Origin of the sequence: Curtobacterium sp. MCSS17_016, from assembly GCF_003234255.2 — a bacterium.
In the GTDB taxonomy this organism is placed as follows: Bacteria; Actinomycetota; Actinomycetes; order Actinomycetales; family Microbacteriaceae; genus Curtobacterium; species Curtobacterium flaccumfaciens.
Window position 1 is genome coordinate 2,684,314 of the sequence record NZ_CP126254.1, and the last position, 56,401, is coordinate 2,740,714.

Genomic DNA, 56,401 nt, shown 5'->3' on the forward strand with positions numbered 1-56,401 from the left:
CGACAGGCGGACCACGTTCTCCGGCACGGCCAGCTCGGTGCCCTTCACCGACGCGTGGGTCATCTCGCTCGGGTACCCGATGAGCGACTCCACGCCACCGAGCGACTCGGCCAGGGCGAACAGCTCCGTCGACTCCGCGAACCGCTTCGCCGCCTCGGCGCCGCCGGACAGCGCGACCGAGAGCATCCCGCCGAAGCCGCGCATCTGGCGGGCGGCGACGTCGTGCCCCGGGTGGTCGGGCAGGCCCGGGTAGTAGACGCGCTCGACGCCGGGCGCGACGACGAGCTCCTCGGCGACGGCCTGCGCGTTCCGCGAGTGCCGCTCCATGCGCACCGCGAGCGTCTTGATGCCACGGGTGGTCAGGTAGGCGTCGAACGGCGACGAGATCGCGCCCGCGCCGAACTGCAGGAACTGCACCTTCGCCGCGAGCTCCTCGTCCGCCAGCACGACGGCTCCGCCGACGACGTCGGAGTGTCCGCCGAGGTACTTCGTGGTCGAGTACACGACGACGTCGGCGCCGAGCGACAGCGGCTGCTGCAGGTACGGCGACGCGAACGTGTTGTCGACGACCACCAGTGCGCCCGACTCGTGCCCGAGGGTCGCGAGCGCGGCGATGTCGGCGATCTTCATGAGCGGGTTCGTCGGCGTCTCGACCCACAGCACGGTGGTGGCCGGTGCGCCCTGCAGGGCTGCACGGACCTGGTCGAGGTCGCTCATGTCGACGACGACGAGCTCGACGCCCCACGGCACGTGCAGCCGGCTCACCAGGCGGTGGGTGCCGCCGTACACGTCGTTGCCCATCACGACGCGGCCACCGGGGACCAGCGCGGCACGGAGCAGGGCGTCCTCGGCGGCGAGCCCGGACGCGAACGACGACGCCGCGACGCCGCCGTCGAGGTCGGCCAGGAGCACCTGCAGCGAGTCACGCGTCGGGTTGCCGGCGCGCGAGTACTCGTAGCCGTTGCGCATGCCGCCGACGCCGTCCTGCACGTACGTCGACGTCAGGTGGATCGGCGGGATGACGGCGCCGGTGGTCTCGTCGGGCTCCTGGCCGGCGTGGACGGCCCGGGTGCTGAACTCGGTCATGCTCGGTGGTTCCTTACTCGGAGAGGTAGGTGAGGAGGTCGTGCCGGGTCAGCACGGTGACGGGCTTGCCGTCCGCGACGACGAGGAGCGCGTCGGCCGACTCGAGCGCACGACGCGCCGCGGAGACCGACTCGCCGACGCCGATGAGGGGCAGCGGGTCGCCGACGAAGCCGGTGAGCGCGTCCGACATCTTCGCGGTGCCGGTGAAGACCTGCTCGAGCAGCGCCTTCTCCTCGACGGCGCCGACGACCTCGCCGATGACGACGGGCGGCTCCGCGCTGAGCACGGGCATCTGCGAGACGCCGTACTTGGTCATGATGTCGACGACGTCGCGCACGGTGTCCGCCGGGTGCGCGTGCACGAGGTCGGGCAGGCGGCCGTCCTTGCCGGCGATGAGCGAGCCGACGGTGCGCTCGTCGTCGGTCTCGGCGAAGCCGTAGGAGCGCATCCACCGGTCGTTGAAGATCTTGCCGAGGTAGCCGCGGCCGCCGTCCGGCAGCAGCACGACGACGACGTCGTCCTCGGTCAGGTCACGGGCCGCGCGGAGCGCCGCGACGACGGCCATGCCGCTCGAACCGCCGACGAGCAATCCCTCTTCGCGCGCCAGGCGCCGGGTCATCGCGAAGGAGTCGGCGTCCGACACGGCGATGATCTCGTCCGGCACGCCGGCGTCGTACGCGCTCGGCCAGAAGTCCTCGCCGACGCCCTCGACCAGGTACGGGCGACCTGTGCCGCCGGAGTACACGGAGCCCTCGGGGTCGGCCCCGACGATGCGGACGCCGCCGTCGGACGCCTCCTTCAGGTACCGTCCGGTGCCCGAGATCGTGCCGCCGGTGCCGACGCCCGCGACGAAGTGGGTGATCTGCCCCTCGGTGTCGCGCCAGATCTCCGGACCGGTGGTCTCGTAGTGGCTGCGGGGACCGTTCGGGTTCGCGTACTGGTTCGGCTTGTAGGCGCCGGGGATCTCCTGCACGAGCCGGTCCGACACCGAGTAGTAGGACTCGGGGTGCTCCGGCGCGACCGCGGTCGGGGTCACGACGATCTCGGCGCCGTACGCCGTCAGCACGTTGCGCTTGTCCTCGCCGACCTTGTCGGGCAGCACGAAGACGCACCGGTAGCCCCGCTGCTGTGCGACCAGGGCCAGACCGACGCCGGTGTTGCCGGAGGTCGGTTCGACGATGGTGCCGCCGGGGCGCAGGTCACCGGAGGCCTCGGCCGCGTCGATGATCCGGGTGGCGATGCGGTCCTTGGACGACCCACCGGGGTTCAGGTACTCGACCTTCACCAGGATGGTCGCCCGCACCCCCTCGGTCACCCGGTTGAGCTTGACGAGCGGGGTGTCGCCGACGAGGTCGACGACGGAGTTCGCGTAACGCACGGCGTCGAGTCTAGGACGCGGTCCCCGCGTCCCGCTGGGATGTGTCGTGTGCGGACAGCGCCCCGGGATCCCGCGGCGGGCGACGTGCCCTGGTCGCGCTGCGCGCCGGACGGGAGGCCCGTGCGGACGCCGCCACGGGCCTCCTGTCCGGCGCCCGGTCGCGACCACGACCGGTCAGGGCCGGACGACGTCCGCCGACGTGTTCTGCTGCCGGTGCAGCTGGGCGTACGTGCCGTCGAGGGCGAGGAGTTCGTCGTGCGTGCCCTGCTCGACGATCTGGCCGTGGTCGAGGACGAAGATGACGTCGGCGTCGCGGATCGTCGACAACCGGTGCGCGATCGAGATGGTGGTCCGACCGGCCGCCGCAGTGTCGAGCGCCGTCTGCACGACGTGTTCCGAGATGGAGTCGAGTGCACTGGTGGCCTCGTCGAGGACGAGCACCGGCGGGTCCTTCAGCATGACCCGCGCGATGGCGATGCGCTGCTTCTCGCCACCGGACAGGCGGTAGCCGCGCTCCCCCACGACGGTGTCGTAGCCGTCCGGGAACGACGCGATCGTGTCGTGGATGTTCGCCGCACGGGCCGCACGCTCGAGCTCGTCGTCGGTGGCGTCCGGCTTGGCGTACCGCAGGTTCTCGCCGATCGTGGCGTGGAACAGGTACGTCTCCTGGCTGACGATGCCGACGTGCCGCATCAGGTCCTCGTGCACCAGGTCGCGGACGTCCTGCCCGGCGAACCGCACCGATCCCTCGGTCGCCTCGTACAGCCGGGGCACCAGGTAGGACACCGTCGTCTTGCCCGCGCCGGAGGGGCCGACGAAGGCCGCGAACTGCCCGGGGCGGAGCTCGAACGACACCCCGCGCAGAGTCGGCTTGTCGGCTTCGCCGTCGGGGTAGGTGAAGACGACGTCCTCGAAGGCGACGTGGCCGACCTTCGACTCGTCCACGGGCCGGGCGGTCGGCGAGTCCGTGATGGCCGGCTTGAGGTCGAAGTACTCGAAGATGCGGGCGAAGAGCGCACCGGAGGTCTGCAGGTCGAGGACCACGCGCAGCAGCCCGACCGTCGGGAACAGCAGCCGGGACTGCACCGTCGTGAACGCGACGATCGTGCCGGCCGTGATCGGGACGTCGCCGATGATCAGGTACGCGGCGACGACGTAGATGATCGCCGGGATGATCGACAGGAAGATCTGCACGATCGCGAAGAACCACTGCCCGGACATCTGCTGGCGCACCTGCAGGGTGATCTGGTTGCGGTTCTCGTCCCCGTAGCGGCGGGTCTCGCTGGCCTGCTGGTTGAAGCTCTTCGCCAGCAGGATGCCCGAGACGCTCAACGCCTCTTGGGTGATGGCCGTCATGTCGGACAGCGACTCCTGCGTCTGCGCGGCGATGCGGGCGCGGACCTGGCCGACGCGGCGCTGCGCGATCACGAGGAGCGGCAGCAGGACCACGGCGACCAGCGTCATCTGCCAGCTCAGCAGGAGCATCGCGACCACGGCGGCGATCACGGTCACGGTGTTGCCGAGCACCGACGAGATCGTGTTGTTCAGCACGCTCGCCACGCCACCGACGTCGTTCTGCAGGCGCGACTGGATGACGCCGGTCTTGGTGCGGGTGAAGAACGCGAGCTCCATCCGCTGCAGGTGCGCGAACAGGCGCATCCGCATCGCACCCATGACCTTGTTGCCGACCGTCGCGGTCAGGTACGTCTGCCAGACGCCGACCCCGGCGCTCGCGATCCAGAGCAGGACCATCGCGGACACGAGCTCGACCAGCACCGGGACGTCGGGGCGACCCGACGGCGGGAACAACCCACGGTCGAACGCCTGCTGGGTGAGCAGTGGCGGCACGACCGAGATGGCCGCACCGATCAGCACGAGGACGACTGTGAGCACGATCGCCCGACGGTGCGGCTCGAACAGTGCGGCGATGCGCCGGACCAGGTGCGGGATCCTCGGCGCCTCGGCGTTGGCGGCCTTCTGCGCGCGGAAGTCGCCGCTCGAGATGCGCCCACCCCCGCGCGGACCGCCGCCTCGCCCGCCGTGTCCCATGCTCATGGAGCCACCGTAGCCCCGCGCTCGGACATCGACCGCCCTGTCCACAGCCCCGCAGTATTTGACCCCGTTCAGGGGGCGTGCGAGCATGTGCCGTCCCCGTCCCCGCACCACCGAGGTCCCATGTCGTCCGCGCCGTCACGTCCCACGTCCCTGGGGGCGCAGCTCGCCCGCCGCAAGCCGATCGAGCAGCTGCAGGCCGAAGCCTCCCGCGGTGTGAACGGGGAACCGCTCCGTCGGTCGCTCGGGGTCTGGCAGCTGACGATGATCAGCGTCGGGGCCACGCTCGGCACCGGCATCCTGGTCGTCCTCGGCACCGCGGTCCCGCTCGCCGGTCCCGCCGTCTGGATCTCGTTCGTCGTCGCGGGGATCGCCGCGCTGCTGTCCGCGCTGTCGTACGCCGAGATGGCGGGCGCCGTCCCGACCTCGGGGTCCAGCTACTCGTACACCTACGCCACGATGGGCGAGGGCATCGCCTGGATCTGCGGATGGTGCCTCGTGCTCGAGTACGCCGTCTCGGTGGCCGCGGTCGCCGTCGGTGCCAGCGAGTACGTCGACGAGACCCTGCGCGTGTTCGGCCTGCACCTGCCCACCGCACTCGCCGCTCCCCCGGTCGACGGCGGCGTGGTCAACCTGCCCGCGGCGGTCCTGGTCCTGCTCGCCACCGCCGTGCTGCTGCCCGGTGCCCGCGAGAGCGCCTGGGTGAACACGGTCATGGTGATCGTGAAGATCGCTCTGCTGGTCTTCTTCGTCGTCGTGGCGTTCACGGCGTTCCGGGCGCAGAACTTCGAACCGCTCGCCCCGATGGGTGCCGCCGGGGTCACCGCCGCCGCGTCACGGCTCTTCTTCTCGTACATCGGCTTCGACGCCGCTTCGACCGCCGGTGAAGAGGCGAAGAACCCCCGCCGTGACCTGCCCCGGGCGATCATCGGCTCGATCGCGCTCATCACCGCGCTGTACATCCTCGTCGCGATCGCTGCCGTCGGGGCCCGCTCGTGGACCGCGTTCTCGTCGTCCGAGGCGTCGCTCGTCCGCATCGTCGTCGACGTCACGGGGCAACCGCTCGTCGCCCTCGTGTTCTCGATCGGGGCGGTCGTCGCCATCGCCAGCGTCGTGCTCACCGTCCTGTACGGCCAGACCCGCATCCTGCTCACGATGTCCCGCGACGGCCTGGTGCCGAAGGTCTTCGGCCGGGTCTCCCGTCGCACCGGCACACCCATCGCGAACACGCTCATCATCGGCATCGCCGTGACGATCGTCGCCGCGCTCGTGCCCCTCGGGGAGCTCGCCGACGCCACGAGCATCGGCACCCTCGTCGCCTTCGCCCTGGTGAACGTGTCCGTCATCGTGCTCCGCCGTTCGCAGCCCGACCTGGAGCGCTCGTACCGGGTGCCGCTGTTCCCCGTCGTGCCGATCCTCGGCACCCTGAGCTGCGTGCTGCTCGCGGTGTTCCTCGGCGCCACCACCTGGATCGCCTTCGGTATCTGGATGGTCGCCGGCGCCCTGCTCTACCTGGCCTACGGCCGCCGCCACAGCACCCTGCGCTGACGCGCCCGCGCCGCGCCGCCCCGCCCGCCCGCCGCGCCGACCTCACGCGCTCACTCCCGCAAAGCGACGGATGCCCGCGGAACATTCGCGGCACTCTGTCGCTTTGCCGGGAGGCATGACTCACCTCCCGCGAGAAGTGTCGCTCTGGCAGCACCAACAAGCCAGGACGTCATCGGCACGGCACACCGTGCTGACGGAACAGGGTTCGGAGGCGCTCCGGCACGACGAGGTGCTCCCAGTACACGCGGACGAACCCGTTGACCTCGCCGCGAGCACGGACCCGGTCCTCGCGCCGCTTCTCGCTCCAGACGGCGTCGGCGCCGCTCCTCCCCCGCAGCATCTCGCGGTCCTCGTACTTCTGCCGCCCGTCGAACTCGATCACGATCCCCTGCCTCGGCAACCAGAAGTCGACCCGGTCAACGGCGCCGTCCACGCCGATGAACTCGTGCTGCGGTTCCATGTCCGGGCACCCGAGCTCGGCCGCACGCGCTGCGAAGTAGGACTCACCCACCGACTCGTGGCGGACATCGCAGATCTCCAACGCGTGCTCAAGGCGGACCGCGCCCCACGGACCGACAGTCAGCGCCAGGTGCTCGAGGTCTTCGTGCCGGACTCCGTTGCGGAGCGCGTGGTCCAGCCCAACGACCGCCGCGGTCAGGGGTCCCCGACGAGCGAGCTCGATCGTCGTCTGCGCGAGAGCCGTGTACTCGACGCCGTGGAAACGGTGCCCCGACACGAGCGAGGACCCGGCGTGCATCGTCAGCCCGGTACGTCGGAGGTCGTGCTCCAGTGCGGGCACGTTCGCATGGACGCGCTCCGGCCACGGGTCGAGACGAGGTGCCCCGAGGATCGCAGCCGCTGAGTCGAGCGACCACACAGCGCCTCCGCGGAGCAGCGGGAGAGCGGCCCGCATGCGGACGAGGTGTCGACTCCGGCCGTCGAGCGCGTCCCACGCCGAGCGGTCGACGTAGACGCCATGTCGCACGCGGACGAGTTCACCGGCCAGCTTGCGGCGCTGCAGCTGTCGAGCGTCCGCGCGGTCGAGTCTGTTCGTCCGGAACAGTGCGATGGCGTTGGCGGGGTGCATGGCAGCACTCTGTCGCCCAGCGCAACCGATGTCGGCGACGTTCGCCGATCTGTGGAGAATCCACGCGCCTCCAGGCGGTCGTGCGGCGATGCCAAAGCGACGGTTCTCCGGAAGTGGGCTCTGTCAGAGGCGCCGAAGCGACAAGAAGCCGTGATCTTTCCGGGCCCATCTGTCGCTTTGGGGAAAGCGACAAGAAGCGACGCACACACCCCAGCACACGACGAAGGCCGCCGCCCCGAGGGGCAGCGGCCTTCGTGACCCGAACGGTCGAGACTACGCGAGCTCGATCGTGGCGCCAGCGGCCTCGAGGGTCGCCTTCGCCTTGTCGGCGGTCTCCTTGTTCGCACCCTCGAGGATCTTGGCGTCGGCGGTCTCGACGAGCGCCTTGGCCTCACCGAGGCCGAGCGACGTCAGGCCACGGACCTCCTTGATGACCTGGATCTTCTTGTCACCAGCGGACTTGAGGATGACGTCGAACTCGGTCTTCTCCTCAGCGGCCTCGGCCGGAGCAGCTGCGCCGGCGGGGGCGGCAGCGGCGACCGGGGCGGCCGCGGTGACCTCGAAGACCTCTTCGAACTTCTTCACGAAGTCCGAGAGCTCGATGAGCGTGAGCTCCTTGAAGGCCTCGATGAGCTCGTCCTGCGAAAGCTTCGCCATGATTTTCTCCTACTACTAGCTAGTACGTGTGGTTGATGAACGCGAGCCTGATCAGGCCGCGGACTCCTGCTTCTCGCGAAGGGCGTCCACGGTGCGGACGGCCTGCGAGAGGGGTGCCTGGAACAGGTACGCAGCACCGAACAGCGAGGCCTTGAGTGCGCCGGCGAGCTTGCCGAGCAGCACTTCACGGGACTCGAGGTCGGCGAGCTTGTCCACCTCGGTCGCGGTGAGCGGGTTACCGTCGAAGTAACCACCCTTCACCACGAGCTCGGGGTTCGCCTTGGCGAATGCACGCAGCGACTTCGCGACGGCGACGGTGTCACCGTGGACGAAGGCGAGAGCGGACGGACCGGCGAGCTCGTCGTCGAACGACGAGATGCCGGCGTTGTTCGCCGCGATCTTGGTCAGCGTGTTCTTCACCACGGCGTACGTGGCGTGCTCACGGATCGAGTTGCGGAGCTCCTTGAGCTGCGCGACCGTGAGACCGCGGTACTCGGTGAGCAGAACGGCGTTCGAGCTACGGAAGGACTCCGTGAGCTCGGCGACCGCAGCTTCCTTGTTCGCCATGGTTCTCCTTGGGGGTCTTGCCGGCAGCCCCAGGTCCACGAACGAAAAAAGCTCCGGCGCAGAGGCTCGGAGCTGCTCTCACCAGATGGTGGGAGTGGTTCGGAACACCTGCGCGGGATGCCTCACGAGTGAGGACCTTCGGTCACGATGTTCACAAACACGTTGCGAGCAGCACGACATCCGGCGGTCTTTGGCTTCGAGAACACTAGCAGATGCCGTGGACGAGACCAAACAGCGGTCGGGAGGCGCGGGGCGGGCCCGCCCCGCGCCTCCCGTCCGTCAGTGGGTACGGTCCACCGCAGCGGGTGTCGCCGACCAGTCCGCGGACCCGGCAGGGTCAGCCGACGACGACGCGACAGCCCCGGCCCCGGCCCCGGCCCCGGCCCCGGCCCCGGCGGCTGCCGCAGCCGCAGCCGGGTCGCGGGGCAGGTGCACCGTGAACACGGTGTCCCCCGGTTCGCTCGTGACCTCGACCCGGCCGCCGTGCGCCTGCACGACCGCGTCCACGATGGCGAGCCCCAGGCCGGTCGATCCGACCGTGCGGGACCGCGAACTGTCCGCCCGGGCGAAGCGCTCGAACAGCTTCGGCAGGAACTCCGGGTCGATGCCCTGGCCGGTGTCGCGCACGGTCAGGTCAACGCCGCCGTCGACCGGGGCGAGGCCCACCGTGATGCGGGTGCCCTCGGGCGTGTGGGTCCGGGCGTTCGTGACGAGGTTGACGATGACCTGGTGCAGGCGTGCGGCGTCCCCCGTGATGGTGACCGGCTCCGGCGGGACGTCGACCTCGATCGGGTGTTCGGGGGACGCGGCGTGGGCGTCGTTCACGGCGTCGAGCACCAGTCCGGTCAGGTCGACCTCGGCGAACTGGATCTCGCGGCCTTCGTCGAGCCGTGCGAGGAGCAGCAGGTCCTCCACCATCGAGGTCATCCGGATGGACTCGGACTCGATGCGGCTCATCGCGTAGACGACGTCCTTCGGCAGGTCGCCGCCCATGCGCCGGGTGAGTTCGGCGTACCCGCGCACCGAGGCGAGCGGGGTCCGGAGCTCGTGCGAGGCGTCGGCGACGAACTGCCGCACCTTCTGTTCCGAGCGCTCCCGCGCCTGCATCGCACTGCCGATGTGCCCCAGCATGCGGTTGAACGCGCTGCCGACCCGGCCGACCTCGGTGCGGGGGTCGGTGTCGGGCACGCGGACACCGTCGAGGGCGTCGCTGCGGTCGAGCGGCATGCGCGCGACGGTGGACGCGGTCTCGGCGACGCGCTCGAGCGGCCGGAGCGACTGCCGGACCACGAACGCGGCGACGACCGAACCGGCGACCAGTGCGGTCGCCACGACGGAGAGGACGACCCCGAAGAGCTTCCAGACGCTGTCGTAGACGGGGGCCATCGGGAGTCCCACGACCAGGACGGCCGGGCCGACGTTGACGGCGGCGAGGCGGTACCGCCCGACGTCCGAGCCGAGGTCGATCGTCTCCGGGTCGGCGTCCACACGGACGGACCCCAGCGCCTCGGCGCTCGTCTGCGGGACCCCGCTCGGGCGGCCGTAGTCGTCGAGCACGTTCGCGATGACGACCTGCCCGTCGACGAAGTACGCCGTCAGGGTGCCGGCGGCCTGCCCGGACGGCCGGGACAGGTCGATGCTCGGCTGCCCCGACTGGTTCTGCTGCAGGTACCGCTGCGCCCGGTGGGTGGCGCTCGTGATCTGCTTGTCGATCGCGCTGGTCTGGATCGAGAAGAGCGCGATGATGCTGGCCGCCCCGATCACCGCGCTGACGGCGACGACGAGGGCGACGATGCTCAGGACGAGCCGGCGCCGCAGGGTCACGAGGTCGGCTTGATGACGTACCCGACGCCGCGCACCGTGTGGATCATCGGGGTCTCACCGGCGTCGATCTTCTTGCGCAGGTAGGAGATGTAGATCTCGACGACCGACGACTTGCCGCCGAAGTCGTACGACCACACCCGGTCCAGGATCTGCGCCTTCGAGAGCACGCGACGGGGGTTCCGCATCAGGAAGCGGAGCAGCTCGAACTCGGTGGCGGTCAGTTCGATCGGGCGGCCGGCGCGGTGCACCTCGTACGACTCCTCGTCGAGCACCAGGTCGCCGACCACGATGCGGGAGTCCCCGGCCTCGGAGATCGAGATCTGCGAGCGGCGGATGAGCCCACGCAGCCGCGCCACGACCTCCTCGAGGGAGAACGGCTTGGTGACGTAGTCGTCGCCGCCCGCGGTGAGCCCGGTCACGCGGTCCTCGACGGAGTCCTTCGCGGTGAGGAACAGCACCGGGGTGTCGTCGTTGTTCTGCCGCAGCCGGCTCAGCACCTGCAGCCCGTCGAGGTCCGGCATCATCACGTCGAGCACCATCGCGTCGGGCTTGAACTCCCGCGCGGTCGTCAGGGCGTCCTGCCCGCCGTTCGCGCTCTTGACGTCCCAGCCCTCGTAGCGGAGTGCCATGGACAACAGGTCGGTGAGGCTGGCTTCGTCATCGACGACCAGGATGCGCAACGGGGTTCCGTCGGCACGCGTGAGGCGCGGGGCTGCTGCGGGATGGGAGATGGTCACGTCTTCGAGTATCGAGAAGTTCCTATGAGTCGTCTGTGGCGCGGCCCAGTGCGTTCTGTGGATTGAGGACACGTCCACGTCTGCCGCTCCGTACGTTGGGAGCATGTTGCGATCTGCAGCCTGGCCCCCGTCGGCCCGGCACCTGGACACCGCGCGGATCGAACGGACGACCGGGAGGCCCGGCTCGCCACCGACGGACCGCCTGACGGTCGCGCGGGCGGTCGCCGCCACCACCCCACCCCTGTCCGCCGGCACGGCCGGCGGGTTCTTCGGCACGCTCGCCGCGGTCGCCGCGGCGGACGTCGCCACCGCCCGCACCGTCGAACCGCACCTGGACGCGCTCGGGATCCTCGCGCAGGCCGGGGTCGACGCCCCGGACGGCTCGACCTGGGGCGTCTTCGCGGCCGAGGGGCCGGGCCTCCGGCTCGACGCCGCACCACAGCACGACGGCACGGTCCTGCTGCACGGCACGAAGCCGTGGTGCTCGCTCGCCTCAACGCTCTCGCACGCCCTGGTCACCGCGCACCTGGGCGACGAGCGGGTCCTCGTCGCCGTGGACCTGCGACAGCCCGGTGTCACCGTGCACGACGAGACCTGGGTCGCTCGCGGCATGCCGGACGTGCCGAGCGGACCGGTCGACTTCGACGGCGTCCGGGCACGACCCGTCGGCGCGCCCGGCTGGTACCTGCGACGTCCGGGCTTCGCCTGGGGCGGCATCGGCGTCGCGGCCTGCTGGTGGGGCGGTGCGGTCGGGCTCGCCCGGGTGCTCCGTGACACCGCGTCGGCGCACCCGGAGTCCGAGCTGCTGCAGGCCGCCCTCGGCGCCACCGTGGCCGACCTCGCCGACGCGGAGGACGCCCTCGCCGACGCCGCCGCCCGGATCGACGACTCCGACCCGGCCTCCGACGACACCGACTGGCGGTTGCTCGCCCAGACCGTCCGGTCGCGGGTGCGCCGTTCGGTCGACGCCGTGCGCCAGCGGGTGGTCTCGACGATCGGCCCGGCACCGCTGACGGCCGACCCCGCCGTCGCCGCGCGGATCGCCGACCTCGAGCTCTACGTCCTGCAGGACCACGGCGCGCGGGACCTCGCCCGCATCGGCCGGATGGTGCTCGAGCGGGGCGGCGTCGCGTGGTGAGCTTCGACCACCGCGAGCCGGGCACCGACCCGTCGGCGTGGACGGGGTTCCTCGACGGCCTGGACACACCGGCGATCGAACTGTCCGGCACCGGGTCGGTGGTGGTCGTCGCGCCCCATCCCGACGACGAGACCCTCGGCGCCGGTGGGCTGATCGCGGCCGCTGCAGCGGTCGGCGTCCCCGTGCACGTGCTGCTCCTCACCCGCGGCGAGCGCTCCCACCCGGACTCCCCCACGACGACCCCGGACGCACTCGCCGCCGCCCGCGACGACGAGTTCGTGGTGGCCCTGCGCACCCTGCACCCCGACGTGACGTCGACCTCGGTGGGGATCCCGGACGGCGCGACCCGCGAACACCGAGACCGTGTCGTCGAGAGCCTCGACACCGTGCTCGCCGGCGCCGCCCGCCCCGTGCTGCTCGTCGCGCCGTGGCGTGGGGACGGGCACCGCGACCACCGCATCGCGGGCGAGGTCGCCCAGGCCACTGCGGCGAGCGCCCCCGACGTCGACCTGCTCGCGTACCCGATCTGGGCCTGGCACTGGGACGACCCGGACCACTCCGTCGCCCCGTGGGACGACGTCCGGGCCCTCGCGCTGCCCGACGACCTCGTCGCCCGGAAGCGTGCCGCCCTCGATGCCTACCCGTCGCAGACCCGGCCCCTGTCGCCTGCACCGGGAGACGAGGCGATCGTCGACGACCGGCACGCCGCCCACCACCTGCGGACGACGGAGTGGTTCTTCGCGCCGGGGTCCGCCGCGTCGCGGTCGCGCGAGTCGTTCGACGCCCACTACGACCGGAAGCCCGAAGGGTGGGACTTCGACGGGTCCTGGTACGAGCAGCGCAAGCGGGCCGTGACGCTGGCGGCGCTCCCCCGCCCGCGCTTCCGGTCGGCGCTCGAGCTCGGCTGCGCGACCGGGGTCCTGACCGCTGCCCTCGCCGACCGCGCGGACGACGTCCTCGGCACCGACATCTCGGCGGCGCCCCTGGAGCGTGCTGCCCGCCGCACCCCGACCGCTCGGTTCGTGCAGGCTGCCCTGCCGGCGGAGTGGCCGGACGGGCGGTGGGACCTGGTGGTGATGTCCGAGGTCGGGTACTACCTGTCACCAGCCGACCTCGACGCGACGATCGACCGGGTGCTCGGGTCGCTCGACGACGACGGTGTGCTCGTGGCCTGCCACTGGCGGCACCCCGACGACGAGGCCGTGTCGAGCGGTGACGCGGTGGACGCGCGGCTGACCGAACGGTGGCCGCGTCCCGCCCTGCTCCGACACGTGGAGGAGGACTTCGTCCTGAGCGTCCTGCCCGGCCCGGCGGTCACCTCGGTGGCCCGGGCCGAGGGGATCATCCGGTGACCGGACCGGAACCGCGTGCACGCATCGACGTCGTCGTCCCCGCGCACGACGAGGCGGACCGGATCGCCGCGTGCCTCGACGCGCTCCTGGTGGCCGTCAACCGGCTCGCCGCGGAGCGACCCGGATTCGACGCCGCCGTCACGGTGGTGCTCGACGGCTGCACGGACGGCACCGCGTCGGTGGTCGATCGGTACCCGGTCGACGTCCTGACCACGGACCGTGTCGGGGTCGGTCGGGCACGGACCATCGGGGCGACGCACGCCCTCCGTGCGCATGACGGCGACCCGGCGGCCCGCTGGCTCGCCCACACCGACGCCGATTCCCGGGTGCACGAACGGTGGCTCGTGCAGCAGTGCGACGCCCTGGCGTCCGGCGCACAGGTGCTCGTCGGTGCCGTCGTCCCCGACCCGGACGACCTGGCGCCCGCGGTGCTCGACCGCTGGACGCTGGCGCACCCGCCCGGTGCCGCCCTCGGCCACGTGCACGGCGCGAACCTCGGCGTGCTCGCCGCGGCGTACGTCAGCCTCGGCGGGTTCGACCCCGTGCCCGAGCACGAGGACGCGCGGCTGGTGGCCCGGGCACGGGCGCTCGGTTTCCGGGTGGACGCCACCGTCGACCTGCCGGTGGTGACGAGCGGGCGCTTCGCCGGCCGGACCCCCGGCGGGTACGCGGAGCACCTGCGCCAGCGGTACGGCGACGTCGGCTGACCCGGCCTTAGTCGCCTCATAGGTGCGCGATGGGTCGGTCATCGACAGCGTGCCTAGCTTCTCCTCCGTCGGCCCCGCCGCGTGCTCTGCGCGGCCGGTGACCCCAGCCGGCCACCACCGAGGAGAACCATGTTCCTGACCTACCTCAGGCGCGAACTCACGAACCGCAAGAAGCAGACGGTCATCATCGCGATCGGGATGGCCCTGGCCATCGCCCTCGTGGTGATCGTGTCGTCGATCTCGGGTGGCGTGCAGGCAGCGCAGTCGAGCGTCCTGCAGTCCGTCTACGGCGTCGGCACCGACATCACCGTCACCAAGACCGCGACGGCGTCGACGAACGGCGGGCGTCCGAGCTTCGACTTCGGCAGCCAGGGCGACAGCGACGACGACAGCGGTTCGACCGACCTGTCGCAGTCGCGGCTCGCCGTCCCGCGCGGCACGAGCACCCTGAACGCCGCGAACCTGTCCACGATCACGAGCACCGACGGCGTCAAGGCCGCGACCGGTGTGCTGACCCTCGAGAACAGCACGTTCTCCGGCCAGGTCCAGCAGCAGTCGACCGACGACAGCAGCACGGACAGCAGCAGCGACTCCAGCAGCGACAGCACCACCCAGCAGGGCCCGCCGAGCGGGGACACCGGCGGTGGCGGCGGGTTCGGCGGTGGGTCGTTCAGCGTCGACTCGTTCACGGTGACCGGCATCCCGGTGTCCGGCGCGACGGTCGGTCCGCTCACGAGCACCGAGCTCACGAAGGGGCGCACCTTCGCCGCGAAGGACGCGGGCAAGGACGTCGTCGTGCTCGATGCGTCGTACGCGAAGAGCGAGTCCAAGGCGGTCGGCGACACCGTCGACATCGGCGGCACCGACTTCACCGTCATCGGCATCGTCAGCTCCACCGGCTCGGCCTCGACCACGGGCTCGAACACCTACATCCCGCTCGACACCGCGCAGGCGCTGGCCGACCTCGACGGCAAGGTCACCTCGATCTACGTCTCCGCCGAGTCCTCGTCCGACGTCAGCACGATCAAGTCCGCACTGCAGGCGAAGCTGACGAGCGCCACCGTCTCCACCGAGGCCGACCTGGCCTCGAGCGTGTCCGGGTCGCTCAGCACCGCCTCGAGCCTGGTCTCGAACCTCGGCAAGTGGCTGTCGATCGTCGTGCTCGCCGCGGCGTTCCTCATCGCGATCCTCTTCACGATCTCCGGCGTGACCCGCCGCACCCGCGAGTTCGGGACCCTCAAGGCGATCGGCTGGTCGAACGGCCGCATCACCCGACAGGTGGCCGGCGAGTCCCTGGTGCAGGGCCTGATCGGCGGCGTGCTCGGCGCCGCGGCCGGCCTGATCGGCATCCTCGTCGTGAACGTCATCAGTCCGACGATCTCGGCGAGCGCCTCGAGCACGACCGGCGGGGGTGCCGGTGGCGGTGGTGGCATGCCCGGCGGCGCAGCGACCGCGGCCGCGGGCAGCGGCACGACGGGCGGTGCACCGGCAGGAGGCTTCGGCGGCGGCGCGAGCACCGCGTCGACGACCGACGTGGTCCTGCACGCCCCGGTGACCGTCGAGATCATCCTGCTGGCGATCGGCCTCGCGATCCTCGGCGGCCTCATCGCCGGCGCGCTCGGCGGCTGGCGTGCGAGCCGGCTCCGTCCGGCCGAGGCGCTCCGGAGCGTGGCCTGATGCCCGGCAGCACCGACACGACCGAACCGACGACAGGAGCAACCGTGACCAGCACCGACACCGCGACCGGCGAGGCGGAGGCGAGCCGTGCCTCCAGTCCGATGTACCGGCTGACGAACGTCAGCAAGACCTACCAGCAGAAGAACCGGACCGTCACCGCCCTGACGAACGTCCACCTGACGATCCCGCAGGGGCAGCTCGTGGCCGTGCAGGGGCCGACCGGCGGCGGCAAGTCGACGCTGCTGCAGATGCTCGGAGCGCTCGACCGGCCGAGTGCCGGGTCGATCCACCTCGGTGGCGACCGCGACGTGGCGAAGCTCGGTGACGGCGCGCTGACCGACCTGCGGGCGACCGAGATCGGCTTCGTGTTCCAGAGCTTCAACCTGATCCCGACGCTGACGGCGCTCGAGAACGTCGAGACGGCGTTCGCGGGGTCGCACGCGAACCGGTCGCGGAGCGAGGTCCGCGAGCGTGCGGTCGCCGCGCTCCGCGAGGTCGGACTGGGTGAGCGGATGGAGCACCTGCCGGCCGAGCTGTCCGGCGGCCAGCAGCAGCGCGTGGCGATCGCCCGGGCGCTGGTGAAGAACCCGAGCGTGCTGCTCGCCGACGAGCCGACGGGTGCACTCGACGAGTCGACCCGCGACGAGATCATGGCGCTCATCGAGAAGCAGTGGCGGGAGCGCGGGCTGACCGTCGTCATCGTCACGCACGACTCGTGGGTCGCGAAGCGTGCCGAGCGGCGCCTGCACATCAAACAGGGGCAGGTGCGCGAGGTCTAGCTGGGCTGGCGCACGCGCGGGCAGGCGCGGGGCGTCCGCCCGCGTTTCGCGGTGAGCGACAGTCCACGCGTCCAGGAGCGCGTGGACTGTCGCTCAGCGCGTGAAGACGCCGCCGTTACCCCGCCACGGGGTAATCGCAGTACGCGAACCACCTCGAGTCCGGGGCCCACGGCGGCACGTTGACCGTCCCCTGCCCGCCGTCGAGGGCCACCAGGGCCTCCGGCTGGACCGCGATCCGGGCACCCCGGACGAGCGACCCCGGCAGCAGCCGCAGCTCGACGCGGTGGTCGGCCGGGTGGCCCTGCACGCCAGGTTCGTACGACAGGTAGAGCAGGTGTGCGGCGTCCGGGGACAGATGCGGGAACCAGTTCACCCGGTCGTCGTTCGTCAGGCGGACGGGGCTGTCGTGCCCGGGCCAGCGCACGGCCAGCTGCGCGGTGCCGGGGGTGAACCGCTCCGTGTTCCAGAGCAGGATCCCGCCGGCCGGACTGACGGTGCAGCCGTCGTCGGGGTGCTCGTCCCGCGTGACGAACGTCGGCTCGCCGGTCTCCGGGTCGACCATCGCGACGTCGGTGGTCCAGACGCCGTCCTCGGACAGCTCCCCCACGATCGCGGCGAGGGCGCTCCCGTCGGGGGCGATGCCGTGCAGGTAGAACTTGCGCTTGGTGGGCAGGGCCGCTGCGACGTCGGTGATCCGGGTCGCGGGGCCGCCCTCGGGCAGCGGGACGCGGTACAGCTCGCCGTCGCGGGCACTCACCACGATGGAGCTGCCGGACGGGTCGAGCACGTGGTCGTTGTTGATCTCGTCGACGCCGTCCATCGGCACCGGCACGAGCGCCGTCTCGTCGAGCACGGTGCCGGTGCCACTGTCGGCCGACGGCAGTCGCAGCAGCCACAAGTCGCCGTCGCCGTTGAGCACCAGGGTCTCGGCGTCCAGGACGTTCGGCGCCTCGACGAGCACCGTGGCCGACTCGAACACGAGCCGCGAGGTGCGGGACTCGACGTCGTACACGTGCACGCGGCTGGTCTGTCCGGGCAGCAGCTGCCGCCCGCGGGTCTCGTCGCTCATGGTTCCATCCTGTCGTCGTCGCGTGGTCGGGTGGTCGGGTCGGTGGGGAACGGCAAGACACCGGTGTTCACGCTGCGCACCGCGTGATGCGGGGGCGTCGAGCGCGAACACCGGTGTCTTGCGGAAGGGCTCCGCCTACTTCACGGCACCGGCGGTCAGGCCGGCGACGAACTGGCGCTGGACCACGAGGAACGCTGCCACGACCGGGATCGACACGACGAGCGACGCCGCCATGACCTGGTTCCAGTACACGTTCGTCTGCGTCGAGTACTGCTGCAGACCGACCGCCAGGGTCGAACCGAGGCCGTTCGTCATGACCGAGGCGAAGAGGACCTCACCCCAGGCCGTCATGAACGAGTAGATCCCGACCGCCACCAGGCCCGGACGGGCCGACGGCAGGATGACCCGGAACAGCGCACCCATCGGGCCCGAACCGTCGACCATCGCGGCCTCGTCGAGTTCGCGCGGGATGGTCTCGAAGTACCCGGCGAGCATCCAGATCGAGAACGGGAGCGTGAACGTCAGGTACGTGATGATCAGGCCGAGCCACGACCCGACGAGCTGGATGCCCAGGGTGTTGCCGAGGTTCGTGAAGATCAGGAACAGCGGCAGCAGGAACAGCACGCCGGGGAACATCTGCGTGGAGAGCACCGCGGTGGTGAAGGTGCTCTTGCCCTTGAAGTTCCAGCGCGAGACACCGTAGGCGGCGAACGTCGCGATGATCAGCGAGAACACCGTCGCCACCGTGCAGACCACGAGCGAGTTGATGAAGTACCGACCGAGCGGCACCGTCGACCACATGTCGATGAACGGCTGGAAGGTGATCCGCGACGGAATCCACGTGAAGTTGTCCTGCACGTCGCCGAGGGGCTTGATGGCCGTGGTGATCATCACGTAGAGCGGCACGACCGTGAACAGCGTCAGGACGACCAGGGTGATGATCTTGAAGGACTTGGCGCCAGTTGTCTCACGCACGGACGGACCTCCGGTTGGTCACGGCGAGGTAGATGCCGGTGACGACGAGCAGGAAGAGCAGGAGCAGGACGCTCATCGCGGCACCGGAACCGAAGTTCCAGGTGATGAACGACGCGTTGTAGATGTGGAAGCTCAGCAGGTCCGCGGCGGGCGGCTGCGCGGTCGAGCCGAACAGCACGAACGGCGTGTTGAAGTCGTTGAACGTCCACAGGAACATCACGAGCACGAGCGTCACGTTGACGGGGCGGACCATCGGCAGCGTGATCGAGCGCCACTGGCGGAACGGCTTGGCACCGTCGACCGAGGCGGCCTCGTACACGTCGTTCGGCACCGACTGCAGGCCGGCCATGAGCATCAGGAACGCGAACGGCCAGGTCTTCCAGATCGCCACGACGACGACGGCCACGAACGCGTTGTTGCCGATGAGCCAGAACGGGGCGTTGCCGCCGAACAGCCCGAGTTGGTCGACGAGCAGGTGGTTCAGGGCCCCCGAGTCACGCTGGAACATGAACTTCCAGGTGATGACGCCGGCGTACATCGGCAGCGCGTAGGGCACGAGGAACAGGGTGCGGAAGAGCCCGCGTCCGGCGAACGGCTTCTGCAGCGCGACCGCTGCGGCCATGCCGAAGGTCCAGGAGAGCCCGACCACGAGGACCGTGAAGGCGCACGTGATGAGGAACGAGTTGAGGACCCCGCGGCCGATCGCCTGGTCGAAGTCGACGACGACCTGGTAGTTCCGGAACCCGGCGAAGGGCGCGGCACCCCAGTTCGCGATGAAGTACTTGGTGAGCTGGATGAACGAGATCCAGATGCCGGTGAGCATCGGGACGATGTGGATGAGCAGCTCGAACAGGATGGCCGGCGCGACGAGCGCGTAGGGCAGCCAGTGGGTCTTGCGCTTGCGACCTGGCGGACGGCCCGACATCGTCGGGGCCTTCGTGTGCGTCAGGTCGATGCGCTCCGAGTCGGGCAGGACCGTCGTGGACATCTGGTGGGGCCTTTCGGCAGGAGGGGCGTGCAGGTGCGGTCCGCGCGGCCGTGGCAGCGGCCGGGAGGCGCGGGGTGCGTGGGGCGTCAGCCGCACGGCCGACGCGTGGTCGGCTCCGGGGCGTGTGCCTCACGGCCGACGGGTGGTCGGCCCGGGAACGTCAGGGGCGGAGGCCCGGGCGCGTCCGTCGGACGCGACCCGGGCCTCCAGGGTGGATCAACCGGCGGCCTGGGACACCTGGTCCTGGGCGGTCTGCAGTGCCGACTTGATGTCGGCCTCGGAGACCTTGGAACCGGTCGCGATCTTGGCGAACATGTCGTTCATCGCCTTGCCGACCGTGGACTCGAACTGGTCCTCGGCGGGCACCAGCGGGAGCGGCTTCGCCTTGTTGTTGTAGATGTCGAGGAACGTCTTCGTCTGCTCGTCCGTGACGGAGTCAGCAGCCTCGGCGAGCACCGGCAGAGCCGAGTACGGCTTGTCCAGCGTCGTCTGCGTGTCCATGCTCGTCATGTACTTGACGAACTTGAGCGCGCCGTCCTTGTTCTTCGTGTTCTTGAACACCGACAGGTTGATGCCGGCCGGGAACGAGGCGATCTGCTCGCCACCGCTCGGGGCGGGCAGCGCCACCACGCCGTACTCGGACGACTTCATGCCGAGGGACTCGATGGTCGCGTTCGCGTTGTTCTGGTTGAGGATGAACGCGGCCTTCTTCTTCGCGAAGTCCGTGGTCGACTGCGTCGCGTTGTCGTACTGCGCGTTCGACGGGTTGGCGACCTTCGAGTCCTGCATGAGGTCGAGGTAGCGCTTGATGCCGTCGACGTTGGCCTTCGAGGTGAAGGTCGGCTTGCCGTCCTTGTCGAACCACTCGCCACCGTTCTGCGCCGAGTTGATGAACGCGAAGTGCGAGTTCTCGGTGTAGGAACCACCCGCGAGGCTGAAGCCGTAGGTGTCACCCTTGGTCAGCTTCTCGGCGTCGGAGACCATCTCCTCCCACGTGGTGGGCGGGGTGATGCCGGCGTCCGACAGCATCTTCTTGTTGTAGTACAGGCCGTAGGCGAGGCCGTAGAGCGGGACGCTCGTGACCGTCTTGTCGGGCGCGCCACCGGTGGACAGGGCGACCTTGCCGAACTTGTCCTCGCCGCCGATCGCCTTCATCTCGGCGTCACCGAACTCCTGGAAGGCGCCGGTGGCCTGGAGCGAGGTCGCCCAGGTGTTGCCGATGTTGACGACGTCCGGGCCCTGGCCCGAGGTGACGGCGGTCTGGATCTTGTTCTGCAGGTCGTTCCAGCCGATGACCTGGAGGTCGACCTTGATCCCGGTCTCCTTGGTGAACTTCTTGAGGACGGGGGTCAGCACCTCCTTGTCGTTCTGCAGGGACGTGCCCTGGTTGGACGCCCAGTACGTGAGCGTCTTGGAGTCGCCGGAGTCGCCGGACGATCCGGAGGAGCAGGCTGCGAGGCCGGACACGGTGAGTGCGGCGGCCGCGGTGATGGCCAGTGCGCGGATGGCAGTGCGCATGACTCTCTACTTTCTCGTCGTTGAGATGGTGCAGGGATGGAGCAGGAATGGAGCTGGTGCTGCGGATGGTGCTGGTCGGGTGCTGCTGTGGGTTGCGGGCAGCGCCCTGGCGGTCAGGCCAGGGTGCGTTCCGCGGGGTCCCAGCCCTCGGGGAGGGTCGGGGAGGGCGACACGGTGCTCTCGACGAGCACCGCCTCGCCACGTTCTGCCGCCTCGGCGATGGAGACCATCACGTCGAGGACGTGGAAGGCGAGCGCACCGGGGACGCGGTTCTCGTCGCCTGCCCGCAGCGAGCGGGCCAGGTCGACCACGCCGGTGCCGCGCGAGTAGGTGGAGCCGACCGCGGGGATCGTCTCGGGCTCATCGGAACCGAGGGCGTAGAGCTCGGTGTCGCCGTCGAAGTTGTTCGGGTCGGGGAACACGACGGTGCCGGTCTCCCCCGCGATCTCGACGAAGCCGGTGCGGCCCCGGTCGGACTCGAACGAGAAGACGCTCTGCGCGCTCCCGCCGTTCTCGAACTCGATCAGCGCGGAGTGGTTCGTCGGGACGTCGACCGGGAACTCGGTTCCGGCCTTCGGGCCGGAGCCGATGGTGCGGGTCGCGCGGGACTTCGACGCGGTTGCCGTGACCTTCTTCACCGGTCCGAACGTCTGCACCAGGGTGGTGATGTAGTACGGGCCGATGTCGAACAGCGGACCGGCGCCGTACGCGAAGAGGAACTCCGGGCTCGGGTGCCACGACTCGGGCCCGGGGCTCTGGAAGAGCGTCAGTCCGTTGAGCGGCGTGCCGATGCGGCCCTCGCGGATGGTGCGGAGCGCGGTCTGCAGGCCGGCGCCGAGGAACGTGTCCGGGGCGACGCTGACGGTCTTGCCCGCGGCGGCCGCGGCGTCGCGGAGCTCCGCGGCGCTGGCACGGTCGAGGGCGTAGGGCTTCTCGCCCCAGACGTGCTTGCCGGCGGCCAGGGCCTGCAGCGCGACCTCGACGTGGGCGGCCGGGATCGTCAGGTTCACGACGATCTCGATGTCGTCGTCGGCCAGGAGCTCCTCGACGGTGCCCGATCCGGGGACGCCCCACTTCTCGGCCTGGGCGGCGGCGCGCGGCAGGTCGATGTCGGCGATGAAGCGGACCGTCACGTCAGGGAAGACGGTGAGGTTCGACAGGTACTGGTCCGAGATGACCCCGGCGCCGATGACGCCGACGCCGACGGGGCCGGTGCGGGTGGTGCTGTCGGTCGCCGTTGCAGCGGCGGTCGTGGTGTCGGTCATGCGCGGGCCCCCTCGAGGAACGTGTAGGAGTCGGCGACGGCCTGGAAGACGTCGCCCTCGTGGTCGTCGAGCTCGACGACGTGGAGTGCGTCGGGCGCGGCGGCGATGATGTCGCGGATCGGCATGATGCCGTTGCCGACTGCGACCTGCTGCTTGTCGTCGTGCGAGCCGTCGCCGTCCTTGACGTGCAGGAACTGGACCTTGTCGCCGTACTTGCCGATGACCGCGACCGGGTCGTCCCCGCCGACCTGCACCCAGTAGGTGTCGAGCTCGAGCACGACGTCGTCGGACAGGGCGTCGGCGAAGACCTCGTACGCGCTGACGCCGTCGATGCGGTTCGAGAACTCGAATGCGTGGTTGTGGTAGCCGAGCACCAGGCCGTGGTCGGCGGCGCGCGGGGCGAGGGCGCTGAGTTCGCGGGCGATCGCCTCGACGTCCTCGCGGGTGGTCCAGCGGGACTCGTCGATGTGCGGGTCGATGAGGGTCCCGAAGCCGAGGGTGGTGGAGGCGTGGAAGATGCGCTCGAGGTCCTGCTCGCCGGCATCCAGCAAACGGGCGTGGCCGCTCGGGGCGGCGAGGCCGGCGTCGCGGAGGGCGGCGGCGAGTTCGTCGGCGTTGTCGACGAAGCCGAAGGCCTCGACGTTCGTGTAGCCGATGTCGGCGATGCGCTGCAAGGTGCCGGGCAGATCGGCACTGAGGGCATCGCGGACCGTGTAGAGCTGGACCGAGAGCGGTTGGGTCACCAGGGGTTCTCCTCGTCGAGATGGTGCGGTCGTCACTGACCGATCGTCACACTACGAGCACTTTTGTCGGCGGTCAAGCAGAAGTCCGAGGAATGTCGACGGACTTCATTGCGTGGCGCGATCGATGTGTGCTTCACTCCCCACATGGTCGACTTGAACCGGACGGCAGCGTCGCCTCCGGTCGGGACGAGCGAGCTCTTCCAGATCCTCCGCGACGGCGTGCCGCGCACCAGGGCCGAGCTCGCCGCACTGACAGGACTCGCACGCTCCACCATCGGCGTGCGCCTCGACTCCCTGATCGACATCGGGCTGGTCGGCGCGGTGGACACCGCCGTCTCCACCGGCGGCCGTCCGCCCGCCCAGGTGGCGCTGAAGCCCCGCGCCCGCCTCGTGATCGCCGCCGACCTCGGTGCCTCGCACGGTCGTGTCGCCGTCACCGACCTGGTCGCGGCGCCACTCGCCACCCGCGAGGCCCGGATCGACATCGCCGCCGGTCCGGTGCCGACGCTGTCCTGGCTCGTCGAGACGATCGACGACCTGCTCGCCGAGGTCGGGCGCAGCCGACAGGACGTCATCGCGATCGGCATCGGCGTCCCCGGACCGGTCGAGTTCTCCACCGGCCGCCCGGCCAACCCGCCGATCATGCCCGGCTGGGACGGCTTCGACGTGCCCTCGTGGCTCCGTCAGCACATCGCCGCCCACGTGCTGCTCGACAACGACGTCAACATCGCGGCCCTCGGTGAGCGCGAGCACGGCTGGCCGGACGTCGACCACCTGCTGTTCGTGAAGGTCGCCACCGGCATCGGATCCGGCATCGTCTCCGAGGGCCGGCTGCAGCGCGGCGCCCAGGGCACCGCGGGTGACATCGGCCACGTGCGGGTCTCCCGCGCCGGCGACGTCCCCTGCCACTGCGGCAACACCGGCTGCCTTGAGGCCGTGGCCTCCGGTCCGGCCATCGCCCGCGCACTCCGCGCGAAGGGGCACGACGTGCACACCGGTGCGGACGTGATCGACCTGGTGAACCGGTCGGACCTCGACGCGATCTACGCCGTCCGACAGGCCGGTCGGGACATCGGCGAGGTCCTGGCGACCTGCATCTCGCTCATCAACCCGTCCGTCATCGCACTCGGCGGATCGATCACGCAGGCCGGTGAGCACCTGCTCGCCGGGGTCCGCGAGGTCGTGTACTCCCGCTCGATGCCCCTGGCCAGTGAGCACCTCGTCATCGTGCAGTCCCGCGCCGGGTCCCTCGCCGCACTGCAGGGGGCCGCAGCCCTCGCCATCGGTTACGCCCTCTCCCCCGCCGGGGTCGACGAGCTGGTCGCCTTCGCCGAGGGCCGCGAACTGGTCTCCTGACGCGCACCCGCGGCCGTGTGAGCGCGTCGGTTTCGGTCTTGCCGGTGGTCGGGGGGACAATCGTCGGGTGACGATCGTGCAGCCCACCCTGTGGGGCGACCTGGACCCCGGTCTGGAGGCCCTTCCCGGGTCGTCCGCGCCGGTCCCGGCTGCGCGTGATGCGTTCACCGCCCTGCGCGGCCACACCGAGCGCATCGTCGCGCACTCCTCAGACCGCGTCGCCTGGCTCCGCGCCCGCGCCATGGGCATCACCGCCACCGACGTCGCCCGGCTCGCCTCGCTGCGCGCCGTCGAGGCCGTCGTCACCGAGAAGCGCTACGGCTCCCGGTTCTCCGGCAACGCGTTCACCGAGCACGGCAAGGACCGCGAACCAGTCATCGCCGCCTGGGTGGCCGCCACCCACGGCATCCAGCCCTCGGCACACCTCTTCCACGCCGCCGCGAACCGCGCCCACCTCGCCACCCCGGACGGCGTCGGGGTCGACGAGTCGTCCCGCGTGGTGCTCGCCGAGATCAAGACCACCGGCAAGGCCTGGCGGAGCATCCCCCGGCACTACCTCCGGCAGATCTGGTGGCAGCAGTACGTGCTCGGCGCCGACCGCACCCTGTTCGTCTGGGAACGCCACGACGGGTTCGTGCCGGTCGCCGACGAACCCGAGTGCCGCTGGGTCGACCGCGACGACGACCAGATCCGCGGGCTCGTGCAGCTCGCCGACCTGGTGCTCGACAAGCTCCGCGGCTTCCGCTCCTAGACCTTCACCAGCCGCAGCCTGCTCATCCCGACGACGAGGATGCCGAGCAGCGTGATCGAGACCGCGATCCCGACCACGTAGATCGCGACGACGCCGTAGCCCTGCGCCGGATCGAGGAACGGGTACGGCACCCACCCGTCGGTCGCGCCGCGGACGAGCACCACGGTGGTCCACACGGCCGGGTAGAGCAGGAACCACCACACGTGCCGGAGCAGCAGCCGTGCGCGGTCCGAGAACAGCAGCCAGTCGAGCACCGCGTACACCGGGATGATCTTGTGCACGATGTCGTTCGACCACGGCACCGAGGCCGACACGTTCGCGCCCGTGAGCAGCGTGTTGTAGACGATGCCGGTCGTTGCGATGTACACCGTCGCGGCGCCACGGAGCACCGAGACGGCGAGGTCCGCCCGCTTGCGACGGGCCGCGGCGACGAGCGTCACCGCGAGGGCCACGGCGATGATCAGGTTCGACTGGATCGTGAAGTAGCCGAAGAAGTTCCAGAACGAGTAGGTCGGGGTCTGCGAGCTCTCGAGCCACTGCGCCACGACCGCGACGACGATGGCGATGACGGCGATCAGTCGGAGCGAGTTCACGAGGGTGCGCACGGTTCCACGCTAGCGGGACACGACCCCGACATGCAGGAAGGGCCCGCACCGTTGCCGGTGCGGGCCCTTCCACGAGTCATCGGACTCAGATGCTGTTGACGTCCAGCGGGATGCCGGGGCCGAAGGTCGTCGAGACGGCGCCCTTCATGACGTAACGGCCCTTCGAGGACGACGGCTTGAGGCGGTTGATCTCCTCGAGCGCGGTCGAGATGTTCTCGTCGAGCTGCTCCGGCGTGAACGAGGCCTTGCCGACGACGAAGTGCACGTTGGCGTGCTTGTCGACGCGGAACTCGATCTTGCCGCCCTTGATGTCGTTGACGGCCTGCGCCACGTTCGGGGTCACGGTGCCGGTCTTCGGGTTCGGCATGAGGCCACGCGGGCCGAGCACCTTACCGAGACGACCGACCTTGCCCATGAGCTCCGGGGTCGAGACGGCGGAGTCGAACGAGGTGTACCCCTCGGCGACCTTCGCGATGAGCTCGTCGCCACCGACCTCGTCGGCACCGGCGGCGATGGCGGCCTCAGCAGCCGCACCCGTCGCGAAGACGATGACGCGGGCGGTCTTGCCCGTGCCGTGCGGCAGGATGACCGTGCCGCGGACCATCTGGTCGGCCTTGCGGGGGTCCACGCCGAGCTTCAGCGCGACCTCGACCGTGGAGTCGGTCTTCGAGGAACCGGTCTCCTTGGCCAGGGCGACGGCCTCGGTCGGGGTGTAGAACTTGTCGGCCTCGATCTTCGCGGCCGCGGCCTGGTAGGCCTTGGACTTCTTCGCCATGGTGGTCTCCTTGCGAGATACGTGGTTGGCGAGCCGGCGAGGCTCTCCCACGGAAAGGTGTCTGGTGGTGGGCCGGAGCCCGATCGGTGCTTAGGCCTCGACCGTGATGCCCATCGAGCGTGCGGTGCCGGCGATGATCTTCGCGGCCTGCTCGATGTCGTTGGCGTTCAGGTCGGCCTGCTTGGTCTCGGCGATCTGACGGACCTGGTCCATCGAGATCTTCGCGACCTTGACCGTGTGCGGGGTCGAGGACCCCTTCTGCACACCAGCAGCCTTCTTGATGAGCTCGGCGGCCGGCGGGGTCTTCAGGACGAACGTGAACGAACGGTCCTCGTAGACGGTGATCTCGACCGGCACGACGTTGCCACGCTGCGACTCGGTCGCCGCGTTGTACGCCTTGCAGAACTCCATGATATTGACGCCGTGCTGACCGAGCGCCGGACCGATCGGGGGGGCCGGGTTGGCGGCTCCCGCGTTGATCTGCAGCTTGATCAGGCCCGTGACCTTCTTCTTCGGTGCCATGACTTGTCTTCCTCCTGGAATCGAACACACGGGGATCCGTGCACTCTCCCGCTGGTCCGGCCGTTCCGGACAGCGGTGAAGGCCCGCTCGCACGAGGCGCGCGGGCCCAAACCCGTTCAGTGTAGTCGATCTCGGTGATCGCTACAGCTGGGTGGTCGTTAGAGCTTGGTGACCTGGTCGAAGCTGAGCTCGACCGGGGTCTCGCGCTCGAACAGCGAGACGAGGACGGTGAGCTTGCCGCTCTCCGGCTTGATCTCCGAGATCGAACCCGGCAGGCCCGCGAACGAGCCTTCCTTGATGGTGATCGTCTCGCCGATCTCGAAGTCGACCTCGGCCGCGGGCTGTGCCTGCAGGCCGCTGCCCTTCGCGCCACCCTTGGTCGGGGCGGCCTCGGCGACCTGCACGAGGGACTTGAGCATGCCGAACGCCTCGTCGAAACGGAGCGGCGTCGGGTTGTGCGCGTTGCCGACGAAGCCGGTGACGCCCGGGGTGTGCCGGACGACGGACCACGAGTCCTCGTTGAGGTCCATGCGGACGAGCACGTACGAGGGGATCCGGACGCGGGTGACCAGCTTGCGCTGCCCGTTCTTGATCTCGACGACGTCCTCCATCGGGACCTCGACCTGGTAGATGTAGTCCTCCATCGACATCGAGACCATGCGGTTCTCGATGTTCGACTTCACGCGGCGCTCGAAGCCCGCGTAGGAGTGGATGACGTACCACTTGCCCGGCTTCATCCGCAGCTCGGCCTTGAAGGCCTCGTACGGGTCGACCTCGGCGGGCTCGTCGTCCTCGTCCTCGGCGTCGAGTGCCTCGTCCGCTGCGAGCGTCTCGTTCGCCTCGGCGGCGGTCTCGGACTCGAGCTCGACTTCTTCCTCGTCCTCGACGGCCTCGACGGCGGCCTCGGCCTCGTCGGTGGAGTCGATCTCGAGGGCGTCGTCCACGACGGCGTCGGCCTCGGGGTCACGGGCTTCCTGCAGGGCCGTCAGTGCTTCGTCGAGGCCGGCGTCGACGGTGCCGTCGTCGGGCTCGGAGCTGAGGCCGAGGGACTCGTCGTCGTCGCCCTCGATCGAGATCGCACGCTCTTCAGCGGACTCGACGGAGCGTCCTTCGCCGGTCTCGACGTCGCCTTCCTGGTTCTCCTCGACCTCGGAGGACTGCTCGGCAGCCGTCGCGAGGTCGATGTCATCGCGGGAGTTGTCAGACACAGTCGATTCTTTCCGTTCGGTGGTTCGGGTCGGGGTGGCGTTCGTTCATGGTCACGAGCGACGCCGTCACGATCGACGCCGTCTCGGGCGACCGTACTCCTCGGAACGACCGCACACGGCAGTCGACGTCGGGGTCAGGCCGTGGGCCCGTTGCCGAAGACGTACCCGACGCCGAGACCGAACACGAAGTCGAGGATCGACACCAGGATCATCATGACGACGACGAACACGAGCACGACGCCCGTGTAGCTGAAGAGTTCCTTGCGGGTCGGCGTCACGACCTTGCGCAGTTCGCCGATCACCTGGCGGATGAAGAGCACGATGGCAGCGATGGGCCCGCGGCGCTCGGCCCGGTCCTGCTTCGCCTTGGCGACGACGTCGTCCGCCGTCGTCTCCATGTCTTTGCTCGCCAACTTCTACCCTTCCAGAGTTGCAGGGCGGACAGGACTCGAACCTGCAACCTGCGGTTTTGGAGACCGCTGCTCTACCAATTGAGCCACCGCCCTTCGCAACGAGGTTCGTCACCGATCCGCGTTCCGGTGGACGAGTCTACGGGAGTCCGTCACACGGTGTCCACTTGGCCCCTTCCACGGCGTGCCGCGCCGGTAGGCTGGGCCCCGTGAGCACCGCAGCCCCAGGCCCTGAGTCCACCGCCCACGTGTCCGTCGACACCCTCGCCACCGCGCCGGCCGATCGTCGGCGCATCGCGTCCCGCATCGCGGCCATCGCCGAGTCCGCGACGCTCAAGGTCGACGCGAAGGCCAAGGCGCTCAAGGCCGCCGGGCGTCCGGTGATCTCGTTCGCCGCCGGCGAGCCCGACTTCGCGACCCCGCAGCACGTGGTCGACGCGGCCGTCGCTGCCGCGCAGGACCCGAAGAACCACCGCTACACGCCCGCGACCGGCCTGCCCGAACTCAAGCAGGCGATCGCCGACAAGACCGCCCGGGTGTCCGGCATCACCGTCGAGCCGTCGCAGGTCATCGTCACGAACGGTGGCAAGCAGGCGGTCTACCAGGCGTTCCAGACCATCGTCGACGCCGGTGACGAGGTCCTGCTGCCCGCGCCGTACTGGACCACCTACCCCGAGGCCATCCGGCTGGCCGGCGGCGAGCCGGTCGAGGTCTTCGCCGGCAGCGACCAGGACTACCTGGTGACGGTCGAGCAGCTCGAGGCCGCCCGCACCCCGGCGACCAAGGCGCTGCTGTTCTGCTCGCCGTCGAACCCCACGGGCGCCGTGTACTCCGCCGAGCAGACCCGGGCGATCGGCGAGTGGGCGCTCGAGCACGGCATCTGGGTGATCAGCGACGAGATCTACCAGGACCTGGTCTACGACGGGGTCCGGTTCGCCGGCATCCTGACGGAGGTCCCCGCCCTCGCCGACACCACGATCCTGGTGAACGGCGTCGCGAAGACCTACGCGATGACCGGCTGGCGCGTCGGGTGGTTCATCGGCCCGGCCGACGCCGTCAAGGCCGCGTCGAACCTGCAGTCGCACCTGTCGTCGAACGTCTCGAACGTGTCGCAGCGCGCCGCGATCGCCGCCCTCACCGGTCCGCAGGAGCCCGTCGCCGCCATGCGCGAGGCCTTCGACCGCCGACGGAAGGCCATCGTCGACGGCCTCAACGCGATCCCGGGATTCCGCACGCCGACCCCGCAGGGCGCCTTCTACGTCTACCCGGACGTCACCGCACTGCTCGGTCGCGAGTGGGCCGGCACCACCCCGACGACCACGCTCGAGCTGGCAGACCTGATCCTCGAGCACGCCGAGGTCGCGGTCGTGCCGGGTGAGGCCTTCGGCCCCTCCGGCTACCTGCGCCTGTCGTACGCCCTGGGCGACGACGACATCGCCGAGGGCGTCGCCCGGCTGGCGGAGTTCTTCGCGTAGACCTCGGGAGTACAGAACGGGCCACCTCGTCGAGGTGGCCCGTTCTGCGTGCCGGGAGGCCCGTGGTCCGTCGTGCTCGTCCGTCCCGTCGCGCGGACGATCAGCCGAGCAGGTCCCCCACCACGACGGGTTCCGGGACGAGCGAGACACCGAAGCGGTTCAGCACGGTCACCTGCACGAACCGTGCGAGCTCGGCCACCTGCGCCGCCGTCGCCCCGCCGCGGTTCGTGAGCGCGAGGGTGTGCTTGGACGAGATCGCAGCGCGGGAGCCCGGCACCGCGTACCCGCGGTGCACGCCGGCGTGCTCGATGAGCCACGCGGCACTGAGCTTGACGTCGTCGCCCGCGGGCCAGCGAGGCGCATCCGTCGGCAGGGTCTCGGCGAACGCCGGCGAGACGATCGGGTTCGTGAAGAACGACCCGGCGCTCCAGGTGTCGTGGTCGTCCCCGTCGAGCACCATGCCCTTCGAGCCGCGCAGCCGCAGGACCTCGTCGCGGACGGTCGTGGGCGGCACGAGCGCACCGAGCTCGACCCCGAGCGAACCGGCGAGCTGCGCGTACCGCACGGGCACGCCGTGCTCCCCCGCGAGCCCGAGTCGGAACTCGACCGTCAGCACGACACCGCGCCGACCGTGCTTGAGGGTCGACGTGCGGTAGCCGAGCGCCAGCTCGGCTGCCGGGAGCCACGCGCGCTCCCCCGTGGCCGCATCGAGGAACTCGACGCGGGTGAGCACGTCGGCGAGTTCGACCCCGTAGGCGCCGATGTTCTGCACCGGGGACGCACCGACGGTGCCCGGGATGCCGCTGAGGGCCTCCAGGCCGGTCCAGCCGTTCGCGACGGTCGTGGCGACGAACGGGTCCCACGGTTCCCCCGCGGCGACGCGGACGGTGACGCCGTCGGCGTCGCGGTCGGCGTCGACGCCCGTCGTCCGGACCAGCACGACGGTGCCGTCGAAGCCCTGGTCGGCGACCAGCAGGTTGCTGCCGCCGCCGAGGACGAGCCACTCGTGGTCGTCGAAGGCGTCGAGCGCGTGGGCGACGAGCTCGTCGGTCGTCTCGGCCGTGAGCAGCCGGGCGGCGGCCCCGCCGACGCGGAGCGTCGTCAGGTCGGCCAGCACCGGCTCGGACACGGTCAGCGGAACACCACCGTGACCTGCGCCTTGCCGAGCACGGTCTGCCCGGCGGCGGTCACGGTGAGGTCGATGCGCTTCGGCCGGCCGTCCTCGTCGACGGTGCCGACCTTCGCGACGATGCCGACGGTGGCACCCTGCTCCGGCTCGACGACGACGGGGCGCGTGAAGCGGACGCCGTAGCCCGCGACCCAGCCGCTGTCACCGAGCCACTCGGCGACCGGCTGCACGGCGATGCCCATCGTGAGCATGCCGTGGGCGAGCACACCGGGCAGGCCGACCGAGGCGGCGACGTCGTCGCGGTAGTGGATCGGGTTGAAGTCGCCCGAGGCGCCGGCGTACCGGACGAGCGAGTCGCGCATGATGTGCACGTCGCGCTCGGCGACGACGGTGCCGACCTCGAGCGCGGTGGCGGGTGCGGCGGTCATGCGTCGTCTCCTCGGACCACGAGGGTGGAGGTCGCCGTGACGACGTGCTCCCCCTCGGCGTCGTTCATGGTGCTCTGGGCGGTGACCATCGCGTTGCCGCCGAGGGTCTTCACGCTGGTGACCGTCAGGGTCGCGGTGAGCTCGTCACCGGCGACGATCGGCCGGTCGTAGGTGAAGGACTGCTCGCCGTGGACGACGCGGGAGAAGTCGATGCCGGCGTCGGGCTCGTTCAGGAGCTGCGCGAGCGTGGCCTCTTGCACGACGACGGCGAACGTCGGGGGTGCGACCACGTCGGCGTACCCGGCGGCACGTGCGGCGTCCGGATCGTGGTGGACGGGGTTGGTCGCGAAGACCGCACGCGAGAACTCGCGCACCTTCTCGCGGCCGACCAGGTAGGGCTGGGCCGGCGGGAACGTCCTGCCGACGAGCTCGGGGTTCACTGACACCACGGCAGTCTACCGAGGCCCGTCCGGGGGTCGGTGATCGATGAGAACGCTTCAGCTAGACTGTCTGAGACCGATTCGGGGGAATCGGGGCGTGCCGTGCGGCACGGGTTCGTTCGGGACGGGGAGGGCCGATGGACACCACGACGGAGTTCGCCGTGCACACGGGAGACCGGTGCACCGCCATGGAGGTCGCGGCCGCCGCGCTGCGCCGCACGGGCCACCACGTCGAGTCGACGGGTGGCACGATGACCGCGACGGCGGGCAGCCGGACGCTCACGATCCTGCTCGGCGCGCTCGTCCAGCCGGCCCGGGAGTACCGCCGGTACGAGCTGTCGACCGTCGTGGACGGTGCCACCACCACGATCACCCTGCGCCGGGCCGGGCACGGCACGGCCGTGTCGGGCGGCAGCATCGGAGCGAACCGGCGACGGGCCGCCTGGCAGCAGGTCACCGCCGCGGTCGAGGACGCGTTCCGTGCGGCCGGGGTGCTCGCGACGCGGACGGACACCGGCTCCCACCGCACGCAGTAGGCGGCCGGACGGCCTCCGGCGGGTGGCCGCGCGGCGCACCGCCACGGGAGCGGTCACCGGGGACCCGGCCAGCCATCTAGGTTGGGCCCGGGGCCCCGGAAAGGAACCGCCATGAGCATGGAGAGCGCAGCCTGGAGCTCGCTGTACAAGATCTCGTCCGCGCAGGGCGGCAAGCACGGGTTCTCCCGCGCGTCCGTCCGGCGGATCCTGACGTTCGCTGTGCCGTACCGGGCGAAGCTGCTGGTCTTCATCGGTCTCTCCGTCGTCGGCGCCTTCCTCGCGGTCGCGACGCCGGTCCTCGCCGGGCAGGTGGTCGACGTCATCGTCGCCCGCGGTGAGGTCGCGACGATCGTCCGGCTGGCCGTGGTCATCGCCCTGGTGGCCGTGGCCGACGCCGCCGTGTCGCTGACGACGCGGTGGTACTCGGCGCGGATCGGCGAGGGCGTGATCCTGGATCTCCGCACCGCCGTCTTCGACCACGTGCAGAAGATGCCCATCGCGTTCTTCACCCGCACCCGGACCGGTGCGCTCGTGAGCCGCCTCAACAACGACGTGATCGGCGCCCAGCAGGCCTTCAGCGGCACGCTGTCCGGCGTGGTCACGAACCTCGTGGCGCTGGTCCTCACCCTGATCGTCATGCTCAGCACCTCGTGGCTCGTGACGGTGCTCGCCGTCGTCATGCTCCCGGTGTTCCTGGTCCCCGCGCGCCGGATGGGGAGCCGCCTCGCCGCCCTGCGTCGTGAGGCCGCCGACCACAACTCCGCGATGAGCACCCAGATGACCGAGCGCTTCTCGGCTCCCGGCGCCACCCTCGTCAAGCTGTTCGGCCGACCCGACGAAGAGGCCGAGGAGTTCCGTGTCCGCGCTGCCCGGGTCCGCGACATCGGGGTCCGGACCGCGATGCTGCAGTTCGTCTTCTTCACCGCGCTGATGCTCGTCTCCGCGCTCGCCCTCGCGCTGGTCTACGGGCTCGGCGGCTTCCTCGCGCTCGCCGGCCGGCTGGACACCGGCGAGGTCGTCACCCTGGCGCTCCTGCTCACCCGGCTCTACGCCCCGCTGACGAGCCTGGCGAACGCCCGGGTCGAGATCATGAGCGCCGTGGTCAGCTTCGAGCGCGTCTTCGAGGTGCTCGACCTCGAACCACTCATCCAGGAGCAGCCGGACGCGGTCACCATCGCCGACGGCCCGGTCTCCGTCGAGTTCGACGACGTCCGGTTCGCCTACCCGTCCGCCGACAAGGTGTCCCTCGCCTCGCTCGAGGAGGTCGCGACGCTCGACACCCGCGGCGGCGAGGAGGTGCTGCACGGCCTGTCGTTCCGGATCGAACCGGGGCCGACCGTCGCCCTGGTCGGCTCGTCCGGAGCCGGCAAGTCCACGGTCGCGCAGCTGCTCTCGCGCCTGTACGACGTCGACAGCGGCGCCGTGCGTCTGGCCGGGACGGACGTCCGCGACGTCACCTTCGCCTCGATGCGGCACACCCTCGGCATGGTGACGCAGGACGGCCACCTGTTCCACGAGACCATCCGCTCCAACCTGCGGTTCGCCCGGCCCGAAGCCTCCGACGACGAGGTGTGGGACGCCGTCCGCCGTGCGCGGCTCGAGCCGCTCATCCGGTCCCTCCCCGACCAGCTGGACACCATGGTGGGTGAGCGCGGCTACCGGCTGTCCGGGGGCGAGCGCCAGCGGATGACGATCGCCCGGCTCCTGCTCGCCCAGCCGCGCGTCGTCATCCTCGACGAGGCGACGGCGGCACTCGACTCGACGTCCGAGGCAGCGGTGCAGGCAGCGCTCGGCGAGGCGCTCGAGGGGCGGACGGCGATGGTGATCGCGCACCGGCTCTCCACGATCCGCAGCGCGGACGTGATCCTCGTGGTCGAGGACGGCTCGATCGTGGAGCGGGGCACGCACGACGAACTGCTGGCCGCGGGTGGCCGGTACGAGGAGCTGCACCGCACCCAGTTCGCCGCGCAGGAGAACGTCGCGGCCGACGTGCCGGCGGCGGACTGAACGCGCGGCGGGTCGGCCCCGGCAATCGAAGTGGGGCCGGCAACAGAGAAGGCCCCCTGACCCAGGGGATCCTGGACGAGAGGGCCTTGCGTGTAGCGAGGGCGGGACTTGAACCCGCGACCCCACGATTATGAGTCGTGTGCTCTAACCAACTGAGCTACCCCGCCAGAGATCCGGAGCGGCACGCGCACCGGGTCGGAGCCCCGAGTCAGGATTGAACTGACGACCCCCTCCTTACCATGGAGGTGCTCTACCACTGAGCTATCGGGGCGATGTACCGCGAGCGGCACCACACGAGGATAGCAGACCTCCGACGCTGCTCCGGAACCGGACGAGACGCCCGGGCGTGCCGCGTCGCGGGCCCCTAGTTCGCGTTGGTCTTGAGCCACGCCAGCGGGTCCACCGGGACCCCGTCGACGTGCACCTCGAGGTGCAGGTGCGGGCCCGTGGAGTTGCCCGTGCTGCCGACGAGACCGAGGATGTCGCCGACCTCGACGTGCTGGCCGGTGACCACCTTGAAGGAGTTGTCCTCCATGTGGCCGTAGACGCTGACGAACTGCTTGCCGTCGACGTCGTGCTCGACCCAGACGTCGTTGCCGAAGCCGCCGTCGTTCGCCTGCACCTTGATGACGGTGCCGGCGGCGATGACGCCGATCGGGGTGCCCTCGCCCGGGGCGAAGTCGACGCCCATGTGGTTCGTCGAGCAGAACGAGCACCCGGCGACCTGGCGTCCGCCGAAGCCCGAGGTGATCGGGACACCGGTCAGGAACGGCCACTGGATCGTGCCGGTCGGGTCGTTCGTGAAGCTGGAGGAGTCGACGTTCGCGTACTGCGTGGCGTCCGAGACCGTGAACTGGTCGCGAGCGGTCGACCCGTCAGCAGCGGCACCGACCTGCATCGACTGGGTGGCACCCGAGCTGGCACGGGCCGCGGTCGAGCCGGACTCGGGCACCCAGAGCGCCTGGGCCGGCAGCGAGGTCGAGACGACCAGGCCGGCCGCGAAGAGCAGGGCACCGACCGCGGTCACACGGGAGGCCGACCGGCGGAACGACGCACCACGCTTCGGGGCCGGTGCGCTGACGGGGGTGCTGGAACGGATGTGACGGGTCGCGCGGTCGACCGGGGTCTTCGGCGCCGGACGGCTGGTGCGACGACGCGACGCGGGGACCTGCCCGGCGACCCGACGCGGCTGCGACACCGAGGCAGCGGGAGCGGCCGGCCGCGCGTGCACGACGGGCGAGGTGGGGGCCGGCGGCGTCACGATGCGGGACGCCGGGCGCACGGGCGACGCCGGTGCGAGGTCGATCGGCGACACGGGGGCCGCGGGGGTTCCCGGCGTGGCCGCACCGATCACGTCGTCGAAGCTCGGCCCCGTCGAGTCCTGCGCCTCCTGCACCACGCTCGAGCCCTTCGCCGCTGCTCGTTCCGCCTCGATCCGAGCGCGTCGGGTCTGGTGGACGACCGGGGTGGCGGCGTCGACGGAACCGTCGGTGGGAGCGGACGACAGAGGAGTACGGGGCATGCGTGCGGTGGCGATCCTGATCGGAGAAGGGCTCACTCGTTGGTAACGAGCAGGTAACGGGACCTGAGCACGCTAGCAGGAGACGTCGCAGGTCGCCAGTCGTGGTCATGTCCTCCCGGCACCCCCAGACCTGGGGATCGGCGCGTCCTCAGGCCCGCACGGCTCCGAGTGCACCGGCCTCGAGTCCACGCACCAGGGCCTCGAGTTCGTCGGCGACGGCGGGGCTCGCGAACAGGAAGGAGCGGGTCCCGCCGGCCTCCCAGATGCGGATCACCGCGCCGGCCTCCTGCGCGACGAGGGCCCCGCCCGCCATGTCCCACGGGTTGATCCCGCGCTCGTAGTACGCGTCGACCACGCCCGCCCCGACGGCGCAGCAGTCGAGCGACGCCGCTCCCCCACGGCGGATGTCCCGCACCTCGCCGATGAGTCCGGCGAGCACCGCGACCTGCTCCCGGCGACGGTCGGCCGTGTACCCGAACCCGGTGGCCACGAGCGTCTCGGCGAGCGAACCGGGCGCGGCGACGGACAACGGTTCTCCGTCACGGGTCGCTCCCTGGCCGACCGCCGCGCGGAAGACGGTGCCCGTCGCCGGTGCCACGACGACGCCCGCGATCGGCTCCCAGGTCATCGGGTCGGGTGCTCCGCGCACGACGCCGATGCTCACGCCGTACTCGGCGCTGCCGTACAGGTAGTTGACCGTGCCGTCGATCGGGTCCACCACCCAGGTGATGCCCGAGGCGCCCGATGCCGACCCGGACTCCTCACCGTGGAAGGCGTCGTCCGGTCGGGCCTCGGCGATGCGGGCGCGAATGAGTGCCTCGACCTCACGGTCGGCGGCCGTGACCACGTCGACGATGCTCGACTTCCGGTCCGCGACCTCGACCCCCTCGGCGCGGCGGCGTGCGGCCAGCGCCGCTGCGTCACGGGCGATCGACTCGGCGAGGTCGGCGAACTGGGACGGGGTGAGGTCGGATGCCATGCACCCATCCTCCCGGAAACACCATCGGCCCCGTCCGCAGTGGACGGGGCCGATCAGATGGTGGCAAGTGAGGGATTCGAACCCCCGAAGGCTACGCCGGCTGATTTACAGTCAGATCCCTTTGGCCGCTTGGGTAACTTGCCATGCGCACCCAGCCGGTGTGATCACCAACCGAAGGCGCGCACAAAAGCATAGCGGATGGCTGACGGTGGTCGTGACCATCGCGAGCCGATCCGCGCGACCGGAACCGGGCCTCCCGTCCGCCGTTAGGCTGTTCCGCATGGCAGACAGTTCCTTCGACGTGGTCAGCAAGGTCGACAAGATGGAGGCGGAGAACGCCCTCAACCAGGCGGCCAAGGAGATCGAGCAGCGGTACGACTTCAAGGGCGCCGACGCCTCGGTCGCGTTCAGCGGCGAGGACGTCCTCATCAAGGCGAACTCGGAAGAGCGCGCCAAGGCCGTGCTCGACGTCCTGCAGAGCAAGGCGATCAAGCGGAACATCAGCCTGAAGAGCCTCGACGCCGGCGACCCGTACCCCTCGGGCAAGGAGTACCGCATCGAGGTGAAGTTCAAGAACGGCATCGAGCAGGACGTGGCGAAGAAGATCGGCGCGTTCCTGCGGGCCAACGCCCCGAAGACGGTGAAGAGCCAGATCCAGGGCGACGAGCTCCGGGTCTCGTCGAAGAGCCGTGACGACCTGCAGAACACGATCCAGCTCCTCAAGGGTGAAGAGTTCGACGTCCCGTTGCAGTTCATCAACTTCCGCTGACCCGCGGCCCCTGCGAACGACACCCGACACCCCGTGGAGCACTGGCTCAGCGTCGTCATCACCGTCCTGCTCGTCCTGCTGGACCTGGCGATCCGCGTCTTCTCGATCATCTACGTCCCGATCAACCGGAAGCCGCAGACCGCGACGGCGTGGCTGCTCGCGATCTTCCTCATCCCCTACATCGGCTTCATCGTCTTCCTGGTCATCGGGTCGACGAAGCTCCCCCGCGCCCGTCGCGAGAAGCAGACCGAGATCAACGCGTACATCCTCGAGCAGACCGAGGGCATCGAGCGGGTCCGCCGTGACCACCCGTGGCCCGCGTGGCTCGAGAGCGTCACGCGGCTGAACCGCGAACTCGGTGCGATGCCGTTGGTCGGTGGCAACTCCGCGGAGCTCTACCCCGACTCCGAGGAGTCCATCGCCGAGATGACCCGGGCGATCGACCAGTCCCGCCGGTTCGTGCACGTCGAGTTCTACATCGCGACGCTCGACGACACCACACGCCCGTTCTTCGAGGCGCTCGCGCGGGCGCAGGCACGTGGCGTCACCGTGCGGTTCCTGCTCGACCACTGGGCGAGCCGCGGCTACCCGGGCTACAAGGACACCCTGGCGTTCATGGACCAGGCGGGCATCGAGTGGCACCTGATGCTGCCCCTCCTGCCACTGCAGGGCAAGTTCCAGCGCCCCGACCTCCGCAACCACCGGAAGATCATGGTGATCGACGGCTCGGTCGCGTTCACCGGCTCGCAGAACCTGATCGACGCGTCGTACGACATCAAGTCCCACATCGAGAAGGGCATGGTCTACAAGGACCTGTTCGCCCGGTTCGAGGGACCGGTCGTCGCCGGGCTCAACGCCCTGTTCGTCACCGACTGGTACAGCGAGACCGACGAGCTGCTGCTGCGTGAGAGCGACCCCGTCCAGCGGGCCGACCGCGGCGATGCGCTCGACTGCCAGGTGGTGCCGTCCGGCCCGGGCTTCGACGGCGAGAACAACCTGCGCCTGTTCAACGCGCTGCTCTACTCAGCGCAGCAGAAGGTCTCGATCACGTCGCCGTACTTCGTGCCGGACGACTCGATGCTCTACGCCATCACCACGACCGCCCAGCGCGGGGTCGACGTCGAGCTGTTCGTCGGCGAGATGGGCGACCACGCGATGACCTGGCACGCGCAGCGCTCCTACTACGAGGAACTCCTGCGGGCCGGCGTGCGGATCTGGCTGTACCGCGCGCCGACGATCCTGCACGCCAAGCACTTCACGATCGACGACGAGGTGTCGGTGATCGGGTCGAGCAACATGGACATGCGCTCGTTCAGCCTGAACCTCGAGGTCTCCGTGATGGTGCGCGGTCACCGCTTCGTCGACGCCCTGCGCGAGGTGCAGGACTCCTACAAGGAGCACAGCTTCGAGCTCACGCTCGACGCGTGGGTCGACCGTCCGCGCCGGTCCAAGGTGCTCGACAACGTCGCGCGGCTCACGGCGGCGCTGCAGTAGCCGTCTGGAGGCCCGTCGCAGCGTGCACCGTCGCACCGTCGCACCGTGCGTCGTCCCCCACCCGGTGCGACCTTGGCCGCACCGTGCGTCGCGACAGCGGGGCACCCGGCGAGCAAGCCCGCGGCGAACGGAGAACCCTGCACCGTGCGGTGAGCGTTCCGAGCCGGTTCAGGATGCCGTGCGCCACGCGTCGCACAACCAAACACGCACGGTGCGGACGGGAGGCCCGGGTCGCCTCCGTCGCGCACGGTGCGTCGTCCTCCACCCGGTGCGACCTCGGCCGCACCGTGCGTCGCGACAGCGGGGCACCCGGCGAGCAAGCCCGCGGCGAACGGAGAACCCTGCACCGTGCGGTGAGCGTTCCGCGGCCGGTGCGGGTCCGCCAGGTGCGCTCAGCGCATCGGGACGAGGGACGCCAGGGCCCCCACCACCCGCTCGAGCGGGCCGCGGCCGAGGAACCGCCGCCACAGCATCGCGAAGACCACCGAGCCGAGGGCGAACCAGCCCCAGGCCTCGGCCGACTCGGGGTAGGTCGGCAGCATCGCGATGACCAGGAGGTGCCCCGAGTACACCGTCAGCGGCATCGACCCCACGGCCGCCAGGGGGAACGCGATCCGCTCGGCGACGCGCCCGCGGCCGTCGAACACGAGCAGGCAGAGGGCGATCACCGCGACCGCCACCCCGGCCGTCCCCACCACGTCGACGACCGACGACGAGTGGTCGCGCGGGGACAGGAACAGCTGCGCGAGGGCCTGGCCGGGGGCCGAGGCCTCGCCCGCGTACGGGACCCCGGGGAACGCCAGGGCCGCGTCGTCGGGCAGCGGGGCGAGGACGGACCCGGCGACGTACGCGGTGGCGGCGACCAGTGCGCCGGACGCCAGGAGCAGGATCTGCCGGCCACGGTCCTCCAGGTCGGCCCGGGCGACCGCGAGCCCCACCAGGACGTACGCCAGGAAGGTGACCACGGGGTAGACCAGGCCGAGCTGGACGCCGATCATGCCGGCGTCCGCGTAGGCCGGCGCGATCGTCAGCGCGGCGAGCGGCGACAGCACCGCGCAGAGCGCGGCGATGCCGAGCAGCGCCGCCGGGCGGACGCGGAGCACCGGGACCACGAGCAGGAACAGCACCCCGTAGGTCGGCAGGATCACGTACACGGGGGTGTCGAGCGCCATCAGGGCGAACCCGATGACGACGACCACCACGGCGCGGATCGCGAGCCGGGCACGGATGCGGCCGATGGTGGGCGGGCCGGGCGGGTCGGTGCGGCCGCTCGTCAGACCGATCGAGACGCCGGCGAGGACCGCGAACAGCGTGGACGGGCGCCCGTGGGCGACGGCGGTCCAGGTGGCCGGGTCGGTCCAGTCGAGCTGCTCCGCGATGCCACCGATGTGTGCGGCCATCATGCCCAGCAGCGCGACCGCACGGGCCACGTCGACGCCCTGCAGCCGCATCCCTGACGTGGACGCGCCCCGCACCGCTGTGAACGGGACGGGGCGCGTGTCGGTCATGGTCGTCAGCTCGTCGGGGTGTCGACGCGTCCGAGCGAGACCTCGATCATCTCGTCGCGCGGCACCACCTTGATGCGCTCGCGCCCGTCGACCGCACCGAGCGCCTGCTCGTGGGTGTCGAGGTGGTGCCAGCCCTCGAGGTCGGTGTACTCGACACCGCGCTCGCGGAGCAGGGCCGGGATCGCCTCGTCGGAGGGGTCCTCAGGGGTCCACCAGCTCGCCTGGTCGTTGACGATGTGCTGCACGGTCTCCATCGCGTCGGACTTCGTGTGCCCGATGAGCCCGACCGGACCGCGCTTGATCCAGCCGGTGGCGTACACCCCGGGGATCTGCTGGTTGTCGTCGTCGAGGACCTGGCCCTCGTGGTTCGGGATGACACCGTGCCGCTCGTCGAACGGCACACCGGGCAGCGGGGAACCGAAGTACCCGACCGCGCGGTAGGCGGCCTGGATCGGGATCTCGCGGATCTCGCCGGTGCCCTCGACGCCGCCCTCGCCGTTCGGCCGGGTGCGCTCGTAGCGGATGGCGGTCAGCTTGCCCTGCTCGTCGCCGACGAACTCGATCGGCTTCGCGTAGAAGTGCAGGTGGAGCCGGCGGCTGGCCTGGCCGACCTCGCGCGTGCGCCACTGCTCGAGGACACGGTTGATCACCATGACCTGCTTGTTCGTCGCGATCGCGGTCTTCGACGCCTCGTCGTGGTCGAAGTCCTCGTCGTAGACCACCATGTCGACGTCACGGACCTCGCCGAGCTCGCGGAGCTCGAGCGGCGTGAACTTCACCTGTGCCGGGCCGCGGCGGCCGAAGACGTGCACGTCCGTGACAGGCGATGCCTTGAGGCCCTCGTAGACGTTCGCGGGGATCTCGGTCGGCAGCAGGTCGTCGGCGTGCTTCGCCAGGATGCGGGAGACGTCGAGGGCGACGTTGCCGACGCCGATGACCGCGACGCTCTCGGCGTTCAGCGGCCAGGTGCGCGGGACGTCGGGGTGGCCGTCGAACCAGCTCACGAACTCGGCGGCGCCGTACGAGCCGTCGAGGTCGACACCGGGGATGTCGAGGTCGGCGTCCTTGATCGCACCGGTCGAGAACACCACCGCGTTGTAGTGCTTCTTGAGGTCCTCGAGGGTGATGTCCTCGCCGTAACGGACGTTGCCGAACAGCCGGACGACCCCGCGGTCGAGGACGTCACGCAGGGCGTTGATGATGCCCTTGATGCGCGGGTGGTCGGGGGCGACGCCGTACCGGACCAGACCGTAGGGCGCGGGGAGCTGCTCGAACAGGTCGATCGACACGTCGTAGCCGTGGGCCTCGCGCAGCAGGATGTCCGCGGCGTAGATGCCGGCCGGGCCGGCGCCGACGATGGCGAGTCGGAGGGTGGGCACTGATCGTCTCCAGTTCGTTCGGGTGGGGGTTCCCGGGGGGGCCTCCCGACCGGGCCGCGGTGCGTGCGCCGTCGGGAGGGGTATTCAGCGGCTTCGGTCGACGACGGAGTCCGCGAAGCGGGTGAGTGCCCGTTTCACGGTGCCGTCGGGGAGCGGGGCGAGGGCGGCGACGGCTTCGCGGGCCCAGGCGACGGCGACGGCTCGGGTCGCCGCGGTGGCCTCGTGCTCGCGGAGCGCGGCGACGGCGGACTGGTACGGCGCCGAGTCGACCACGTCGTCCGGCGCACCGTTGACGTCGCGCTCGATGCGCTCGACCAGGTGCTGCGCGGACGGGTCGGTCGCGGCCATCCGGCGCAGCTGCAGGACCGGCAGGGTGTCGACGCCGGCACGCAGGTCGTTGCCGGCGATCTTGCCCGTCTTGTCCGTCGCGGGGGCGAGGTCGATGACGTCGTCGACGAGCTGGAAGGCGACGCCGACCTTCTCGCCGAAGGTACCGACGGCGTCGAGGTAGGCACGGTCGGCACCGGAGAACATCACGCCGGCGCGGGCGGCGGTGGCGATGAGCGAACCGGTCTTGTCGCTGAGCACCTGGATGTAGTGCTCGAGCGGGTCGTCGTCCGGCTGCGGCCCCGTGGTCTCGTGCAGCTGCCCCATGCAGAGACGTTGGAAGGTCTCGGCCTGCATCCGGATGCCCTCGGTGCCGAGGTCGGCGGTGATCAGGCTGGCGCGGGCGAAGAGCAGGTCGCCGGTGAGGATCGCCACGTTGTTGCCGTAGGTGATCTGCGCGGCGGGGACCCCGCGGCGCACGGGCGCTTCGTCCATGACATCGTCGTGGTACAGCGACGCCAGGTGCGTGGTCTCGATGCTCACCGCGGCCTTGACCACGGCGTCGGTCACGCCGTCACCGAGCTGGGCGATGAGGAGCGTCAGGGTCGGACGGATGCGCTTGCCGCCGGCGGACAGCAGGTACCGACTGGTCGTGTCGGCGAGGGTGTCGGTCGAGCGCATGGCGTCCTCGAGCCCCTGCTCGACGAGTTCGAGCCCGTCGTCGACCGCGGAGATGAAGCGTCGGTCGGCGGGCGTGGCGAACAACCGCTCGCCGATGCCCAGCGATGCGCGCAGGCTCGGCGCGCGACGTGCGACCGGGACGCTCGGATTCAAGTGCTGCTCCGTCTTCGGGGGTGGTGACCGGTCAGTCGGCGGCCGGGTCGACGCGCGGCTGCTCGCCGGTGTTCTGGTGGTCACGGCGAGCCTTCGCACGCCGTGCCGCGGACTCGCGCACCGTGTCGGCGACGGGCTTGCGGCCACGGTGCAGTGCGACGATACCGGCCGTCAGGTTGCGGTAGGCGACCACCGAGAAGCCGACACCGCGGAGCCACTGGGTGAGCACCTGCTGGTCGGGCCACGCATCGATCGACTCGGCGAGGTAGCGGTAGGCGGCCGGGTTGCTGCTCGAGAGCCGCGCGATGCCCGGGAGCACGCGCTTCAGGTAGGTGCCGTAGCCGAGGCGCAGCAGGGCGCGGGGCGGCGTCGAGAACTCACAGATGACGACGCGGCCACCGGGCTTCAGGACGCGCAGCATCTCGGCGAGCGCCTGCTTCGGGTCGTTCACGTTGCGCAGCCCGAACGAGATCGTGACGGCGTCGAACGTGTCGTCGTCGAAGGGCAGCTGCTCGGCATTGCCCTCGACGAAGGTGATCTCGGGGTGGCGTTCGCGGCCGACGGCGATCATGCCGGCGGACAGGTCGAGCGCGGTGACCTCGGCGCCCTTCTTGGCGAAGGCCGCTGCACTGGTCCCGGTGCCCGCGGCGATGTCGAGGACCTTCTCGCCGGGCTGCGGGTCGACCGCGCGGACCGTCGCGACACGCCACAGCGGGGCGTTGCCCGCCGACAGGATGTCGTTCGTGAGGTCGTACTTGGCCGCGACGTCGTCGAACATCGCCGCCACCTCGTCCGGGCGCTTGTTCAGGTCCGCTCTGCTCACACGGTCAATCCTAGAGGTCCCGACCGAGCGTTCACCGGACCCGCAGCCACCCGGGCGGTGCGGGATCGGCGCGTAGCATCGGAGCCGTGACCCGAACCACCACGGCGGCGCCCCCGCTGACGGTCTCGACCCGGATCCTCGACGACCCGGGCGCCGTCCTCCGCCACACGCTCCGCGACCGTCCCCTCGCCTTCGTCCGGAACGGCGACGGCATCGTCGGCATCGGTGAGGCGCTCCGGTTCACGTTCACCGGCCCCGACCGGATGCGGGACGCCGCGGCCCTCTGGCGCAGCATCGTCGAGACCGCCGTCGTCGACGACCCGGTGCAGCTGCGCGGTTCGGGGCTCGTCGCGTTCGGGTCGTTCGCCTTCGCCGACGACTCCGCCGACGAGAGCGTGCTCATCGTGCCCCGGGTGGTCCTCGGCCGGCGTCGCGGCAAGGCCTGGCTGACCGCGATCGACACCACGCTCGGCGCGGAGCCCCTGGCCTTCACCCGGACCTCGGTCCCGGTCCCCCACGTCGGGCCGCACGTGTCCGTCGCGCTGCGTCCCGGGCACATCGACGAGGACACCTACGCCGCCAACGTGACCGAGGCGGTCCGCCGCATCGTGGCCGGGGACGCCCGCAAGGTCGTGCTCGCCCGCGACCTCGTCGGCACGCTGCCGCCCGGAGCCGATCGACGGGCGGTCCTGCTCGACCTCGCGACCGCCTACCCGCAGTGCGTGACCTTCGCGGTGGACGGACTGGTCGGCGCCACCCCCGAGACCCTCGCCCGCACCGACGGCACGCGGTTGACCGCACGGGTGCTCGCCGGCAGCGCCGCCCGGGGCACCGACGAGGTGTCCGACCGGGCCGCCGCCGAGGCCCTGGCCAGCAGTGCCAAGGACGTCGAGGAGCACACCTTCGCGATCGACAGCCTGCTCGCGGCCCTCGCACCGCTCGCGACGGACCTGCGCGCCGACGCCGAACCGTTCCGGCTGCAGCTGCCGAACCTGTGGCACCTGGCGACCGACGTGCAGGCCACGCTGCCGCCCGACACCACGTCGCTGGACGTCGCCGACGCCCTGCACCCGACGGCCGCGGTCGCCGGGACCCCGACCGACGTGGCCGTGCGGCTCGTCGCCGAGCTCGAGGGCGTCGACCGCGGCCGCTACGCCGGGCCGGTCGGCTGGATGAGCGCGACGGGCGACGGCGAGTGGATGCTCGCGCTCCGCAGCGCGCGGATCGACGACGACGGCACCGTGCGGGCCTGGGCGGGGGCCGGGATCGTGGCCGGTTCGGAGCCGGCGCGCGAGGTCGCCGAGACGGCCCTGAAGTTCCGGCCGATCGCTGACGCCCTGGCCTGAGGCAGGCGCGCGATCCAAGCGGTCGCGCGATCCGCGCGGTCGCGGGACCCACGCGGTCGCGCGACCCTCGCGGTCGCCGACAGCCGCTGGGTGGTCAGTCGGCCAGCGGGACCTCGATCACGACCCGCTCGGCTGGGTCGGTGAGCACCCGCTCCAGGTCACCCCACGTCGCCGCCCGGCGGTACTCCCACCCGAGGCCCGTGACGACCCGTTCGACGTCGACGTGCTGCGGGGTCGACATCATCCGCCGCATGTCGGCGTCGGGCGTGGTCTTCGCCACCTCGAGCCCGCGGAAGATCGCGCCGCCGTGGTCGTTGCCGACGACGACCTGCACCCGGTGGGTGCGTTCCTCGGTGCCGGTGACGAACGCTCCGAGGTCGTGCAGCAGGGTCAGGTCGCCGAGGAGCACGCGTGTGGTGCCCACTGAGGCCGAGGACTGCTCGAGCGCCGCGGCGATGCCGAGTGCGGTCGAGACGGTGCCGTCGATACCCGCGAGCCCGCGGTTCGCGTGCACCCGGATCTTCTTGCCGAGCACCCGGGCGTCGGCTTCACGGATGAGCTGCGACGCCCCGAGGACCAGCCGGTCGTGCGGCCAGGTCACCCCCCAGACGGCCTCGGCGAGCATGGCCCGGTCGACGGGTCGGCGACGGAGCGCGACCTCGTCACGCAGGAACTTGTTCCGCTCGGCGCGGTCGGCGGAGCGCTTGGCGTCGAGGTCCGGGCCGGCATCGCCGTCCCCCAGGATCCGTCGGCTGGCGCCGACCCAGCGGCCGACCCACGCACGGTGCTCCGGCCGGGTGCGGCCCGTCACGCGGACGTCGGACACGAAGGTGGTCACGGCGTCCGGTCGGGAGGCACGGGCCGGGTCGAAGGGGTCGGCCGCCGGTCCGCGGACGACGATCGTCTCGACCCCGTCGCGCTGCAGGAGCGCGGGGACCTCTCTGCTGAGGGTCGGGTGGCCGAGCACGACGGCGCGGCGGACGGCGCCGCCGTGGTCGGCGTCGCGCAGGAGTTCGCGGTAGGCCACGACCAGGTTGCGGCCGAAGCGCGCGCCGCTCGAGACCTCGGCGAGGAGCGGCGCCCCGAGTTCCCAGGCGATCCGCTCGGCGTCCTCGCCGGCGTCGTGCCCGGCGATGACGACGGTGCCCGGTTCGTCGTCCGGGGTGAGTTCGGCGACCGGCAGACCCGTGTGCGCCCGGCGGGTCGCGAACGCCAGGTCGACCTCGTCCTCGGGCACGGGGCTGACGTGCTCCGGGGCGAGTCCGGCCGACAGCGGCTCGCGGAACGCGACGTTGAGCTGCGCGGGACCGGGCTGTCCGGTGTGCCCGGCTGCGGCGGCGACCGCCTGGCGGGCGAGGGTGCGCAGGGTGTCGCGGACCGAGCCGTCGACGCCGTGCGCCGACGGGGCCTCGACGTCGCGGACGAAGGCGACGGCCTGGCCGAAGATCCCCGGCTGGACGGTGGTCTGGTTGCTGCCGATGCCGCGCAGTTCGTCGGGACGGTCGGCGCTCAGCACGATCATCGGCACGCCGGAGTGGTGCGCCTCGAGCACGGCGGGGTGCAGGTTGGCCACCGCGGTGCCCGACGTCGTCACCACCGCTGCGGGTCGGTGCGTCTCGACGGCGAGCCCGAGTGCGAAGAACCCGGCGGTCCGTTCGTCCAACCGCACGTGCACGGTCAACCCGCCGGCGCGCTCGAGGGCGACTGCCGCGAGGGCGAGTGCCTGGGAACGCGAACCGGGGCTCACCACGACGTCGGTGACGCCGGCACGCACGAGTTCCTGCAGGAGGGCGAGCGCGGTGTCCGTCGCCGGGCTGCCCGAACCGGCGGGCCCGTCAGCGATCGGTGCGGCCGTCGTCGTCGCGCTCGTGGAACTGGTCTTCGAGGTCTCGGAGGGTCGCGTCGTCCTGGTCCTTGTCCGTGAGGGTGGTGCCCGGCTCCGGCGTGGTGCCGAGGAAGTCCGGGTCGTCTTCGGGTCCACGGTAGCGGGCCGACGCACCGGGGTCGGCCGCCGGGGTGCGGCCCAGCAGGAACCAGAGCACGCCACCGAGGACGGGCAGGATGATGACGAGCAGCAGCCACACGCCGCGACGCAGGGAACGGACGCGCTGGCGCGGCATCGTGCCGCAGTCGATGGCCGCGTACACCGTGAAGGCGACGGCGGCCACGGCGACGATCAACCACAAGCGGACCATGCGGTGAAGTCTAGGTCGCGACCCTGTGATGCCCCTGCCGGTCGGCGCTCCGTAGACTCACCGTGTGAAAGCGTGGCTCCTGTACACCCTGGCTCGGCTCGGCATCTTCGTGGTGGCGCTCGTGCTCCTCCTGCTCCTGACGCCGATGCCGTGGTACTGGGCGACGATCGTGGCCGCCCTGGTGGGCCTGCTCATCTCGTACATCGCCCTGTCCGGACTGCGCACGCAGGTGGCCCTGAGCCTGGCGAACCGCCGCGGTGCCCCGGAGCGGGACGCCGACTCGGACTTCGAGGACGACTTCGTCGACGCCGCCGACTCGGACGCCACGGTCACCCCGTCCGTCCGTCCGGTGTCCGACGCCGACCGGCACGAGGCGCGCCGGGACACCGACGCCGACTGACTCCGAGCGCGAGGGCGGGGCCGTCCGGTCGAGCAGCCGGGACGGCTACGGCTGGACGGCCAGGGTGATCCCGAGCACCACGCCGAAGGCGAGCGAGGCGAACGACGAGAGCTGCAGGGCCGTGATGAGCTCGCGGGGCTTCCGCGACGACACCCCGATCGCCAGTGCCGGCAGCGCCAGCAGCAGCGAGAAGTACGTGAAGCCCGTGCGGAAGTACAGCAGCACGAACCAGAGCAGCACGACGTACGGCAGCATCAGGAACAGGCCGTACAGGACGCGGGCCACCGGACGGCCGACGACCACGGCGAGCGTGCGCTTGCCCGCCAGCTGGTCCTCGTCGATGTCGCGGATGTTGTTCACCATCAGGACCGCGCAGGCGAAGAAGCCGGCGGCCACCGCGGCTGCCCAGCCGCTGACCGTGACCTCGCGGATCTGCACGAACTGGGTGCCGAGCACAGCGACCAGCCCGAAGAAGACGAAGACGAAGACCTCGCCGAGGGCGTTGTACCCGTACGGCTTCTTGCCACCCGTGTAGAACCAGGCGGCGACGATGGCGGCTGCCCCCACGAGCAGCAACCACCACAGCTGGGTGAGCAGCACGATGACCAGGCCGGCGACCGCGGCCAGGCCGAAGAACGTCAGGGCGACGGTGAGCACGGTCCGGGGCTTGGCCAGACCGGCTCCGGTGAGTCGTGCCGGGCCGACGCGGTACTCGTCGGTGCCGCGGACCCCGTCGGAGTAGTCGTTGCTGTAGTTCACACCGATCTGCAGGAACAGCGCCACGGCCAGGGCGAGCAGCGCGACGGCGAGGTGGCCGTCCTTCGCCAGGTAGTCGCCGAAGTCGCCGGGCTCCCCGCTGTCGACGAACGCGACGGCGGTGCCGAGCACGACCGGGACGACACCGAGGGTCAGGGTGCGCAGGCGTGCGCCGCCGATCCAGTCGCGTGCGGTCGCCTTCCGCTTGGTGCGGGCGGGGGCAGCGGCCTTCGCCGGGTTGCCGGACCGGCCCTGCTTCTGCGTCGAGTTCTTCGTTCGTGCCACGAGCACCGATCATATTGCCGATGCGCCGCCCGGCCGCTCGCGGTCCCTACGGGAGGCCCGGGTCGACGAGCGCCTGCACGGCCCGACGGTCGGGCTTGCCCGACGACAGCATCGGGATCCGGTCCAGGACGACGACGTCCGCCGGACGGGCGGCACGGCCCAGGGTGGCCCCGACGTGCGAACGCACGGCATCGAGGTCGAGCGGCTGCTCGGTGACGACGACCGGGACCTCGCCCCACTCCCCCGCCGAGCGCCGGGCGACGACAGCGGTCTCCTGCCCGGGCAGCCCGCGGACGAGCCGTTCGACCGCACCGAGCTGGACCTTCTCGCCGCCGGAGATCACCACGTCGTCGAGGCGTCCGAGCACGCGGACCACGCCGCCGGACAGGGTCGCGGTGTCCCCGGTCCGGTACCAGCGCAGCCCGTCCCGCTCGACGAAGGCCGACGCCGTGCGGGCGTCGTCGTCCAGGTACCCCTCGGCGAGCATCGGCCCCGCCAGGTGCAGCTCGCCGTCGACCAGCGCGGTGCGAACCGTCCCGAACGGGACGCCGTCGTACACGCATCCGCCGCTCGTCTCGCTCGCACCGTACGTCGTCACGACCCGGACCCCGGCGTCGAGCGCACGCTGCCGGAGCGGCGCCGGGGTGGCCTGCCCGCCGACCAGGACCGCGTCGAACCGGGCGAGCGCACGGGTGGCGTCCGGGTCGTCGAGGACCCGGGCGAGCTGCACCGGCACCAGCGAGGTGTAGCGACGCGGCGCGGCCGGACCGGTGACGAGCCGTTCTGCGGCCTCGGTGAACGCGGCGGCCGCGAAGTGCCCGGGTGGCACGACGACGGGTTCGGTGCCCGCGGTGATCGAGCGGGTCAGGACGTTGATACCCGCGATGTAGTGCGTCGGCAGCGCGAGCACCCAGCGCCCGGGCCCACCGAGTGCCGCGTCCGCCGCGGCGGCACCGGCGAGGAGCGCCTCGGACGAGAGCGCCACGCGCTTGCCGGTGCCGGTGGACCCGCTCGTCTCGACCACCAGGGCGACCGCCCGCCGGACCTCGGCCGGAGGTGGCGTCGGCAGGGCCGGTGCCCCCTCGGCGACGGGGAGCAGTGCGGGGCCGCCGGCGAGTGCTACCTCCAGGCCGCGCAGCACGGCCGTCGGGTCCGACGTACCGGTCGCGACCAGCGGACGGGGCATCAGTAGTGCCAGGGGAACGCGGTCCACTCGGGAGCGCGCTTCTCGAGGAACGAGTCGCGGCCCTCGACGGCCTCGTCGGTGCCGTAGGCCAGCCGCGTCGCCTCGCCCGCGAACACCTGCTGGCCGACCATGCCGTCGTCCACCGCGTTGAACGCGTACTTGAGCATCCGGATCGCCGTCGGCGACTTGCCGAGCACGATCTCGCCCCAGCGGATCGCCTCACGCTCCAGGTCGGCGTGCGGCACCACGGCGTTCACCGCACCCATCTCGTACGCGCGCTGGGCGGAGTACTCCTGGGCGAGGAAGAAGACCTCGCGGGCGAACTTCTGCCCGATCTGCTTGGCGTAGTAGGCGCTGCCGTATCCACCGTCGAACGAGCCGACGTCGGCATCGGTCTGCTTGAACTTCCCGTGCTCGGCACTGGCGATGGTGAGGTCGCAGATCGCGTGCAGGGAGTGCCCGCCGCCCGCGGCCCAGCCGGGGACGACCGCGATGACGACCTTGGGCATCATCCGGATCAGGCGCTGGACCTCGAGGATGTGCAGCCGCCCCATCGACGCCTGCGCGGCCGCGGGGTCGACGCCCTCCGGCGGGGCACCCTCGTCACCGACGTACTGGTAGCCGCTCCGCCCCCGGATGCGCTGGTCGCCGCCGGAGCAGAACGCCCACCCGCCGTCCTTCGGGCTCGGGCCGTTGCCGGTGAGCAGCACGACGCCGACACGGGGGTCCTGCCGGGCGTCGTCGAGGGCGCGATAGAGCTCGTCGACCGTGCGCGGGCGGAAGGCGTTGCGGACCTCGGGACGGTCGAAGGCGACCCGGACGATGCCCTTGGAGACGTGCTTGTGGTACGTGATGTCGGTGAACTGCTCCGCGATCGGAGCGGTGGTCCAGACGTCGGGGTCGAACAGGTCGGAGACGGGAGCAGCCATGCTCCCAACGTACCGCCGGGCGTCTGGCGGGTCAGGCGCCCATGTCGGTCAGGATCTCCGGCGCGACGAACACCATGATCACGATGAGGATCACGGGGTTCGCGAAGAACGCCAGGACGACCCCGACGGCGCCGTACCAGCGTCCGAACGAGCCGACGGCGGCGACGAACCCGAGCACCGCGGCGACGAGCGTCAGGAACACCACGACGAAGCAGATCCCGAAGGCGAAGTTCGTGTCACCGCCCATGAACACGGCAAAGGCGCTGGCGTCCACCGCGGCGGACACCACGGCCAGGCCGAGGGCGATCTTGCCGACGACGGGGTTGCGGCGCTTCGTGCCACCCGTCTGCCGGACGTCGACGGTGTTGCGCTGCATGAGGCGGGCGAAGTCGTCGGAGTCGCGCCCGGGAGCCGCCGCGGATCGAGCTCCCGCTGCCGGGCGGGTCGCCGCCGCGGGTCGGGCTGCAGCTGCCGGACGAGCCGATGCTGCCGGGCGTGCTGCTCCGGCGCTCGACGGGTCGGACGGGCGCTGCGATGCGCGCTGCTGTGCTGCGCGCTGCCGCGGATCCACCGCCACCGAGCCTCCCTCGTTCCGGGTCGTTCCCCTGCCGACCGAGGCCGACCGATGCATGCTAGTGCCCTGCCCTGGCGGTCCCCTCCGAGGAACCGGCAGGGCCCCTGGGTGCGGTGGGAGGATGGCGGACGTGCTCCCCGACCTCGCCGACCTCCTCGCCGACGCCCACGTGGTGGCCCTGCCCATGCGGGTGCGGTTCCGCGGCATCACCACGCGCGAGGCGGTCGTGCTGCGTGGCCCCGCCGGCTGGACCGAGTTCTCGCCGTTCGTCGAGTACGACGACGCCGAGGCCGCCGCCTGGCTGCGCGCCACCGTCGACTTCGGGTGGACCGACCACGAACCCGCCGCCGACTCCGTGCCGGTCAACGCCACCGTCCCGGCGATCGCCGCCGACGACGTCGCCGACCTGCTCGCGCGGTACCCCGGGTGCACCACCGCCAAGGTCAAGGTCGCGGAGCCCGGCACGACCGTCGACGACGACGTCGCCCGTGTCGCCGCGGTCCGCCTGGTGATGGGGCCCGAGGCCGCGGTCCGGGTCGACGCGAACGGGCTGTGGAGCGTGGAGCAGGCCGCCGCGGCACTCGAGCGGCTCGCACCGTTCGACCTGCAGTACGCCGAGCAGCCCTGCGCGACGGTGCCCGAGCTCGCGGAGCTCCGGTCGCGGATCGCCGGCCTCGGCGTCCGGGTCGCCGCGGACGAGAGCGTCCGGAAGGCGAGCGATCCCCTCGCCGTCGCCCGGGCCGGCGCCGCCGACGTCCTGGTCGTGAAGGCCCAGCCGCTCGGGGGGATCACCGCGGCCCGTGCCGTCATCGCCGACGCCGGGTTGCCGTGCGTCGTCTCCAGTGCGCTCGACACCTCGGTCGGGCTCGGCATGGGAGCGTTCCTGGCCGCTTCGGCGATGACGCCCGGGTACGCCGCCGGGCTCGGGACGGCGGCCATGTTCGCCGGGGACGTCACGACCGATCCCCTGCTGCCGGTCGGCGGTCGGGTGCCGGTGCGCCGCGTCGACGTCGCGGCGGAGCAGGTGGAGCGCTACGCCGCGTCGCCGGAGCGCACGGTGTGGTGGCGTGCGCGGGTGGCCCGAGTGCACGATCTGCTCGCAGCTGCCGGGTAGCGCGCCAGCCGCGTCCTCACGAGACGCCGCCGTCTCCGGAAGACGCCGGCGTCTCAGTTCGACGCCGGCGTCTCCTTTCGGCGCCGCCGAGTCATCGAGACGCCGCCGAAATCAGCGGCGTCTCGATGACTCGGCGGCGTCCCACCGACACGACGGCGTCTTCCTGTGCCGTGCACGCGACCGGACGACGGACGGGAGGCACGGTGCCAGCTGGCACCGTGCCTCCCGTCCGGTCGTGGTCGCGACCAGGGCCGCGTCAGCGACCCGCGCGGCTCACAGACCCGAGTAGCTGTGCAGGCCCTTGAAGAAGACGTTCACGACCGAGAAGTTGAACATCACCGCGGCGAAGCCGATGAGGGCCAGCCAGGACGACCGCGCACCGCGCCAGCCACGGGTCGCACGAGCGTGGATGTAGCCCGCGTAGACGACCCAGATGATGAAGGTCCAGACCTCTTTCGTGTCCCAGCCCCAGTAGCGGCCCCAGGCGCGCTCGGCCCAGATCGCACCGGCGATGAGCGTGAACGTCCAGAGGACGAAGCCGACGAGCAGGACGCGGTAGGTCAGGACCTCGAGCCGGTCGGCGTCGGGCAGCGTCGCCATGAAGCGGAGCTTGCCGGAGGCCGTGCGGCCCTGGCGGTACGTCTGCACGAGCTGCGCCACCGCGAGCCCCGCGCCGAGCGCGAAGAACCCGGTGCCGGCGATCGCCACGAACACGTGGATGACCAGCCAGTACGACTGCAGGGCCGGCTGCAGCGGGACGACGGGGACCCAGTAGTTCACGGTCGCGATGCCGAGCAGGATGATCGTCAGGCCCGTGATGAAGACACCGAGGAACTTCAGGTTCTGCCAGAACTGCACGAGCAGGAAGATCAGCGTGATCAGCGCCGTGCCGGTCAGCGAGAACTCGAACATGTTGCCCCACGGCACGCGGTCGGCCGCGATGCCGCGGAGGACGACCGAGGCGACGTGCAGGACGAGCGCGAGGATCGTCATCGCCATGCCGACGCGCTCGAACTTCGTGCCGCGTCCGGCGGAGCCACCCGACGGCGGTGCGGCGACCTGCTCGAGCACGACGGTGCCGCCGCGGACGGTCGCGACCGTCTTCGCTCCGGGTGCTGCCGCAGCGCTGGCCGCGTCGGCCGAGCTGTCGTCGGCACCCGCGGTCTTCGCGGCAGCCGTGACGTCGCCGGAGCGTTTGGCCATGTCGAGGGCGAACGAGATGAACGCGACCACGTACACCGCCATCGCGGAGTACGTGAGCACGACCGAGTAGGTCGCGAGGTTCGTGGTCATGTCGTTCACTGGGGCATCCTAACTCCGAGGTCCGACGTGTGGCGCTGTGCGATGTCCGCGACGGCCCGTTCGAGGTTCGGGTCCTCGCCACGGGCGAGGCCCGCGTACTCGAGGTCGTACTCGCCGCCCGACGTGTCCGTGCGCGGGACGACCTTCACCCAGACGCGGCGGCGCGGGACGAACAGCGAGGTGAGCAGGCCGAGGGTGGAGAGCAGGGCGAACCCGCCCACCCAGAGCTGCGAGGGGTCGTGGTGGACGTCGAGGGAGACGTACCGCTTGACGCCGTCGAACGTGATCGACCCGGCGCCCTCCGGCAGCTTCTTCGTCTGGCCGGGCTTCAGCGCGATGCTCGCGGTGTCCGACTGCCGACCGGCGATCTGGTCGAGCCCCTTGGTGCTGAGCGTGTACACGCTCTGCGGCACGCCGCTGTCGAGCCCGAGGTCGCCCGTGTAGACCTGCAGCGTCAGCAGCGGGTTCTGGGTGTCCGGGTAGGCACTCGAGTAGGCGCCGCTCGCGAGCTTCGATGCCGTGGGGTAGAAGAACCCGACCATGCCGAGCTGGTCCGGCTTCGCGTCCGGCACCTTGATGACGCCGGTGGAGGTGTAGTTCGCGTCCTCCGGCAGGAACGGCACGACGTCCTTGAAGGCCACGTTGCCGTCGCCGTCGCGCACCGTGACCTGCATCGCGTAGCCGTTGCCGAGCAGGTAGACGTTCGTACCGCCGACGTGCAGCGGATCGTTCACGCCGAGGCGGCTGGTCTTCGGCTCGCCGCCCTTCTCGGTGCTCGTGACCGTGGCCGAGTAGTCGAGCGCCTGCCCGAGGGCGTCGAGGTTGCGCTCCTCGTACTTCGTCACGAACTTGTCGAGCCGGAGGTTGTAGCCCTTGAGGTCGGTCTGCTGGAACCAGCGACCGGGGTTGAACGAGTCGTACGAGCCGAGCACGTTCGAGAACGTCTGGCCCTCGACCAGCAGGCGCTGTCCGGTGAAGCCGAAACCACCGCCGACGCCGACCGCCAGGAGCACCCCGACGAGGGCGGCGTGGAACACCAGGTTGCCGGTCTCGCGCAGGTAGCCGCGCTCCGCGCTCACCGAGTCGCCGAACCGCTCGACGCGGTACCCGGACCGCTTCAGGATCGCCATCGCGCGCGTCACCGCATGCTCGGCGGACGGGAGGCCCGTGGTCGCGTCGATCCCGGTCGTCCCGTCGATCATCGCGTCCGGCTGCACCGCCACGGTGCGGAAGCCCGCCAGTCGCGTCAGGCGCGCGGGGGTCTTCGGCGGACGGGTCCGCAGTGCCTGCCAGTGGTGCTTCGTGCGGGGCACGATGCAGCCGATGAGCGAGATGAAGAGCAGCAGGTAGATCGCGGAGAACCACACCGAGGTGTAGGTGTCGAAGACCTGCAGCTTGTCGAGGACCGGGTAGAGCTGCGGGTGGTCCGCCTTGTACTGCACGACGCCGTTCGGGTCGGCGGTGCGCTGCGGCACGAGCGACCCCGGGATCGCCGCGAGGGCGAGCAGCATGAGCAGGAACAGCGCCGTGCGCATGCTCGTCAGCTGCCGCCAGAAGAAGCGGAGGTACCCGACGAAGCCGAGCTTCGGCTGGTTGATGCCACCGTCGGTGGGGCCGGAGCCGTCGACGTGGTCGGACGGTCGCTGCGGGTCGGAGGCGCTGTCGGCTCCGTCGCCTGCGCCCGTCGGGATGTGCTCGTTCAGGTCAGACCGCGGGGACAAAACTCTGGATCACCGCCCCGACGCTCGACATGACGGCCGACCAGATACCGGTGACCATGAGCAGACCGATGACGATCAGGATCGCTCCTCCGATGATGTTGACGGTGCGCATGTGACGCTTCACCGCCGCGATGGCCCCCGTGGCCCAGCCGGCGCCGAGGGCGACGAG

At 70.9% G+C, this 56,401-nt stretch carries 53 protein-coding genes and 4 tRNA genes (2 of these 57 running past the window's edge); 16 read left to right on the forward strand and 41 right to left on the reverse strand.

The genetic code is table 11. The annotated features are described in order from the left end of the window. The 3 genes from DEJ19_RS12570 to DEJ19_RS12580 form a co-directional block, all read right to left on the reverse strand. Positions 1-1,086, reverse strand: the 5' portion of a protein-coding gene (locus DEJ19_RS12570) for a cystathionine gamma-synthase (protein WP_111234295.1). 60 nt of this gene lie to the left of the window's left edge; the window shows 1,086 of its 1,146 coding nt (coding positions 1-1,086); its start codon is at positions 1,084-1,086; its stop codon lies off the left edge, out of view. 13 nt (positions 1,087-1,099) lie between these two features. After that, the gene (locus DEJ19_RS12575) at positions 1,100-2,464 is read right to left on the reverse strand and encodes a cystathionine beta-synthase (protein ID WP_110863383.1); all 1,365 of its coding nucleotides are present in this window, start codon (positions 2,462-2,464) and stop codon (positions 1,100-1,102) included. A gap of 174 nt (positions 2,465-2,638) precedes the next feature. After that, positions 2,639-4,513 (reverse strand): ABC transporter ATP-binding protein, encoded by a 1,875-nt coding sequence (locus DEJ19_RS12580; RefSeq protein WP_110863384.1) that lies wholly within the window; start codon positions 4,511-4,513, stop codon positions 2,639-2,641. 126 nt (positions 4,514-4,639) lie between these two features. On the opposite strand from DEJ19_RS12580, the gene DEJ19_RS12585 reads away from it, so the two are divergent. Beyond that, positions 4,640-6,064, forward strand: a complete 1,425-nt coding sequence (locus tag DEJ19_RS12585; protein WP_111088120.1) for an amino acid permease — start codon at positions 4,640-4,642, stop codon at positions 6,062-6,064. A gap of 169 nt (positions 6,065-6,233) precedes the next feature. On the opposite strand, the gene DEJ19_RS12590 is transcribed toward DEJ19_RS12585, so the two are convergent. From DEJ19_RS12590 to DEJ19_RS12610, 5 genes are all read right to left on the reverse strand, one after another. After that, complete coding sequence (locus DEJ19_RS12590; RefSeq protein WP_111234294.1) at positions 6,234-7,151, reverse strand: hypothetical protein; 918 nt, start codon at positions 7,149-7,151, stop codon at positions 6,234-6,236. 273 nt (positions 7,152-7,424) lie between these two features. Then, on the reverse strand, positions 7,425-7,808 hold the full coding sequence (gene rplL / locus DEJ19_RS12595) for a 50S ribosomal protein L7/L12 (RefSeq protein ID WP_027466380.1): 384 nt from the start codon (positions 7,806-7,808) through the stop codon (positions 7,425-7,427). 51 nt (positions 7,809-7,859) lie between these two features. Then, a complete protein-coding gene (gene rplJ / locus DEJ19_RS12600) occupies positions 7,860-8,375 on the reverse strand; it encodes a 50S ribosomal protein L10 (protein ID WP_017888663.1) in 516 nt (171 codons plus the stop codon). A 279-nt stretch (positions 8,376-8,654) separates the two neighbouring features. After that, a complete protein-coding gene (locus DEJ19_RS12605) occupies positions 8,655-10,199 on the reverse strand; it encodes a sensor histidine kinase (RefSeq protein WP_284176449.1) in 1,545 nt (514 codons plus the stop codon). After that, positions 10,196-10,936, reverse strand: coding sequence for a response regulator transcription factor (locus DEJ19_RS12610; protein WP_111233308.1), 741 nt, complete (start codon positions 10,934-10,936; stop codon positions 10,196-10,198). Before DEJ19_RS12610 ends, DEJ19_RS12605 begins: the two co-directional genes overlap by 4 nt. Before the next feature lie 103 nt (positions 10,937-11,039). On the opposite strand from DEJ19_RS12610, the gene DEJ19_RS12615 reads away from it, so the two are divergent. The 5 genes from DEJ19_RS12615 to DEJ19_RS12635 all read left to right on the forward strand — a co-directional run bounded on the left by DEJ19_RS12615 (position 11,040) and on the right by DEJ19_RS12635 (position 16,589). Next, entirely contained in the window at positions 11,040-12,074 is a 1,035-nt protein-coding gene (locus DEJ19_RS12615; protein ID WP_111233307.1) for an acyl-CoA dehydrogenase family protein, read from the forward strand. After that, positions 12,071-13,426 (forward strand): bifunctional PIG-L family deacetylase/class I SAM-dependent methyltransferase, encoded by a 1,356-nt coding sequence (locus DEJ19_RS12620; RefSeq protein WP_258377403.1) that lies wholly within the window; start codon positions 12,071-12,073, stop codon positions 13,424-13,426. The genes DEJ19_RS12615 and DEJ19_RS12620 overlap by 4 nt, the downstream gene beginning before the upstream one ends. Next, positions 13,423-14,133 (forward strand): glycosyltransferase family 2 protein, encoded by a 711-nt coding sequence (locus DEJ19_RS12625; RefSeq protein WP_181441535.1) that lies wholly within the window; start codon positions 13,423-13,425, stop codon positions 14,131-14,133. Before DEJ19_RS12620 ends, DEJ19_RS12625 begins: the two co-directional genes overlap by 4 nt. Before the next feature lie 129 nt (positions 14,134-14,262). Continuing rightward, positions 14,263-15,810: an ABC transporter permease gene (locus DEJ19_RS12630; RefSeq protein ID WP_111233304.1), complete on the forward strand. Its 1,548-nt coding sequence runs from the start codon at positions 14,263-14,265 to the stop codon at positions 15,808-15,810. A gap of 101 nt (positions 15,811-15,911) precedes the next feature. Next, positions 15,912-16,589 (forward strand): ABC transporter ATP-binding protein, encoded by a 678-nt coding sequence (locus DEJ19_RS12635; protein WP_111233317.1) that lies wholly within the window; start codon positions 15,912-15,914, stop codon positions 16,587-16,589. A 115-nt stretch (positions 16,590-16,704) separates the two neighbouring features. Here DEJ19_RS12635 and DEJ19_RS12640 read toward each other — a convergent pair whose 3' ends face one another. The 6 genes from DEJ19_RS12640 to DEJ19_RS12665 form a co-directional block, all read right to left on the reverse strand. Beyond that, entirely contained in the window at positions 16,705-17,658 is a 954-nt protein-coding gene (locus tag DEJ19_RS12640; RefSeq protein WP_111233303.1) for a TolB family protein, read from the reverse strand. 135 nt (positions 17,659-17,793) lie between these two features. Then, a complete protein-coding gene (locus DEJ19_RS12645) occupies positions 17,794-18,633 on the reverse strand; it encodes a carbohydrate ABC transporter permease (protein WP_017888647.1) in 840 nt (279 codons plus the stop codon). After that, positions 18,626-19,621: a carbohydrate ABC transporter permease gene (locus DEJ19_RS12650; RefSeq protein ID WP_017888646.1), complete on the reverse strand. Its 996-nt coding sequence runs from the start codon at positions 19,619-19,621 to the stop codon at positions 18,626-18,628. The genes DEJ19_RS12645 and DEJ19_RS12650 overlap by 8 nt, the downstream gene beginning before the upstream one ends. A gap of 216 nt (positions 19,622-19,837) precedes the next feature. Further along, a complete protein-coding gene (locus DEJ19_RS12655) occupies positions 19,838-21,139 on the reverse strand; it encodes an ABC transporter substrate-binding protein (protein ID WP_111022252.1) in 1,302 nt (433 codons plus the stop codon). Positions 21,140-21,252: 113 nt separating this feature from the next. Continuing rightward, on the reverse strand, positions 21,253-22,404 hold the full coding sequence (locus tag DEJ19_RS12660; RefSeq protein WP_111233302.1) for a Gfo/Idh/MocA family protein: 1,152 nt from the start codon (positions 22,402-22,404) through the stop codon (positions 21,253-21,255). Next, positions 22,401-23,147, reverse strand: a complete 747-nt coding sequence (locus DEJ19_RS12665; protein ID WP_071406322.1) for a sugar phosphate isomerase/epimerase family protein — start codon at positions 23,145-23,147, stop codon at positions 22,401-22,403. The genes DEJ19_RS12660 and DEJ19_RS12665 overlap by 4 nt, the downstream gene beginning before the upstream one ends. Positions 23,148-23,291: 144 nt before the next feature. Here DEJ19_RS12665 and DEJ19_RS12670 point away from each other — a divergent pair, with 144 nt between their 5' ends. Both DEJ19_RS12670 and DEJ19_RS12675 read left to right on the forward strand, forming a co-directional pair. Continuing rightward, a complete protein-coding gene (locus DEJ19_RS12670; RefSeq protein ID WP_110863395.1) occupies positions 23,292-24,503 on the forward strand; it encodes an ROK family transcriptional regulator in 1,212 nt (403 codons plus the stop codon). Between the two features lie 67 nt (positions 24,504-24,570). Beyond that, positions 24,571-25,254: a YqaJ viral recombinase family protein gene (locus DEJ19_RS12675; RefSeq protein WP_110861533.1), complete on the forward strand. Its 684-nt coding sequence runs from the start codon at positions 24,571-24,573 to the stop codon at positions 25,252-25,254. Here the strand turns inward: DEJ19_RS12675 and DEJ19_RS12680 are convergent. The 6 genes from DEJ19_RS12680 to DEJ19_RS12705 form a co-directional block, all read right to left on the reverse strand. Next, positions 25,251-25,859: a Pr6Pr family membrane protein gene (locus tag DEJ19_RS12680; protein ID WP_071406320.1), complete on the reverse strand. Its 609-nt coding sequence runs from the start codon at positions 25,857-25,859 to the stop codon at positions 25,251-25,253. The two genes, DEJ19_RS12675 and DEJ19_RS12680, sit on opposite strands and share 4 nt — an antisense overlap. Before the next feature lie 85 nt (positions 25,860-25,944). After that, positions 25,945-26,634 (reverse strand): 50S ribosomal protein L1, encoded by a 690-nt coding sequence (gene rplA, locus DEJ19_RS12685; RefSeq protein WP_017888639.1) that lies wholly within the window; start codon positions 26,632-26,634, stop codon positions 25,945-25,947. Positions 26,635-26,724: 90 nt separating this feature from the next. Continuing rightward, positions 26,725-27,156, reverse strand: coding sequence for a 50S ribosomal protein L11 (rplK, locus tag DEJ19_RS12690; protein WP_017888638.1), 432 nt, complete (start codon positions 27,154-27,156; stop codon positions 26,725-26,727). A 158-nt stretch (positions 27,157-27,314) separates the two neighbouring features. Further along, positions 27,315-28,364 (reverse strand): transcription termination/antitermination protein NusG, encoded by a 1,050-nt coding sequence (gene nusG, locus DEJ19_RS12695; RefSeq protein ID WP_071406319.1) that lies wholly within the window; start codon positions 28,362-28,364, stop codon positions 27,315-27,317. A gap of 134 nt (positions 28,365-28,498) precedes the next feature. Further along, the gene (secE, locus tag DEJ19_RS12700; protein WP_371830607.1) at positions 28,499-28,762 is read right to left on the reverse strand and encodes a preprotein translocase subunit SecE; all 264 of its coding nucleotides are present in this window, start codon (positions 28,760-28,762) and stop codon (positions 28,499-28,501) included. A gap of 35 nt (positions 28,763-28,797) precedes the next feature. Beyond that, positions 28,798-28,870 (reverse strand) — tRNA-Trp (locus tag DEJ19_RS12705). A 152-nt stretch (positions 28,871-29,022) separates the two neighbouring features. Between DEJ19_RS12705 and DEJ19_RS12710 the strand changes: the two genes are divergently transcribed. Further along, entirely contained in the window at positions 29,023-30,249 is a 1,227-nt protein-coding gene (locus tag DEJ19_RS12710; protein ID WP_111233301.1) for a pyridoxal phosphate-dependent aminotransferase, read from the forward strand. Positions 30,250-30,349: 100 nt separating this feature from the next. Here DEJ19_RS12710 and DEJ19_RS12715 read toward each other — a convergent pair whose 3' ends face one another. Genes DEJ19_RS12715 through DEJ19_RS12725 form a run of 3 tightly spaced genes read right to left on the reverse strand, consistent with a single transcriptional unit; the run spans position 30,350 to position 32,252 of the window. Further along, a complete protein-coding gene (locus DEJ19_RS12715; RefSeq protein WP_111233300.1) occupies positions 30,350-31,378 on the reverse strand; it encodes a UDP-N-acetylmuramate dehydrogenase in 1,029 nt (342 codons plus the stop codon). A 2-nt stretch (positions 31,379-31,380) separates the two neighbouring features. Then, entirely contained in the window at positions 31,381-31,806 is a 426-nt protein-coding gene (locus DEJ19_RS12720) for a MaoC/PaaZ C-terminal domain-containing protein (RefSeq protein WP_111233299.1), read from the reverse strand. Beyond that, a complete protein-coding gene (locus DEJ19_RS12725; RefSeq protein ID WP_082047026.1) occupies positions 31,803-32,252 on the reverse strand; it encodes an FAS1-like dehydratase domain-containing protein in 450 nt (149 codons plus the stop codon). The genes DEJ19_RS12720 and DEJ19_RS12725 overlap by 4 nt, the downstream gene beginning before the upstream one ends. 131 nt (positions 32,253-32,383) lie before the next feature. Here DEJ19_RS12725 and DEJ19_RS12730 point away from each other — a divergent pair, with 131 nt between their 5' ends. Together DEJ19_RS12730 and DEJ19_RS12735 are read left to right on the forward strand one after the other, a co-directional pair. Further along, positions 32,384-32,782 carry a hypothetical protein gene (locus DEJ19_RS12730; protein ID WP_071406316.1) on the forward strand — a complete coding sequence of 133 codons (399 nt, stop codon included), beginning with the start codon at positions 32,384-32,386 and terminating at the stop codon, positions 32,780-32,782. 111 nt (positions 32,783-32,893) lie between these two features. Continuing rightward, positions 32,894-34,789 carry an ABC transporter ATP-binding protein gene (locus DEJ19_RS12735; RefSeq protein WP_111233298.1) on the forward strand — a complete coding sequence of 632 codons (1,896 nt, stop codon included), beginning with the start codon at positions 32,894-32,896 and terminating at the stop codon, positions 34,787-34,789. 93 nt (positions 34,790-34,882) lie between these two features. On the opposite strand, the gene DEJ19_RS12740 is transcribed toward DEJ19_RS12735, so the two are convergent. From DEJ19_RS12740 to DEJ19_RS12760, 5 genes are all read right to left on the reverse strand, one after another. Continuing rightward, positions 34,883-34,956: transfer RNA gene (locus DEJ19_RS12740), tRNA-Met, on the reverse strand. A gap of 32 nt (positions 34,957-34,988) precedes the next feature. Beyond that, positions 34,989-35,060 (reverse strand) — tRNA-Thr (locus DEJ19_RS12745). Between the two features lie 93 nt (positions 35,061-35,153). Continuing rightward, positions 35,154-36,311: a M23 family metallopeptidase gene (locus tag DEJ19_RS12750; RefSeq protein ID WP_111233297.1), complete on the reverse strand. Its 1,158-nt coding sequence runs from the start codon at positions 36,309-36,311 to the stop codon at positions 35,154-35,156. Between the two features lie 148 nt (positions 36,312-36,459). After that, a complete protein-coding gene (locus tag DEJ19_RS12755; RefSeq protein WP_111233296.1) occupies positions 36,460-37,290 on the reverse strand; it encodes an inositol monophosphatase family protein in 831 nt (276 codons plus the stop codon). Positions 37,291-37,348: 58 nt separating this feature from the next. Continuing rightward, a tRNA-Tyr gene (locus DEJ19_RS12760) sits at positions 37,349-37,433 on the reverse strand. A gap of 137 nt (positions 37,434-37,570) precedes the next feature. Between DEJ19_RS12760 and DEJ19_RS12765 the strand changes: the two genes are divergently transcribed. Further along, positions 37,571-38,059 (forward strand): YajQ family cyclic di-GMP-binding protein, encoded by a 489-nt coding sequence (locus tag DEJ19_RS12765; RefSeq protein ID WP_017888627.1) that lies wholly within the window; start codon positions 37,571-37,573, stop codon positions 38,057-38,059. 33 nt (positions 38,060-38,092) lie between these two features. Then, complete coding sequence (gene cls, locus DEJ19_RS12770) at positions 38,093-39,553, forward strand: cardiolipin synthase (protein WP_071406312.1); 1,461 nt, start codon at positions 38,093-38,095, stop codon at positions 39,551-39,553. A 392-nt stretch (positions 39,554-39,945) separates the two neighbouring features. Here the strand turns inward: cls and DEJ19_RS12775 are convergent, their stop codons facing one another. The 4 genes from DEJ19_RS12775 to DEJ19_RS12790 all read right to left on the reverse strand — a co-directional run bounded on the left by DEJ19_RS12775 (position 39,946) and on the right by DEJ19_RS12790 (position 44,424). After that, a complete protein-coding gene (locus DEJ19_RS12775; protein WP_111233295.1) occupies positions 39,946-41,061 on the reverse strand; it encodes a heparan-alpha-glucosaminide N-acetyltransferase domain-containing protein in 1,116 nt (371 codons plus the stop codon). A 5-nt stretch (positions 41,062-41,066) separates the two neighbouring features. Next, a complete protein-coding gene (locus DEJ19_RS12780; RefSeq protein ID WP_110863405.1) occupies positions 41,067-42,440 on the reverse strand; it encodes an FAD-dependent oxidoreductase in 1,374 nt (457 codons plus the stop codon). Between the two features lie 84 nt (positions 42,441-42,524). Further along, entirely contained in the window at positions 42,525-43,601 is a 1,077-nt protein-coding gene (locus tag DEJ19_RS12785; protein WP_027466355.1) for a polyprenyl synthetase family protein, read from the reverse strand. A gap of 31 nt (positions 43,602-43,632) precedes the next feature. After that, positions 43,633-44,424, reverse strand: coding sequence for a demethylmenaquinone methyltransferase (locus DEJ19_RS12790; protein WP_071406309.1), 792 nt, complete (start codon positions 44,422-44,424; stop codon positions 43,633-43,635). A gap of 86 nt (positions 44,425-44,510) precedes the next feature. Here DEJ19_RS12790 and DEJ19_RS12795 point away from each other — a divergent pair, with 86 nt between their 5' ends. Then, positions 44,511-45,770, forward strand: a complete 1,260-nt coding sequence (locus DEJ19_RS12795; RefSeq protein WP_111233294.1) for an isochorismate synthase — start codon at positions 44,511-44,513, stop codon at positions 45,768-45,770. 94 nt (positions 45,771-45,864) lie between these two features. Here the strand turns inward: DEJ19_RS12795 and menD are convergent, their stop codons facing one another. Together menD and DEJ19_RS12805 are read right to left on the reverse strand one after the other, a co-directional pair. Next, positions 45,865-47,613: a 2-succinyl-5-enolpyruvyl-6-hydroxy-3-cyclohexene-1-carboxylic-acid synthase gene (gene menD / locus DEJ19_RS12800; protein ID WP_111233316.1), complete on the reverse strand. Its 1,749-nt coding sequence runs from the start codon at positions 47,611-47,613 to the stop codon at positions 45,865-45,867. Next, positions 47,606-47,965 (reverse strand): PLDc N-terminal domain-containing protein, encoded by a 360-nt coding sequence (locus DEJ19_RS12805; RefSeq protein WP_071406307.1) that lies wholly within the window; start codon positions 47,963-47,965, stop codon positions 47,606-47,608. Before DEJ19_RS12805 ends, menD begins: the two co-directional genes overlap by 8 nt. A 64-nt stretch (positions 47,966-48,029) precedes the next feature. Between DEJ19_RS12805 and DEJ19_RS12810 the strand changes: the two genes are divergently transcribed. Next, the gene (locus tag DEJ19_RS12810; protein ID WP_111233293.1) at positions 48,030-48,365 is read left to right on the forward strand and encodes a DUF4229 domain-containing protein; all 336 of its coding nucleotides are present in this window, start codon (positions 48,030-48,032) and stop codon (positions 48,363-48,365) included. 45 nt (positions 48,366-48,410) lie between these two features. Here DEJ19_RS12810 and DEJ19_RS12815 read toward each other — a convergent pair whose 3' ends face one another. Genes DEJ19_RS12815 through DEJ19_RS12830 form a run of 4 tightly spaced genes read right to left on the reverse strand, consistent with a single transcriptional unit; the run spans position 48,411 to position 52,098 of the window. Beyond that, positions 48,411-49,412: a 1,4-dihydroxy-2-naphthoate polyprenyltransferase gene (locus DEJ19_RS12815; protein WP_071406305.1), complete on the reverse strand. Its 1,002-nt coding sequence runs from the start codon at positions 49,410-49,412 to the stop codon at positions 48,411-48,413. Positions 49,413-49,452: 40 nt separating this feature from the next. After that, the gene (locus DEJ19_RS12820) at positions 49,453-50,592 is read right to left on the reverse strand and encodes an AMP-binding protein (protein WP_111233292.1); all 1,140 of its coding nucleotides are present in this window, start codon (positions 50,590-50,592) and stop codon (positions 49,453-49,455) included. Further along, the gene (locus tag DEJ19_RS12825; protein WP_071406303.1) at positions 50,592-51,521 is read right to left on the reverse strand and encodes a 1,4-dihydroxy-2-naphthoyl-CoA synthase; all 930 of its coding nucleotides are present in this window, start codon (positions 51,519-51,521) and stop codon (positions 50,592-50,594) included. The genes DEJ19_RS12820 and DEJ19_RS12825 overlap by 1 nt, the downstream gene beginning before the upstream one ends. A gap of 31 nt (positions 51,522-51,552) precedes the next feature. Further along, positions 51,553-52,098, reverse strand: a complete 546-nt coding sequence (locus DEJ19_RS12830) for a hypothetical protein (protein WP_139196600.1) — start codon at positions 52,096-52,098, stop codon at positions 51,553-51,555. Positions 52,099-52,216: 118 nt separating this feature from the next. On the opposite strand from DEJ19_RS12830, the gene DEJ19_RS12835 reads away from it, so the two are divergent. Next, entirely contained in the window at positions 52,217-53,209 is a 993-nt protein-coding gene (locus DEJ19_RS12835) for an o-succinylbenzoate synthase (RefSeq protein ID WP_111233291.1), read from the forward strand. A 273-nt stretch (positions 53,210-53,482) separates the two neighbouring features. On the opposite strand, the gene ccsB is transcribed toward DEJ19_RS12835, so the two are convergent. The 3 genes in view from ccsB to DEJ19_RS12850 are tightly spaced (at most 5 nt apart) and all read right to left on the reverse strand, a layout consistent with a single transcriptional unit that may run on beyond the window. Continuing rightward, positions 53,483-54,502 (reverse strand): c-type cytochrome biogenesis protein CcsB, encoded by a 1,020-nt coding sequence (ccsB, locus tag DEJ19_RS12840; RefSeq protein WP_111032117.1) that lies wholly within the window; start codon positions 54,500-54,502, stop codon positions 53,483-53,485. Between the two features lie 5 nt (positions 54,503-54,507). Continuing rightward, on the reverse strand, positions 54,508-56,232 hold the full coding sequence (gene resB, locus DEJ19_RS12845; RefSeq protein WP_258377402.1) for a cytochrome c biogenesis protein ResB: 1,725 nt from the start codon (positions 56,230-56,232) through the stop codon (positions 54,508-54,510). Then, on the reverse strand, positions 56,216-56,401 hold the 3' end of the coding sequence (locus DEJ19_RS12850; protein WP_110863490.1) for a cytochrome c biogenesis CcdA family protein. Its footprint extends 513 nt past the window's final position; only the last 186 of its 699 coding nucleotides appear in the window; its start codon lies beyond the right edge, outside the window; its stop codon occupies positions 56,216-56,218. The genes resB and DEJ19_RS12850 overlap by 17 nt, the downstream gene beginning before the upstream one ends.

Bases quoted from the DNA above. Each gene is read 5' to 3' on its own strand.
- DEJ19_RS12580 (WP_110863384.1), bottom strand. From the start codon at position 4,513: ATGGGACACGGCGGGCGAGGCGGCGGTCCGCGCGGGGGTGGGCGCATC.
- DEJ19_RS12585 (WP_111088120.1), top strand. From the start codon at position 4,640: ATGTCGTCCGCGCCGTCACGTCCCACGTCCCTGGGGGCGCAGCTCGCC.
- DEJ19_RS12590 (WP_111234294.1), bottom strand. From the start codon at position 7,151: ATGCACCCCGCCAACGCCATCGCACTGTTCCGGACGAACAGACTCGAC.
- rplL (WP_027466380.1), bottom strand. From the start codon at position 7,808: ATGGCGAAGCTTTCGCAGGACGAGCTCATCGAGGCCTTCAAGGAGCTC.
- rplJ (WP_017888663.1), bottom strand. From the start codon at position 8,375: ATGGCGAACAAGGAAGCTGCGGTCGCCGAGCTCACGGAGTCCTTCCGT.
- DEJ19_RS12615 (WP_111233307.1), top strand. From the start codon at position 11,040: ATGTTGCGATCTGCAGCCTGGCCCCCGTCGGCCCGGCACCTGGACACC.
- DEJ19_RS12630 (WP_111233304.1), top strand. From the start codon at position 14,263: ATGTTCCTGACCTACCTCAGGCGCGAACTCACGAACCGCAAGAAGCAG.
- DEJ19_RS12635 (WP_111233317.1), top strand. From the start codon at position 15,912: ATGTACCGGCTGACGAACGTCAGCAAGACCTACCAGCAGAAGAACCGG.
- DEJ19_RS12640 (WP_111233303.1), bottom strand. From the start codon at position 17,658: ATGAGCGACGAGACCCGCGGGCGGCAGCTGCTGCCCGGACAGACCAGC.
- DEJ19_RS12650 (WP_017888646.1), bottom strand. From the start codon at position 19,621: ATGTCCACGACGGTCCTGCCCGACTCGGAGCGCATCGACCTGACGCAC.
- DEJ19_RS12655 (WP_111022252.1), bottom strand. From the start codon at position 21,139: ATGCGCACTGCCATCCGCGCACTGGCCATCACCGCGGCCGCCGCACTC.
- DEJ19_RS12660 (WP_111233302.1), bottom strand. From the start codon at position 22,404: ATGACCGACACCACGACCGCCGCTGCAACGGCGACCGACAGCACCACC.
- DEJ19_RS12670 (WP_110863395.1), top strand. From the start codon at position 23,292: ATGGTCGACTTGAACCGGACGGCAGCGTCGCCTCCGGTCGGGACGAGC.
- rplA (WP_017888639.1), bottom strand. From the start codon at position 26,634: ATGGCGAAGAAGTCCAAGGCCTACCAGGCCGCGGCCGCGAAGATCGAG.
- rplK (WP_017888638.1), bottom strand. From the start codon at position 27,156: ATGGCACCGAAGAAGAAGGTCACGGGCCTGATCAAGCTGCAGATCAAC.
- secE (WP_371830607.1), bottom strand. From the start codon at position 28,762: ATGGAGACGACGGCGGACGACGTCGTCGCCAAGGCGAAGCAGGACCGG.
- DEJ19_RS12720 (WP_111233299.1), bottom strand. From the start codon at position 31,806: ATGACCGCCGCACCCGCCACCGCGCTCGAGGTCGGCACCGTCGTCGCC.
- DEJ19_RS12730 (WP_071406316.1), top strand. From the start codon at position 32,384: ATGGACACCACGACGGAGTTCGCCGTGCACACGGGAGACCGGTGCACC.
- DEJ19_RS12735 (WP_111233298.1), top strand. From the start codon at position 32,894: ATGAGCATGGAGAGCGCAGCCTGGAGCTCGCTGTACAAGATCTCGTCC.
- DEJ19_RS12750 (WP_111233297.1), bottom strand. From the start codon at position 36,311: ATGCCCCGTACTCCTCTGTCGTCCGCTCCCACCGACGGTTCCGTCGAC.
- DEJ19_RS12755 (WP_111233296.1), bottom strand. From the start codon at position 37,290: ATGGCATCCGACCTCACCCCGTCCCAGTTCGCCGACCTCGCCGAGTCG.
- DEJ19_RS12765 (WP_017888627.1), top strand. From the start codon at position 37,571: ATGGCAGACAGTTCCTTCGACGTGGTCAGCAAGGTCGACAAGATGGAG.
- DEJ19_RS12775 (WP_111233295.1), bottom strand. From the start codon at position 41,061: ATGACCGACACGCGCCCCGTCCCGTTCACAGCGGTGCGGGGCGCGTCC.
- DEJ19_RS12805 (WP_071406307.1), bottom strand. From the start codon at position 47,965: ATGGTCCGCTTGTGGTTGATCGTCGCCGTGGCCGCCGTCGCCTTCACG.
- DEJ19_RS12820 (WP_111233292.1), bottom strand. From the start codon at position 50,592: ATGCCCCGTCCGCTGGTCGCGACCGGTACGTCGGACCCGACGGCCGTG.
- DEJ19_RS12825 (WP_071406303.1), bottom strand. From the start codon at position 51,521: ATGGCTGCTCCCGTCTCCGACCTGTTCGACCCCGACGTCTGGACCACC.
- DEJ19_RS12835 (WP_111233291.1), top strand. From the start codon at position 52,217: ATGGCGGACGTGCTCCCCGACCTCGCCGACCTCCTCGCCGACGCCCAC.
- ccsB (WP_111032117.1), bottom strand. From the start codon at position 54,502: ATGACCACGAACCTCGCGACCTACTCGGTCGTGCTCACGTACTCCGCG.